Origin of the sequence: Amylibacter sp. SFDW26 (assembly GCF_009184395.1) — a bacterium.
Lineage (GTDB): Bacteria > Pseudomonadota > Alphaproteobacteria > Rhodobacterales > Rhodobacteraceae > Amylibacter.
The window spans coordinates 1-57,671 of sequence record NZ_WEIC01000003.1; the positions used below are offsets into that span (position 1 = coordinate 1).

At 42.9% G+C, this 57,671-nt stretch carries 56 protein-coding genes, 1 tRNA gene and 1 pseudogene (1 of these 58 running past the window's edge); 15 read left to right on the forward strand and 43 right to left on the reverse strand.

Annotation, left to right across the window (positions count from 1 at the left end; genetic code table 11):
- Positions 1-3 precede the first annotated feature (3 nt).
- A complete protein-coding gene (locus tag F9L33_RS16060; protein ID WP_226804100.1) occupies positions 4-108 on the forward strand; it encodes a LuxR C-terminal-related transcriptional regulator in 105 nt (34 codons plus the stop codon).
- A 25-nt stretch (positions 109-133) separates the two neighbouring features.
- Here F9L33_RS16060 and F9L33_RS09460 read toward each other — a convergent pair whose 3' ends face one another.
- The 21 genes from F9L33_RS09460 to F9L33_RS15770 form a co-directional block, all read right to left on the reverse strand.
- Positions 134-2,260, reverse strand: coding sequence for a flagellar biosynthesis protein FlhA (locus tag F9L33_RS09460; protein WP_152142547.1), 2,127 nt, complete (start codon positions 2,258-2,260; stop codon positions 134-136).
- Positions 2,261-2,331: 71 nt separating this feature from the next.
- Complete coding sequence (locus tag F9L33_RS09465; protein WP_152142548.1) at positions 2,332-2,532, reverse strand: hypothetical protein; 201 nt, start codon at positions 2,530-2,532, stop codon at positions 2,332-2,334.
- 504 nt (positions 2,533-3,036) lie between these two features.
- A complete protein-coding gene (locus tag F9L33_RS09470; protein WP_152142549.1) occupies positions 3,037-3,861 on the reverse strand; it encodes a hypothetical protein in 825 nt (274 codons plus the stop codon).
- A gap of 84 nt (positions 3,862-3,945) precedes the next feature.
- Positions 3,946-4,992, reverse strand: a complete 1,047-nt coding sequence (locus F9L33_RS09475; protein ID WP_152142550.1) for an EscU/YscU/HrcU family type III secretion system export apparatus switch protein — start codon at positions 4,990-4,992, stop codon at positions 3,946-3,948.
- Positions 4,989-5,831, reverse strand: coding sequence for a flagellar biosynthetic protein FliR (locus F9L33_RS09480; RefSeq protein ID WP_152142551.1), 843 nt, complete (start codon positions 5,829-5,831; stop codon positions 4,989-4,991). Before F9L33_RS09480 ends, F9L33_RS09475 begins: the two co-directional genes overlap by 4 nt.
- On the reverse strand, positions 5,806-6,069 hold the full coding sequence (locus F9L33_RS09485) for an EscS/YscS/HrcS family type III secretion system export apparatus protein (RefSeq protein ID WP_152142552.1): 264 nt from the start codon (positions 6,067-6,069) through the stop codon (positions 5,806-5,808). The genes F9L33_RS09480 and F9L33_RS09485 overlap by 26 nt, the downstream gene beginning before the upstream one ends.
- A 10-nt stretch (positions 6,070-6,079) precedes the next feature.
- Positions 6,080-6,718 carry a type III secretion system export apparatus subunit SctR gene (gene sctR, locus F9L33_RS09490; RefSeq protein WP_152142553.1) on the reverse strand — a complete coding sequence of 213 codons (639 nt, stop codon included), beginning with the start codon at positions 6,716-6,718 and terminating at the stop codon, positions 6,080-6,082.
- A complete protein-coding gene (locus tag F9L33_RS09495; RefSeq protein WP_152142554.1) occupies positions 6,719-7,789 on the reverse strand; it encodes a FliM/FliN family flagellar motor switch protein in 1,071 nt (356 codons plus the stop codon).
- On the reverse strand, positions 7,782-8,270 hold the full coding sequence (locus tag F9L33_RS09500; protein ID WP_152142555.1) for a hypothetical protein: 489 nt from the start codon (positions 8,268-8,270) through the stop codon (positions 7,782-7,784). Before F9L33_RS09500 ends, F9L33_RS09495 begins: the two co-directional genes overlap by 8 nt.
- On the reverse strand, positions 8,263-9,606 hold the full coding sequence (locus F9L33_RS09505) for a FliI/YscN family ATPase (RefSeq protein ID WP_152142556.1): 1,344 nt from the start codon (positions 9,604-9,606) through the stop codon (positions 8,263-8,265). Before F9L33_RS09505 ends, F9L33_RS09500 begins: the two co-directional genes overlap by 8 nt.
- Positions 9,606-10,271, reverse strand: coding sequence for a hypothetical protein (locus F9L33_RS09510; RefSeq protein WP_152142557.1), 666 nt, complete (start codon positions 10,269-10,271; stop codon positions 9,606-9,608). The genes F9L33_RS09505 and F9L33_RS09510 overlap by 1 nt, the downstream gene beginning before the upstream one ends.
- Complete coding sequence (locus F9L33_RS09515) at positions 10,268-10,858, reverse strand: hypothetical protein (RefSeq protein ID WP_152142558.1); 591 nt, start codon at positions 10,856-10,858, stop codon at positions 10,268-10,270. The genes F9L33_RS09510 and F9L33_RS09515 overlap by 4 nt, the downstream gene beginning before the upstream one ends.
- Positions 10,855-11,763, reverse strand: a complete 909-nt coding sequence (gene sctJ / locus F9L33_RS09520) for a type III secretion system inner membrane ring lipoprotein SctJ (protein ID WP_152142559.1) — start codon at positions 11,761-11,763, stop codon at positions 10,855-10,857. Before sctJ ends, F9L33_RS09515 begins: the two co-directional genes overlap by 4 nt.
- A 180-nt stretch (positions 11,764-11,943) precedes the next feature.
- A complete protein-coding gene (locus F9L33_RS09525) occupies positions 11,944-12,762 on the reverse strand; it encodes a hypothetical protein (protein ID WP_152142560.1) in 819 nt (272 codons plus the stop codon).
- 58 nt (positions 12,763-12,820) lie between these two features.
- Positions 12,821-13,447 carry a response regulator transcription factor gene (locus tag F9L33_RS09530; protein ID WP_152142561.1) on the reverse strand — a complete coding sequence of 209 codons (627 nt, stop codon included), beginning with the start codon at positions 13,445-13,447 and terminating at the stop codon, positions 12,821-12,823.
- A 55-nt stretch (positions 13,448-13,502) separates the two neighbouring features.
- A complete protein-coding gene (locus F9L33_RS09535; RefSeq protein WP_152142562.1) occupies positions 13,503-13,841 on the reverse strand; it encodes a hypothetical protein in 339 nt (112 codons plus the stop codon).
- Positions 13,842-13,867: 26 nt separating this feature from the next.
- Complete coding sequence (locus tag F9L33_RS09540) at positions 13,868-14,230, reverse strand: tol-pal system YbgF family protein (protein ID WP_152142563.1); 363 nt, start codon at positions 14,228-14,230, stop codon at positions 13,868-13,870.
- Positions 14,227-14,649 (reverse strand): hypothetical protein, encoded by a 423-nt coding sequence (locus F9L33_RS09545; protein WP_152142564.1) that lies wholly within the window; start codon positions 14,647-14,649, stop codon positions 14,227-14,229. The genes F9L33_RS09540 and F9L33_RS09545 overlap by 4 nt, the downstream gene beginning before the upstream one ends.
- Position 14,650: 1 nt before the next feature.
- Complete coding sequence (locus tag F9L33_RS09550; RefSeq protein WP_152142565.1) at positions 14,651-15,634, reverse strand: FHA domain-containing protein; 984 nt, start codon at positions 15,632-15,634, stop codon at positions 14,651-14,653.
- Positions 15,635-15,652: 18 nt separating this feature from the next.
- Entirely contained in the window at positions 15,653-16,084 is a 432-nt protein-coding gene (locus tag F9L33_RS09555; RefSeq protein WP_152142566.1) for a hypothetical protein, read from the reverse strand.
- Positions 16,085-16,127: 43 nt separating this feature from the next.
- Complete coding sequence (locus tag F9L33_RS15770) at positions 16,128-16,292, reverse strand: hypothetical protein (protein WP_193222010.1); 165 nt, start codon at positions 16,290-16,292, stop codon at positions 16,128-16,130.
- A gap of 220 nt (positions 16,293-16,512) precedes the next feature.
- On the opposite strand from F9L33_RS15770, the gene F9L33_RS09560 reads away from it, so the two are divergent.
- Together F9L33_RS09560 and F9L33_RS09565 are read left to right on the forward strand one after the other, a co-directional pair.
- On the forward strand, positions 16,513-17,109 hold the full coding sequence (locus tag F9L33_RS09560; RefSeq protein WP_152142567.1) for a hypothetical protein: 597 nt from the start codon (positions 16,513-16,515) through the stop codon (positions 17,107-17,109).
- A 274-nt stretch (positions 17,110-17,383) separates the two neighbouring features.
- Positions 17,384-17,608, forward strand: coding sequence for a hypothetical protein (locus F9L33_RS09565; RefSeq protein ID WP_193222011.1), 225 nt, complete (start codon positions 17,384-17,386; stop codon positions 17,606-17,608).
- 121 nt (positions 17,609-17,729) lie between these two features.
- Here F9L33_RS09565 and F9L33_RS09570 read toward each other — a convergent pair whose 3' ends face one another.
- Both F9L33_RS09570 and F9L33_RS09575 read right to left on the reverse strand, forming a co-directional pair.
- The gene (locus tag F9L33_RS09570) at positions 17,730-18,542 is read right to left on the reverse strand and encodes a class I SAM-dependent methyltransferase (RefSeq protein ID WP_152142568.1); all 813 of its coding nucleotides are present in this window, start codon (positions 18,540-18,542) and stop codon (positions 17,730-17,732) included.
- 240 nt (positions 18,543-18,782) lie between these two features.
- Entirely contained in the window at positions 18,783-19,859 is a 1,077-nt protein-coding gene (locus F9L33_RS09575) for a hypothetical protein (RefSeq protein ID WP_152142569.1), read from the reverse strand.
- Positions 19,860-20,640: 781 nt separating this feature from the next.
- Here F9L33_RS09575 and F9L33_RS09580 point away from each other — a divergent pair.
- From F9L33_RS09580 to F9L33_RS09595, 4 genes are all read left to right on the forward strand, one after another.
- On the forward strand, positions 20,641-21,765 hold the full coding sequence (locus F9L33_RS09580) for a hypothetical protein (protein WP_152142570.1): 1,125 nt from the start codon (positions 20,641-20,643) through the stop codon (positions 21,763-21,765).
- Positions 21,766-22,100: 335 nt separating this feature from the next.
- On the forward strand, positions 22,101-23,111 hold the full coding sequence (locus tag F9L33_RS09585) for a hypothetical protein (RefSeq protein ID WP_152142571.1): 1,011 nt from the start codon (positions 22,101-22,103) through the stop codon (positions 23,109-23,111).
- A 17-nt stretch (positions 23,112-23,128) separates the two neighbouring features.
- Complete coding sequence (locus tag F9L33_RS09590) at positions 23,129-24,154, forward strand: hypothetical protein (protein WP_152142572.1); 1,026 nt, start codon at positions 23,129-23,131, stop codon at positions 24,152-24,154.
- Positions 24,151-25,068: a hypothetical protein gene (locus F9L33_RS09595; protein ID WP_152142573.1), complete on the forward strand. Its 918-nt coding sequence runs from the start codon at positions 24,151-24,153 to the stop codon at positions 25,066-25,068. The genes F9L33_RS09590 and F9L33_RS09595 overlap by 4 nt, the downstream gene beginning before the upstream one ends.
- A 27-nt stretch (positions 25,069-25,095) precedes the next feature.
- Here F9L33_RS09595 and F9L33_RS09600 read toward each other — a convergent pair.
- Positions 25,096-26,249: pseudogene (locus tag F9L33_RS09600) on the reverse strand (IS3 family transposase).
- A 187-nt stretch (positions 26,250-26,436) separates the two neighbouring features.
- Entirely contained in the window at positions 26,437-27,060 is a 624-nt protein-coding gene (locus F9L33_RS09605; RefSeq protein WP_152142574.1) for a hypothetical protein, read from the reverse strand.
- Positions 27,061-27,148: 88 nt separating this feature from the next.
- On the opposite strand from F9L33_RS09605, the gene F9L33_RS09610 reads away from it, so the two are divergent.
- Both F9L33_RS09610 and F9L33_RS09615 read left to right on the forward strand, forming a co-directional pair.
- Positions 27,149-30,712: an NACHT domain-containing NTPase gene (locus F9L33_RS09610; protein ID WP_152142575.1), complete on the forward strand. Its 3,564-nt coding sequence runs from the start codon at positions 27,149-27,151 to the stop codon at positions 30,710-30,712.
- An 80-nt stretch (positions 30,713-30,792) separates the two neighbouring features.
- Entirely contained in the window at positions 30,793-31,800 is a 1,008-nt protein-coding gene (locus tag F9L33_RS09615) for a hypothetical protein (RefSeq protein WP_152142576.1), read from the forward strand.
- 312 nt (positions 31,801-32,112) lie between these two features.
- On the opposite strand, the gene F9L33_RS09620 is transcribed toward F9L33_RS09615, so the two are convergent.
- The 7 genes from F9L33_RS09620 to F9L33_RS09650 all read right to left on the reverse strand — a co-directional run bounded on the left by F9L33_RS09620 (position 32,113) and on the right by F9L33_RS09650 (position 39,829).
- Entirely contained in the window at positions 32,113-34,146 is a 2,034-nt protein-coding gene (locus F9L33_RS09620; protein ID WP_152142577.1) for a PEP/pyruvate-binding domain-containing protein, read from the reverse strand.
- A 131-nt stretch (positions 34,147-34,277) separates the two neighbouring features.
- Positions 34,278-35,198, reverse strand: coding sequence for a RimK family alpha-L-glutamate ligase (locus F9L33_RS09625; RefSeq protein WP_152142578.1), 921 nt, complete (start codon positions 35,196-35,198; stop codon positions 34,278-34,280).
- 9 nt (positions 35,199-35,207) lie between these two features.
- Entirely contained in the window at positions 35,208-35,807 is a 600-nt protein-coding gene (locus tag F9L33_RS09630; protein ID WP_152142579.1) for a hypothetical protein, read from the reverse strand.
- Between the two features lie 216 nt (positions 35,808-36,023).
- Positions 36,024-37,421, reverse strand: coding sequence for a Dyp-type peroxidase (locus F9L33_RS09635; RefSeq protein WP_152142580.1), 1,398 nt, complete (start codon positions 37,419-37,421; stop codon positions 36,024-36,026).
- Positions 37,418-38,863, reverse strand: a complete 1,446-nt coding sequence (locus tag F9L33_RS09640; RefSeq protein ID WP_152142581.1) for a hypothetical protein — start codon at positions 38,861-38,863, stop codon at positions 37,418-37,420. Before F9L33_RS09640 ends, F9L33_RS09635 begins: the two co-directional genes overlap by 4 nt.
- Positions 38,864-39,198: 335 nt before the next feature.
- Positions 39,199-39,579, reverse strand: coding sequence for a type II toxin-antitoxin system death-on-curing family toxin (locus tag F9L33_RS09645; protein WP_152142582.1), 381 nt, complete (start codon positions 39,577-39,579; stop codon positions 39,199-39,201).
- Position 39,580: 1 nt separating this feature from the next.
- Positions 39,581-39,829, reverse strand: a complete 249-nt coding sequence (locus F9L33_RS09650) for a hypothetical protein (protein ID WP_152142583.1) — start codon at positions 39,827-39,829, stop codon at positions 39,581-39,583.
- Between the two features lie 274 nt (positions 39,830-40,103).
- On the opposite strand from F9L33_RS09650, the gene F9L33_RS09655 reads away from it, so the two are divergent.
- On the forward strand, positions 40,104-41,039 hold the full coding sequence (locus F9L33_RS09655; protein ID WP_152142584.1) for a tyrosine-type recombinase/integrase: 936 nt from the start codon (positions 40,104-40,106) through the stop codon (positions 41,037-41,039).
- Positions 41,040-41,061: 22 nt separating this feature from the next.
- Positions 41,062-42,147: a glycosyltransferase family 2 protein gene (locus F9L33_RS09660; protein ID WP_152142585.1), complete on the forward strand. Its 1,086-nt coding sequence runs from the start codon at positions 41,062-41,064 to the stop codon at positions 42,145-42,147.
- Here the strand turns inward: F9L33_RS09660 and F9L33_RS09665 are convergent.
- Positions 42,139-45,249, reverse strand: coding sequence for a hypothetical protein (locus tag F9L33_RS09665; protein ID WP_152142586.1), 3,111 nt, complete (start codon positions 45,247-45,249; stop codon positions 42,139-42,141). The genes F9L33_RS09660 and F9L33_RS09665 overlap by 9 nt on opposite strands.
- A gap of 193 nt (positions 45,250-45,442) precedes the next feature.
- Here F9L33_RS09665 and F9L33_RS09670 point away from each other — a divergent pair, with 193 nt between their 5' ends.
- On the forward strand, positions 45,443-46,249 hold the full coding sequence (locus F9L33_RS09670) for a CHC2 zinc finger domain-containing protein (protein ID WP_152142587.1): 807 nt from the start codon (positions 45,443-45,445) through the stop codon (positions 46,247-46,249).
- A 1,010-nt stretch (positions 46,250-47,259) separates the two neighbouring features.
- Here the strand turns inward: F9L33_RS09670 and F9L33_RS09675 are convergent.
- From F9L33_RS09675 to F9L33_RS09705, 7 genes are all read right to left on the reverse strand, one after another.
- Positions 47,260-47,541 carry a hypothetical protein gene (locus F9L33_RS09675; protein ID WP_152142588.1) on the reverse strand — a complete coding sequence of 94 codons (282 nt, stop codon included), beginning with the start codon at positions 47,539-47,541 and terminating at the stop codon, positions 47,260-47,262.
- A complete protein-coding gene (locus F9L33_RS09680) occupies positions 47,538-48,197 on the reverse strand; it encodes a tyrosine-type recombinase/integrase (protein ID WP_152142589.1) in 660 nt (219 codons plus the stop codon). The genes F9L33_RS09675 and F9L33_RS09680 overlap by 4 nt, the downstream gene beginning before the upstream one ends.
- A 355-nt stretch (positions 48,198-48,552) precedes the next feature.
- A complete protein-coding gene (locus tag F9L33_RS09685; RefSeq protein ID WP_152142590.1) occupies positions 48,553-48,819 on the reverse strand; it encodes a hypothetical protein in 267 nt (88 codons plus the stop codon).
- A 343-nt stretch (positions 48,820-49,162) separates the two neighbouring features.
- The gene (locus F9L33_RS09690; protein WP_152142591.1) at positions 49,163-49,345 is read right to left on the reverse strand and encodes a hypothetical protein; all 183 of its coding nucleotides are present in this window, start codon (positions 49,343-49,345) and stop codon (positions 49,163-49,165) included.
- Entirely contained in the window at positions 49,342-50,445 is a 1,104-nt protein-coding gene (locus F9L33_RS09695; protein WP_152142592.1) for a DUF6538 domain-containing protein, read from the reverse strand. Before F9L33_RS09695 ends, F9L33_RS09690 begins: the two co-directional genes overlap by 4 nt.
- 112 nt (positions 50,446-50,557) lie before the next feature.
- Positions 50,558-50,633: transfer RNA gene (locus F9L33_RS09700), tRNA-Thr, on the reverse strand.
- A gap of 71 nt (positions 50,634-50,704) precedes the next feature.
- Positions 50,705-52,390: an iron ABC transporter permease gene (locus F9L33_RS09705; protein ID WP_226804068.1), complete on the reverse strand. Its 1,686-nt coding sequence runs from the start codon at positions 52,388-52,390 to the stop codon at positions 50,705-50,707.
- Between the two features lie 64 nt (positions 52,391-52,454).
- Between F9L33_RS09705 and F9L33_RS09710 the strand changes: the two genes are divergently transcribed.
- On the forward strand, positions 52,455-53,345 hold the full coding sequence (locus F9L33_RS09710) for a hypothetical protein (protein WP_152142593.1): 891 nt from the start codon (positions 52,455-52,457) through the stop codon (positions 53,343-53,345).
- Between the two features lie 18 nt (positions 53,346-53,363).
- Here the strand turns inward: F9L33_RS09710 and F9L33_RS09715 are convergent, their stop codons facing one another.
- Entirely contained in the window at positions 53,364-53,621 is a 258-nt protein-coding gene (locus F9L33_RS09715; RefSeq protein ID WP_152142594.1) for a DUF2312 domain-containing protein, read from the reverse strand.
- A 119-nt stretch (positions 53,622-53,740) separates the two neighbouring features.
- On the opposite strand from F9L33_RS09715, the gene F9L33_RS09720 reads away from it, so the two are divergent.
- Entirely contained in the window at positions 53,741-53,944 is a 204-nt protein-coding gene (locus tag F9L33_RS09720) for a hypothetical protein (RefSeq protein ID WP_152142595.1), read from the forward strand.
- On the opposite strand, the gene F9L33_RS09725 is transcribed toward F9L33_RS09720, so the two are convergent.
- Together F9L33_RS09725 and F9L33_RS09730 are read right to left on the reverse strand one after the other, a co-directional pair.
- Entirely contained in the window at positions 53,936-54,916 is a 981-nt protein-coding gene (locus tag F9L33_RS09725) for a carboxylesterase (protein WP_152142596.1), read from the reverse strand. The two genes, F9L33_RS09720 and F9L33_RS09725, sit on opposite strands and share 9 nt — an antisense overlap.
- Positions 54,913-55,671, reverse strand: coding sequence for an alpha/beta fold hydrolase (locus tag F9L33_RS09730; protein WP_152142597.1), 759 nt, complete (start codon positions 55,669-55,671; stop codon positions 54,913-54,915). The genes F9L33_RS09725 and F9L33_RS09730 overlap by 4 nt, the downstream gene beginning before the upstream one ends.
- Before the next feature lie 165 nt (positions 55,672-55,836).
- On the opposite strand from F9L33_RS09730, the gene thrS reads away from it, so the two are divergent.
- A protein-coding gene (thrS, locus tag F9L33_RS09735) for a threonine--tRNA ligase (RefSeq protein ID WP_152142598.1) crosses the window boundary here: on the forward strand, positions 55,837-57,671 show its 5' portion. 112 nt of this gene lie beyond the right edge of the window; the window shows 1,835 of its 1,947 coding nt (coding positions 1-1,835); its start codon is at positions 55,837-55,839; the stop codon falls past the right edge of the window.

Consider the following 57,671-nt stretch of genomic DNA (forward strand, 5'->3'; position numbering starts at 1 on the left):
TTAATGGAAATTAGCGTCAGAACTGTCGAGACGCATAGAAATAACATCTACAAAAAAACATCCTGCAATTCTTCTGAGGACCTGGGCAAAATCGCCCTGTCAGTTTGACCTCCTTTATATGGTATAACTACCCCTATTCGATCGCTGAATAAACGTTACTTTCAGAATAATCATCGTCTATCATTTGTGCTCCAACATTACCGATCGAGATTAACTCGATCGGATAAGTTTTCACATCAGGTGAAAGCTCGTGTGGGGCCAATACTGGAAGGTGAATACGGTTCACAGCAAGAAAACTTCTAAGTCGGCGTCTTAAATCTGCTGAAACAACAATAGCAATCTGGTTGTTTTCTGCGTTTTGTGTTTGTTGTAACTTGTTGAATTGCCCAATAAGTTGATCCGTAATTTCTGGTTCAAAGATAAGCCCCTCTAAAGATGACAAGCTTCCAGAACTTTTAGCTTCACTCAGCCCATGGCGCGCTAGGTTTTCAAGGTCAGGGTCGACCATAGCAACGCCCAATACAGCATTGTCACCAGCAATGAAATGACACAATTGACGTTTCATTGACCCACGTAAGCATTCGGCAAGTAATACTGGCCCTGCCCCTTCATTTATTTGGTTCCAATACGTTAATGAATCAATCACCAAACGTAGGGGTTTGAGTGGCACACCATCTTCAATCAAATATCTTAGAATCTGAAAGATAACGGGCTTGGATAAGCTTTCCTCTAAAGCTTTAACGCTCTCACTGTCCTGCTTGCTGGCTATCTCATAAATAGTATCAAATTCCCTTTTAGAGAAAAGGGCGCCCAAATGCTGTTCGTACGTACGAAAAATCAATTCAGCTAATTTGTACTCGAGATTATATGTATCTATTTTTAAATTGTTTGCAGCACTTATATATGAATCGTTTACCCATAGAATAGGTGTATCTAGCCAAGTTTCTTTTTTAACTTCTTGCTCAGTTGCCCCCATTAGGCTCACCGTATCTTGATCTCCAGCTACCATAAACATGCCCACAGGGATCTCGCGTTTATGAATAGGTACACCATCCAATTCTATTGATACGCGGCCTGTATGAAGTGTTTCAGACACAGCGATACCAGCAATCGGAAACGTAATACCTCTAGAAACGTTCAGATCAGAAAACATATTATTCAAATCAGATTGAAGAGCTTTTATATTAATACGGTCACTCAAGTCTTTTGATATCTGACATACGAGGCGATCACTTGGTTCACCAACAGAAGCCTTTTCTTCGGCTTTTTTTTCTTTAGCCTCAGCTTCTTTTAGTGATTTGGCTTGTTCTGCCTCTTTGATTTCATGAGTTTTTCGCAAACCAAACGAGGCAACTAAAAGCGTAACAGCTACAGCAATAAAAATCATACGTGGAAAGCCAGGTACAAACGCCATGCCAAAAATAACAACAGAAGCAATACCAGGCACGCGGTAATCCGCTATCAATTCTTTAAAAATATCAGAACCAAGGTCAGCATTTTCATCATTTGCGGCTCGCGTCACAATCATACCTGCACATAATGACATAATCAGCGCAGGTATCTGGGCCACAAGCCCATCACCAATTGTTAGCAATGAGTAAACGGATACTGCGCCACCGAATGACAAACCATGTATCGTAACACCAACGGCGATACCGCCAATAAGGTTGATCATGATAATAATCAGACCAGCAATCGCATCCCCTTTTACGAATTTCATAGCACCATCCATAGCACCAAAGAACTGACTGTCTTTATCAAGGCGGGTGCGTTTCAGGTTAGCCTCTTCTTGTTCAATGTTTCCAGCACGCAGATCTGCATCGATGCTCATTTGCTTGCCAGGCATAGAATCAAGTGCGAAACGAGCGCCAACTTCGGCAACACGTTCTGCTCCTTTTGTTACCACAAGGAATTGTACAACAGTAATAATTAGAAAAATAACCAAACCAATGGCAACACTTCCACTGACAACAAAATCGCCAAAGGTCTCAATGATTTGCCCGCCATCAGCTTCCGAAAGGATCAGACGAGTTGTCCCGATAGATAACGCTAACCGAAATGCCGTACCAATTAAAATAACGGACGGAAAGGTGGAAAAATCTGAAGGGTTTCTTAAATAAATTGCAACCATAAGCAAAAGTATAGCAAGCGATATATTGACCGTGATCAAGACATCAAGGATTTGCTGATTAAGCGGTATGACCATAAGTGCCAAGATTGCGATGATAAGCGATACAAGCGCGAGATCTTTTCTAAACATATATAATTCCACCTAACACAACGTAAAAAGGCAGGGCACAAAAGTGCCCCACCTGTGAAGTTTCAATCAAATTAACCTGAAACAGATCCTGATTTATTCTTCGCTGCTTTTGTTGGAGCTGTATCTTTTTCAAATTTGATATTCGCTCCCATAATTTCAGTGTACAGTTCGTTTGACTGTGCTTTTAGTGAAGCAAATCCTCCACCTGCTGCGCCACCTGCTGTTGCGCCACCTGCTGGGGCTGCTGCGCCACCTGTTGTTCCTGTTTGCATAATAGTCTCCTTTAGTTGTTTGGTCATATTTGACCGTGGGTTGACCTAGTCATATTGACTAGATTTAGGGCATCAGAGCTTTCAAATTCTAACCCTGATCTTGAACAATACTGATCATTCTTACGAATGGTCATCATTGCATTCTTCACATTCAGGATCATTTTTATTTAATGTACGTCACTTTATTTCCTTTGGATCCTGAGTTGTGTTTCTAGAATTAGATTACTTTTACTTGACTGTAATTAGGACCCGTAACATTAGAAAAAAACCCCATTACAACTACGCAATTCACTACGTAGGCCCGGTATATCGCATAAGGAATAACGCTATCGGTTTTGAAAGATTTCACTTCAAATGGCTAAAGAAAATTCCTCAAGAAAAATTTCATATGTAAACGTATTTAAAAAGTAAATAAGTTAACAAAACCAAGTGCATAAAACCTCAATAGGAAACAAAAATGGCCCAAGATTTGGGCCATTAAAACGCAGGAAGTTTCGGTATGTTTTATGGTGTCTCGCCAGCAACACGTTTGGAATCGGTGGCAATAATTTTAACTTGACCCTTCACCCTAATTTTCTCCAAAAGAGGTTGAGGTATATCCGTATTTGTTGCAGCAATACGATTATAAAGTATTGTTGGTCTAATAAGGGCATTATATAAATAGACCAGTGTAAATCTACTAAAGCGTCGAGCCAGACGGTTGTACATACTTCCGCCTGTATCAAGGCTATTTTTATCCGCACTTTTCTTGATGGCATATGTCAAAAATCTACCAGTCTCTTCCACGATTTCTTTTTGTGATAGATTTGAATTTAAAGCCAGAACCACAGAATCGTCTTTTGCTTTGAATGATCTAGATTTTTCACCAACACCTAGTTTTACAACTACAACTTGACCAGTTTTAGTTCGAACACGCCGTCTAGAAACATCCTTCAGAGATACAACCCTAGTTTTCTTTTTTAAGTCTTTTTTCAAATCATCAACTGTTTTTGTTGCCGCAATTTTTTGCGACACAGACCGTTCTTCGGCACGTTTCCCATCAATGTCTTGCTTCAATTTCTCACGTTCAATTGTTTTAGCTTGAGTACTTTGAACCGTATTCTCAATTACAGCTTCAGCGATTTGTTTAACTTCTTGTGATTTGGAATCGCTAGCGGCTTCAGCCCCGACTTCGATAACGGCCTCAGTTGTTGCCTTTTTAACGTCTGTCAACATGCTATTTTCTACATTATTCGGCGTGGGCACAACTTTGGATGGGTTTTTCAAAACTGCATCATTAGATTCGCTTTGCGTTTGTGCGGGGCTAATCTTTGGGTTAATTGCGTTCATCGTTTATATCTCCATAAGCCATAACTTTGTATTATTTATAGAATCTGCCGCTTACACATGAAACTGTGGCATCTACTTAAAACACTACGTATTTTGACCAAATAAAGCCGTTAATGCATCTAACAACTCTTTATGTGCGCTTTGATGGATAACACCTCCAGCTTCCGTGCTGAATGCAGCTTCGACAATGCCTTGATGTTCAAGTTCCTTAAATCCATTTTCACTAATCTGTTTTCGTATTTTCAACGTTTTCTCCGGATTTTTTGATTTTGCAGATATCCGCGGAATATCTGCATATTCAGGATGATAGCGAACTGCTAGGCAGGCATCCCCCCAGTAAAAACACATATTAGCTTTTTCAACCCCCGAAGCTTCCGCACCATCCGCCATCTCATGCTGCAACCTTTTACGTTCTTGACGAACTTCTTTTGTGCCATGTTGTTCTTTTTGTTCATTTTTGACTTCTGTGTCAGTCATTTTTTGTTCTTTTGTAAATAGAAATTTTTGAATCAACATTTCCAACACGACCGAAACTATCATAAATAAAACCGCGATTGTAAGCAGTTGAATGGCTAAGCTTAATGCAATATCAATAGCGCAAGATTTACCACAATAATCGATCTCAACTAAATCTTCCACGACCAACCATATGATATACGCTGAAGAACCTATCCAAAGAACTAAGCGTATAAAACCCACACCGACCTCAACCCATGTCCGAAGTCCAAACAAACGTTTAAAGCCTGCAGCTGGTGATATTCTTTTTACATCAGGAATGATTGGTTTTATCGCGAATGGAATCCCTTTATTATATGCAATTGATGTAAGTATTGTTGCACTAATTGTCAGAACCACAATTGGCCCAACCGCTATGGCAAGCTGTTTACCTATTTCTTGAATTGCAATTGGATATGCAATTCTAAAAGGTTGATCCAAACCGTTCGTTATAATGTCGAATGGCACAGAAAGATGTTTGTATAAATATACAAAAAGAACCGCCAATAATATTATACTTAAAGCACTTGCAACAAAATTCGATACTTCTGCAACGTTCGGGACATTCCCTTCCTTTCGCTGCTTTTGAAGTTTCTGATCCGAAGCCGCATGTTTCTTTGTTTCTGTATCGCTCATTTGAAATACGTCTCCATGACCGAAAGACTTAAAATGGCATTTGGTACATATTTCTCAGAGACGCGCAAAATGATGATTGCCATAATCGGTAATGTGAGCATCGTAATAATGTTCTTTGTTAAAAACGAATGCTCATAAAAGTTAAATTTTTTACCAAGTTTAGCAGATACCATCAAAACAATTTCAACCGCGACCAACATAATCATCAAAGGAGCTACAATTATAAGCGCCAATTCCATTGCTTTCGATAAGGCTTCCAATGCGATTTGTGCGCTTCCATGATAAAGTGTGGGTAGAGTATTTTTTAATGGCCAAATCTCATATGAAACATATAAGTTTTCCACTAATTTCCAAAGCCCGCCCATAGCGAAGAAAACGGAGAAGCCAATAATCAGATAAAGCATTGCAAGTGTTTGAACAGGCGTCCCGTCTGGCATTTGTAAACCGCTATCGCTTTCCCCACGAAAAGAATCCACAATACTTCCCGCATACTGCAAGGCCCTAAACGGAGATGAAGCAAGTAACCCCATACCGAAACCAACAGCAAACTCTTTCGCAGCTAAAAGAGTTATTTCTAGCGGCCCTAAAGTTTTGGATATTTCCACGATTTGATTAAAATTCACCAACATAACTGGAAGAGACACGACAAGACAAATGCTAATTCGCAAAGTCAGTCCAGATCCCAATCCCCAACCAAATGCTAAGAAACTAAACGTCAATCCAAAAGCACGTAGAACGCTCAAAACAAACACGATGTGAATGATTTCAAACGGTACGTCTAATAAATGAAACGCGATTTCCTTTCCCACTGTTTCAGAACCCCAATTGCCCAAACTCATCGAATAGCTTCATTGTATTTTGGATTAATGGGCTAACTAGAGATCCCCCAAACCCAAGTAGAACGCCAACAATTGCAGCAATTTTTACAGTTTGCGATAATGTTTGATCTTGAATTTGTGTCACCGCTTGGAAAACTGAAACAAGCAAACCACAAACAGTTGCGACAGCTAGAGGTACACCCGCCAAAAGGATTACATCCATCATGAAGCTGGTTAAATACCCTGGAAAATCATTCATCGGCATAGCCTCATCCTCCGTAGGTTAAGATTAAGCCTTGAACAAGCTTGGCCCAACCGTTCACAAGGACAAAAATTAGCAACTTAAAAGGAACAGAAATAATGTTCGGTTGAACCATCTGCATACCCATCGCCATCAAGATGCCTGTAACCGCAAGGTCAATCGCCACAAATGGTAAGTATAACAAGAAGCCGATTTCAAAAGCTTCGGTAAGCTCAGTTAACATAAATGACGGTAGTTGGATAATGAAGTCATCTTTCGTACCAACTAAGCCCGATCCTTTCCAGACTTCATTGGAAACTCCAACAAAAAAATCCAATTGATCCGGGTCTATATTCTTTACAATAAAATCTTGAAACGGTGCGATTCCGATCCCCCAGAGTGCAATAAAATCTGCAGGTGTTTCAGGCGTAATATCTGCCTGTTTAATAGCATTTGTTGCTTCTGTAATTACAGGTAGAGAGATAAAGAGTGAGATAAATAATGCCAGCGCCATAAGCACAGCATTGGATGGAATTTGCTGGAGGCCCATCGCATTTCTGATGATCATGAAGACGACTGAAATCTTTACAAAAGATGTTAACGCAAGAATTCCAAGCAGGAAAAACGATGCTAAAAAGCCGATGACAATAGGTGATGTTAAGTCCATTTAAGCCATCCGTGTAATTCGAATACCAATTTGACCGTCCACACGAACCAAAACACCTTCAGCCAATGATTTACCATTTGCCATCAAACTTACGGTTTCAGGTTCTGTGGATTGGAAAGGTAAAATCGCACCTTCTCGTAATTCTTGGATTTCGGATAGCGGCTTTACAATTCGATCAAATTCAATGCTAAGACTGACTGGCAAATCATCGAACGAAACAAGTTCTGTTGTTTTATTATCCATATCTGACTTTCCTTCTGGTTTTTGGGCGGTTGCAAGAACAGGTTGGAAATCTGATTGTATTTCAAACTCATCACTGTAGGTAAATTCGACTTTGGCTTGATGACTTTCATTCAACCAGATGATGCAGTCTTTGTGACCCTCCCATCTTTTGTCGAACATGATCACATCGCCTACTTTAAGAGGTAAAAGATCCTTGAAGTTGAAATCAAAGCTCGGGCTACGCCGGCTTAAAATTTGCGGTACATTGCCTAAGTTTGGGGTTTTGGTATCCCCTGTGAAACTTTCAAAAACTGTCAGAATATGATCCAAGTCACTTTGTGGCCCAGCTATAACAAATGCAGCTGAACCCCCGTGAAATAAACTACTCTTAAGCGCTAGCCAAATACCATTTTTAGTTTCGGGAGGTTCGGCATCTTTAATTATGTCAACAAGTTGAACGGTTTCTTCAATCGTACCATTTAATTTTGTTAGCAATGACGAAAGATAATGTTCATAAATAATATGATATGTTTCATTTCTAAATTCATCAGCAGTTGTTTCATATCCATCGTTTTCTAGTACAGTTGGCAATAGATCCGCACCAAGGAAAACCGAGAAACTTAGCGTTTCTGTTTTTAGAATAAACTGATCCCAAACTTTCGTTTCATTTTCAGCCGATGATTGATAAAGTTGGAGTTTCACGGACCTTGTTGCAAATATAAATTCAACATCTGGTAAACAATGCGTAATCTTATTATTGATTAAGGCCTGTGATCCAACAACAAGCTCTTTTGCAGTAAGAATGAGTGGAGCTGCTGAACTTTTTGCCAATTTCGAAGCATCAAGCATTATATGTACTCACTCTTTTTGATGTAAACAGTTCAGAAGTTTCGTCTTCCTCTTTGGCAGATCTTTGTTTCAATATTTCTGAGCGCACTCGTTCAATCAGCTTCTCAAAACGCAACTTATCATGAGAACTTTTTTGATAATTCGCCTTGGCATTTTGAATCATCTCATCAGCATCTTGCAAACGCTCAACACCCTCTTCTACTGTCTCTTCTGCGTTTGAAGTGGCCACGTTATTTTTACGCATCATTATTGCAAGCCCAGCGAATTGTGCGACTGAATCCTGGATGCTTTTAGAAGCCAAAAGAGCTTTTTTCATATTCTCATCTGCGGCAACAAGTGCAGCTTCTAGACGAAGTTGCGCTTCGTGATGTTCCTTCACACAGACAACCTTATGCTTTTTAGCGCGAGACACTTCCGCTATTCTTACACGCTCACGCAGATCTCGTAACATCATTAGTTTTTCTAAACGTGCTTCAATCATGGTTCAAAAGCTCCCGTAAATTATCGATGGTTTCATCCAACTTTGAAGGTTGTTCAACTTTTTGGGCAAGAAATTCATGAATTTTTGACATTAATTCAACAGCTCTATCTGCGACCTCATCGCTGCCCTCTTCGTATTCACCAACTTGTAAAAGAAGTTCAATTTCATGATGTTTCGCGAGCAGCTTTCGTAGTTCTAATGCCCCCTCTTTATGGTCATCATCGACAACGTCACTCATTACCCGACTTAAACTCTTCAAGACATCGATTGCAGGATAACGGCCAGAATCTGCAATTTCTTGACTCAAAACAATATGACCATCCATCAAACTTTTCGCTTCCTCGGCAATCGGGTCAGTCTGGCTATCCCCTTCAACCAAAAGCGTATAAATAGCAGTTATATCACCCTTCTCACTTCGCCCTGCCCGCTCGATAATCTCTGGCAATGCAGGGTAAACTGAAGCAGGGTATCCGCGTCGGGTTGGTATTTCACCAGCAGCCAACCCAATCTCACGCAAAGCACGAGCCACACGTGTCAAGCTATCCATGAGCAACATCACAGATTTACCTTGGTCTCTGAATCCTTCTGCAATGGCTGTTGCCACATGCGCCCCATACAAACGTTCCATAGGTGGGCGATCAGAAGTTGAAGCAACGACAACAACTGAGTCACGTTTTTCGACAGGTAAATGGCGATCCAGAAATTCTCTAAGCTCTCGGCCACGTTCACCTATCATTCCAATGACAATAACATCGGCATCACAATGCTGAGCGATTGCAGAAATCAATGTCGACTTGCCCGTACCAGGTGGGCCGAAAATGCCAATACGTTGTCCCTTACCAAGCGTAATAGCCGCATCAATCGCCCGTAATCCTGTAGTAAAAGGTTCTTGAACCAAAGGTCGATCCAAAGGCGAAGGCGCCACCCCTTTCACAGGGATTGCGCGGGCTTTATCCGAAATATCATCAAGGCTATCGATTGGATTGCCCAGACCATCAACCACACGCCCTAACAATTCATCTCCAACCTTAACAGTTAGCTCTTTACCAAGGGGTTTAACAATTGCACCAGAAGATAAGCCATTGCAGGCTTCAAAAGGGCTGATCAAAGCTATTTGATCTTGAATGGCAATCACCTGCCCTAAGATAGGTTTTTCCAGTGGGTTACGTTGAATCTCGCAGATCTGGCCAATCGCAGCATGCTCGTAAGCAACTTTTACAATTGGGCCATTAATATCGATAATTTTCCCATCAAGAGGCTTCAATGATTTATTGGCAACAACATTGCTTAAGTCTAGAAGTGTTTGCTTTAATGTAGGAATTGTATGACCGTCCATCACTCCACCCCATGCCCAAGCTGTTTCTCAAGAACAGATTTCAGTGTCTCTAATTGCACACCCAAACCAATATTGCTGACACCACCTGCGCCAACGATTTTGATTTCACCGTCTGATTGTTTCCCATCTGGAACAACAGACTCGATCCCTTCAAATAAAGCCTTATCAGCCTCGATAATGCTTTTGATTTGTTTGAATTCAGACAAAGATGTTCGCAATTCCAAACGCCAACGTTTTCGTGTTTCAGCAAGACCTGACGTAATAAGGCGCGAGACTCTTTCATCAAATTCAAGGTTACCAATAATGTTTTCAACAGAAGATATAATCAATGGGGTTAACCATTTTTCAGCTGCATTAAAATCTTGCATAAGACCATTGGTGACGTCTGTAATTTGCTCCAATTCTCCGGCTAGTCGTGCTTCACGTTGCTCGTTAACGTATTCATTTATCTCATCCTCTAACGCTTCTTTGGCGGCTTGTAGAGTTTCTGCAACTTTTACTTCCGCTTCTTCAGTAATTTGAGCAGCACGCTCCTCTGCATCACTTATTTTTTGCCCAACATCTGCTTCCGCTTTTTCAAAGATTTCTTTTGCGCTTTCAGCGTAACCAAAATCTTCTGCGCTAATACGTTTTGCAGAAAGCCGTGTTTGATCATATGCACTCATGATTGATCACCTACTTGTAAGAAACTTTCACAAATCTGAACCCGTAATTCACGATCAGAACTATCAGTAATCTGTGGTAATTTGGGCAATCGGATCTTGATCAAACTTTGAAATGGCTGATCAAAGGTTTCACACCAACAGTGGATACATTGAAATCCATCATCGAATAGTTTTGTCACCTTATAAGGGGCTTCATTTTCAACCACTTTACTTAAACTTCTATATTTCAAAGCTTCTCGCAAAATTTCACGCGGTACATCTTCTTCTGATAGTTTGAAATCACCACTTGCAATCGCCACAGCCAAGCCATTGGCATTGTAAATACATCCAAAACCTAAAGCCGTTCGTTCTAAACCGCTTTCAAAGATATATCTAAGGGCCGTTTCATAAGGCGCTGGCCCAGAAATTTTACTAACATCTAAATCAAAATGATTCAGAATTTTGGTACGTATCTTATCGTGTAAAAACCCATTCTCAAAGACAGCTTTACGTAAGTCTGGATCATCAATGTCTGTATAAACAGACGTTAAAGCATGTGTACCTAAGTCGTTAAAATGAGGTATCAGAAAATCTATATTTGGTCTCATTTCGACCACCGTAAACCCATGCGCTTAAAGAAAAAACGCATCCCAAATAACAAACCTAATGCGATTACAGAAAAAGCAAAAATAGCTCTTAATAGATTCTCGATAGAGGAATTAAATATTACGTCTAAAGTTTCGGTACCGCTTACCCCCGCAGCATTAGCCGCTGCTATTAATTGGCCGCCTGTATTAACCTGTGCAATTGTTGTACCTCCAGCGGGGAAGACAACAACCGCAACATTGGAATAATCCAATCCTTGAACAGCATTTGCTACAAGTGTTTTGATTTTTGAGACAGCTTCTTGAACCACAAAATCTTCCTCATGGTGCAATGTAACCGATGCTGTCGCCACTTCTTCTGTCTCTGAAAATCGTTTTTTTTCTGGAATGCTGACAGTTACGCGAGCATCTTTAATTCCGTGTATTGATACAAGATTCTCTGTTAGTTTCTCTTCAAGTGCAAAAATATAACGAACACGTTCTTCGAAAGGAGATCCAACCAGGCCTTCAGCTGCAAATAGCTGGTCCATAGATTTATACTTTTTCCGAGGGAGTCCCTGACTACGCAGAATTGTATTGGCAACAGCAACATTTTTACCTTCAATCCAAACAGCATAGATACCTTTTTTATCTCTTTTACGAGAAACGGAAATACCCGATGCTTCTAAAATGGTCGCCATTTCATTTGCATCTACTTCTGTAAGCTCAGAATAAAGTACTTCTTTACATCCAGAGATCATCAAACAAACAAAAAGCATCATAACTTTGACTAATTTTGGTTTCTTATCGAGCCTTAACAACATTTCAGCAGCATCCTTTCGCGCAATCGCGACTAAACAATAATTTCTAACTGCATAAATGACGTCTAAGCATCTGAATTCGCTATAGCCAAAACTACGTAAGTACACACTGCACTACGTAGAAGACTCAGTAATTTAACTTAGCTAATTATGCACATGCGCTCGAATGGAGTCCTCACATGTAAAACGCTTTTTCTGCGCCGATAGACTATTAATCTATAAAATATGCATGTTAATTTTGATCACATTTAGCATAAGTCTGATCAATAAGATCATTTAGGAAAATGACTATGCTTTATTCTCTTTATCCAAATCATTATCGATTGTGTAATGGGTTGGAGGTACTGAAAAAATACGATGATTAACTCGGACATCTATTGTTTTTTTTGGCATCCAACCAGAAGATCTAGCCATATCTACAGTATCGAAATCATCACCATCTAATACTTTATGCAATCTTGTAAAAACTGGCCCTGGGGCAATATTAACACCTATCTTTTTTGCATAATCAGATACCGCAATAAAAACGGCATTTCGTGCTTGTAAATTCATATCGCGAAATCCGAGACCATTCGCTAAAATAATTTGGGGTGCTTCTTTGTGACTAACAATATATGCCATCGAAACAAGCTCTGGTAAGATCGTGCCTTTCGGACCATGCTCAATCTCGTAATTTCCACCACTAATCCCAACCTCAAACGCGGGAAAATCTATCTCTTGGAGAACTCCAAAGCCATTACCCCTATCATTCAATGCTACAATTTGATCGATGACTTGATTGATCTTATTGCTGCCAACAACAGAACGGTCCTTTTTCGTAAACCCATCTAGAACCTGCGCAAACAAGAAATAATTTTCGGGCTGTGACACAAATTCAATCAATTCAGAAAGCGCGCGGTTTCGTGCTTCTTTCGCATCTATAAGAGCAGATTTACTGACTGTGCCTTTTTTTGGTTTTGTTAAATATGATGGCATCTTGTAATCAACATCAAAATTTAACTGCAATTCCTCAAACTGTGCAGCAGCTTTGGATCGTTTCAAACGATCGGAAATATTGATAACATTTTTACTGGGTTGGGCTTGGTTATTCTTGTCAAAGGTTGTCATGGGTTCACCACATTTCTTTTTCGCCCACGATATATTATATATACGATGCGCTTAGTCATTAGTTTACTCCTACAATTGTAGCGAGCTCTTTGTAATTTCGGCATGATGTCTTTTTATAAATGCTATTGCGGTGGGTCTCAACGGTGCGAACACTGATGAGTAGATTCTTAGCAACATCTTTTGTAGACAAACCACTTAGTGTTGCTTCTAAAATTTCAATTTCGCGTGGTGACAGACCAAATACATTGCCCGTCCGTGTCAAATTACGTCGTAACTTCACAAATTCTTCCATCAATTCTACTGGTAAATAAGCATATCCACTTTGGGCAGCAACAAACGCATTCACAAAATCTGAACCGCGCGCCTGTTTAGGCATAAATCCAACTGCACCTTGTGATAGAATAAAAAACGCATTTGCTGTACTCGGATCAGAGGAGAGAACTATAATCTTAATCTCAGGTTGCGCTTTACGAATTTTTGTCAACGTTTCCATCCCAGATGGTCGTAATAAATGAAAGTCCATAATCAAAATATCAGGTTGTAATTGCCGACAATATTTGATTGCAGAATATCCATCAATGGCTTCTGCAACAATATTGACGTCACAGCTTTCCTTTAACCTAAAAGCAATACCTTCGCGTACAATTTCATGACTGTCTGCAATAACCAATGATGACATTCCCATTTTCTAAGTTCCTTTGATTTGGCATATGGAGGGGGTATTGAACATCATAACTGCATTATTTTCGCGCATTGCCTGAAAAGATTTCAGTTAACTTTTTAATATCATACCCTGCCCCAATTTTGCCGAACCCACCTCTCGCTTCATGAAAAATAGACGATAAACTATCGCTTGCGATTCTAAGGTCTGAATTTAATACGTGGACTTTCATGAAAGTATCCAAAGGTGGGGGAATACTATTTGCCAAGGAATTGACTTGCTCGTCATTCAAAGAATTCTGCTGATTGACATTAAATTGATTTACTACCGCAGGTACGGTTTCAATGGCGCTATCAGCCTGGTGCGCCTCATTCCCAGAGTTCGAAATATTATTATACTGCAGTTGCATAATCTTCATAATAGACCTCGTTAAGTGATTTGATTTTAGGAAGAGATCGACGAAAGCACGTTACGTGCCTTTTCCGTTTGGCCCAATAATGCAAATGAGCGCCCTTTCATCATCAATTCTTCTTCTGTCAATGTTCCATCTGTATCTAAGCTTTCAATCAGGTAAAAAACATCCAACACTTGGACCGATGCGCCCATGTTGAAATAGGATTTTGCCAAAAGGTGAAGCGTCTCTCTGCTATCTGGACGAACCCAATTTGACAGCTCCAAAAACTTTAATGCTGTCGAATGCATGCCAAACATAATGTGTACTGTTGCCAAACCATTCAACAAGGTTGCATCCTGCTCAGCATGTGTGTCTTCAGAGATATCTGCCTTTGAAAGATCCGTAATACTCATTTGAATTCCTCATGCTGGCTGGGGTTCGAGCTGCTTATGTAAACATGTTCGAACATACGCGTCATACGTTCCAAAGCTGTCAAGCCGCGACGTGCAGGCAGACTGCCAGACTGTTCAATTTGTGCTTTTCTACGTACGACTATCTCCGCTACCCTGTAGGCAATTTCAGACGTTTCTTTTGAAACGATTGGATCTTTGCGTGATAAGCTCTGCAATTCATCCTGATCTTCAACTTTTTGCTTTGGCTTAAGCTTCAACCTTGGGGGACGGCGCTCTAAACTCCGATAGGCGATAGAGGATAAACCTTGCAAAAAATCTAAAGGAACAGCAACGCGGTCTTCACCACGAAATCCATTAGGAACACCGGATTTAGGTTGACGTATATGTTTAACCTTATTGTCGTCTTCTACACGTGACATCTTATTTCCTTTGGAAATTGATATTTAGTTCTTCACCACCGCGCTCTAACAACAGCCCAGTTTCTGAAATTTTCCTAACAATCCAACCATCTTTAATTGGATCACCTACATTAATGCGATTACCATCCAACAACACGATTTCAGAAGGTTCTGACAATCGAATGGCGGCAATTGCAGGTAAATCAGATAACAAAGGTGCACTCGAAACTTTTGAAGTTAAAAGCGTGATATTTGGTTGGCTATCATACCATTTGTGAAGTGCCGTCCAACTTGGCATCAAGGACTCTGGCAAAGTGCCACTCACTACAATACCTGTGTCTGTTGATTGCTCTAGGGAAACGTATTTAGAAAGTCCCGTCTCCATTAGTTTTTCTTTTAGCTGCTTTACGCTTTCGTTGTTATTATTTTCAGCAAGCTCAGCTCTATTGTTATAGTTCGGAACCATAATCGCGTAGTTTGATACGCTGATAGTCCGAATTACATTCTCGGCCAAAAATAAGAACCCAATGAACAAAACAATCATGAGACCTATCTTCAAAGCTCTGTCAAAAAGTGATGGCTTTTTACCACCACTCGCTTTTAAACCAACCCCTTCTGAAAAAAGATTAAGCTTCACATTACCAATGGTCATGATCAACGGCAAAGAGACAAACGCCGTGTCTTCACCAGCCTTTACTTCACGTTTATTCAGGTAAACATTATTTTGTAGAGTCGAAATTTTAACAACATCACCAAAGATAGATTTTCTAAAATTTAGAGAAACATGCTTCGCCTCAACATTGTCATCCAATAAAACCAGATCACACGTCTCTTCACTCCCAATCGTAGCTGAACCGCCGCTCACAACTTGTTCAGAACCATCATGAAAGCCACCCTCTACAGCAATGCAGACAGATGGCACTCCCGTTGAGGGTATCATTAAATCAGCGAATTGTTTCGCTTTATTCAATAATAAGCTTTGGTGTGTTTGGATGATTTCAACCATTAGAAAATACCGCCATTATCATGATCCACGTAACAGTTGAGAAATGTCTTTCTGCATACGCATGGCAACACCCCATGCAATATTGTAAACTGTGATATCACCATAAAGTTGTTGAGTTCGGTCAATGACAGCATCCATTTTTTTCTGACTTGCCTCCTCAGCATTTTCGACCCTGGTTCCTTCACGTGCAACATCGGAGAGAACAGACGATTTCTCGTGCCCAACGTCTCCAGTTGCAGCGCCAACCAAGCCTTCGCGATTATCCTTCATAGGATCCATGTTCGACTGCTTATCTAAAGCTTTTGATAACGCTTCTTGGGCCATATGCGAAAAACTAGACGCACGACTTTCTTCTTCATAAGATTGTTTAGTTAATTGCTGCAAGTCATACTCAGAACCAGAATTAGCTGCCCCAGAAGAAGCGCCCACAGAACTTACACTATCAGTCATTTGAACCTCTTTTTTTTACTGAATACATACAAACACTTTCTCATTAACTTTTTGATTCATTAATATTTTGAATCGCAATCTTTGATGCTTGTGTCATCACCAATGCTTCCATAACTGCTTTACTTAATTCTTGCTGTGCTGCTCCTGCAGACAGAGCATCAGGCGCTCCAACTTTAGGGTCGCCACTTGGTCCTTTGATATCATTCATCACATTACTCCTTCAAAAAAGTTTGATATGACTTCAACATCACACAGAAAGTATTATGAGGACACCAACAGGTTCGAGGGAAAATCTACGTTTAACTACTCGTTTTTTTACGTAGCCCGCAGGAAACTCAGTATATCTACGTAACTGTCCAAATGGCTTTCTAGATTTAAACTACTCGTTAAGAATCTTTAATAGTTTGTTTAAATTGGAGCCTCATAACATGATAAAAAGATATTTAGGACTTCTTGTATCCTTATCTCTGTTAGCATACCCAACATACTTATATGCAAGTAATGGATCAGCTTCCACAACATCAGAGGTAGCACCAAGCTCATATTTGATTATGAACCAACCTATTGAAGACTTCTTCAAAGATCTTGCACGTGATACAGGGCAACGCGTGAAATTATCAAACGGCGTAAGTGGTAAAATCGTAAATCGTAAATTGTCTGGCAGTGTCGTTGAAATATTGGATTCCATTTCACGTACACATGATCTGGATTGGTTTACATACAATAACGTTTATTTTGTATCCAAAAAACGCGAAGCAACCACCCGTCTGATCCGCTTGGGCAATTTAACACTCCCAGATACAATGGCAGTATTAGAAAAGAGTAAGTTACTCTTCAATCAATATCCAATCGACGCTGTTGCAGAAAATTCTGCACTTTCCGTGACAGGCCCGCCAAAACTTTTAGCTATTATCGAAAGCGTAATTGAAGGCATTCCATCGCAATTACCTAAACCGCGAGAAAAGACCAAAACCATAATTAAAGTGCGTCGTGGTTTGGACGTTGAGAATGTTACTGTACAATAGCTTTACTGCCTCAGATAATATCATATGCTTATGGATCTTAGATAAATTAGACACGGTCATAATTACACATCTTGCGTCACTCCTTAGTGACGGAAGATGCTCGAAGAGATCGCTGCACGGTGTGTCATATGAAACACGTTAAGCGATCAACGGCCAAACCCGCGATTGTTCAGAATACCGCAAAGGCATCCGCGCTGAAAAGATCGACACAGGGTTCGAAACGATCCTACGCACTCTCGCGCCAAGCAAGCACATTCTGAATAATGCTTTATCGATGTTAAAGGACGCATGGGATCCGCGCGGAGACCAAGCTAAACAGGCACAGACCACGCTAAAACGGCAGTTTAAAGAGCTGGATCAGCAACAAGATAGTCTTGTTGAGCGTTTGATTGAAACCACAAGTACAAAAGTTTTGACAGCTGTTTTATTTTTGCATCACAGCAAATCATATACCAACGTCCAGTTGGCAAAATTATGTGCCCACCATTTTCCAAAATAATTGATGCTTCTTTAAGCTCAGGATTAAATTTAGAGTAGTCGATTCGATTAGAGATTGTCTTTATAAAAGGCTTTGTCATTATTCATTATCTAATAGTAAAATATTGCATAAACGCGGAATTTCATTTTTCACGTTTTCCAACAATAACTTGATAAGTAGTGCTACAATCAAAAATTCCTTCAGCATTTAATCTTAAAAGCTTGTTCTCCAGTGCTTTTTTAAATGCGTCAAGTTGGCTACCTAAGCGCGCAGGAGAAGCATATGACATACTCAACTGCAAGCCGATAATTTGATCGATTGATAATCTAGTGATAAAATTGAATTCGCGTTCAGTAATATTAGAAAAAACAGACTTTGCGAGTATATCTTCATGCTTTTCCTTGGGGTGCGTATACGTACCTCTACCAGCACGCCGTTTTACCCCCATAAACTCTTGTATAGTTTCTTTAACAATTTTATTCCATTCATTTGTATCCCCTTCTTTCCAAGCGCTAAAGCCACCACTCAGTATGATAATAGCTCCAGACTCATTTAAAATTGAATTAAGCTGGTCTAATACTTCGGAACGCTCCATCCAATGAAAACTTGCGCCCATCACGCAAAGATCAATATTTGAAAACCCGTGTGATCTTAAAGTTTTATCACTACCTAATATCCAGTTTATCCCTGCTTGTTGTTCCTTATGTTCAGCCTTTAAACCTTCACATAGCATTTCAGGATCAGGATCAATTGCAAAAACCTTCGCTCCGGCTCTAGAAATAGGGCGTGCCAAATGTCCGGTTCCACAACCCAAATCAATTATATTCATAGTATTACAAATATTAAAATTTCTTATTAAAAAACCAAGTACTTCGTGCGAATACCCCAAACGGTATTTTTCATAATATTTAGCCGTGCTTTCAAATAAGCTTTTAGAGGGTTTATGATTATTCATATTATTATATCATCCGCTTTATAATTTTAGTAAACTACCATCAATATTATCAAAATTTCGAGTAAGCAAATCTACAAAAACATCTAATTCTTCACTAACGTCTTCACTAGTTAAATTCTCATTCCTGAATCTATAGCCAATATCTGTAGCGAAGATAGAAAGCTTTCGGAGTTTTTTATATGTTTTAGACCAATACGAATGTGTTTTGTTCAATCTTTTTTCATCAAAATAAGTACCATTCTAAGTACCATTCAAAGAGACACGTGGGTTTCTCGTGATAAACTGATCTGAAGATGGTAAAATATAAGTCCCCCAATTTAAAGATTTATCTGTTACCATAAATAATATAGGATTTAAAAAAGTATCGTTATATTTATATTGACCAAAATCGTATAAAACATTTTTAGTAGTTCTACTCGAGGTAAGCTTGCCAAGCTGAATATTAGGGACATCAATCAATGTCACTCCATTCTTTAATTCAATTCCAAGATTTGAGCTGAATGTATTGTAATCAATTGTCCCTAAGTTGTTAAATCCGTGTTTTATAATTAAATTACCGTTATCACGCTCCAATTCTAGCTGGCTAATTCTACAAGAAGATGTAATTCCAAACTGTCTCAAGAAAAACTCTACTTTCATGCTTAAATCAGTACGTTCATGATTACTCGGAAATATATCCATGTTCCCATTTTCTCGTTCATGAGCTTGTCTTGCCAAGCAAACGGACGGTAACAACGAACCATCAACGGAAAGGCAATCAAAACCTAAATCTATTATTGCATAGGTACGAACACAATCAATATTAGAACTAGTAAGATTAAATACCTTGCTTAATACTCGTTCAAAAATCAACTCAACAATGCCACCATTGATATTAAGCACCCCAGAACTGTCATAGTTCAACTCGGGTATTTTATCTGGGGCAACACCAATTCCTTTAATATCAATGAATGTTGGCTCTGTAACATTCTCATCTACTTCCACTATTGCAGCGCGCCCATATCTTAATGGCCTGTACCCAATTTTTTCTTCACCCTTTAACTTTACTCTTTTATTTACAGCATTATTTACAGATTGGGCTTGGGATATCCATCCGCAATTTTTGATAACCCATTTTTGTAATCCAAAATAATCTAAATTAGACAAAAACGGGAAATCATTAACAAGTAATTTTTCGTCCATCCAAATTACTTTACAATCTGCAGGAGCAACTAAGATTTCGGCCCCAATTATATCTTGGGAAAATATTTTTTTTACATTTTCCACTTTATTTGTATCTACAATACTTCTTTCAAGGTTAGGAGCTGTGCCGTTCATAAAGCCTCTCCAAAGATAAGTATTCTATTTAAAACAAGCTTAAATAGCGTCTTTCTCGATACTGCACTTGTTACAAAAATATACTTTATCCTAATAAACATTATCTTCTTGCTATTTAACATTATTTTAAAATACTTTGATTGAATTTCAATACAAACTCCAGATTATTAGGCACTTATTCTACCATATATTTTTCTTAATTTATAGGCGTGTCCAGCTACTATTCAAACATTCAATTCTACTCCGCAAGCGCTGACGTTAGGCGTCGAAAAGTTTCATCGTAAGTTTTCTGGGCTGTAGCTTTCATTTTTACTTAGTTTTTCTCGAGAAAGTCCGTCAGCAAAGTCGAGTCCCCCACACGAGTTAACTAATCTGATCCACATGTATCGATTACAGTAAAGTGATTACATTTCAAGCATGTAGTTTTAATTTGGGGCTGCCTTCCGTAATAAATAGTCCGTATTCTGTCCAGCCTTTATCGCAGAAGGGCTTTTCACGCACGAAAAGTGGTTAAATTATCTCGTTATGTACCACACATTCCAATAGCTAATCTTATTTCCACCACTGGTTTGTAGGCGTTTAATGTACGAGTAAAGCTTATATCTGAACGCGAAGGTTTTGAGACTTACAGTATTCAGACAATTGTAATTCTAGTTTTATCGCGGCATACTTTAAAAATTGTTTTTCTGATAGTTGGGCAAATACTAATAAGAGATAGGTTACAACTGAATCCATCTATTGTGGTGGCCTTGAAGATCAGAATTATATCGGGGATAAATATTTGGATAATGATTACCAAAAAGTGGTTTCAGCGCTTTTAGATACAATTGGAGATGATACTAAATGGCACAAAGCTCTTGAACTCATTTGCGAGTATACTGGTTCAAAGAAAGCAATTATTGCGCTTAGAAATACAAAAACGGCAGAACTTATAATTCCCACAAAAGTTCAAGAAGATCACAACAGCCCATTGCTTTTTGGTTTTTCAGATGAATCCATCGAAGAGTACATTTCACAGTATTACGAAGTCGACCCTTGGACACACTATGAGCGTGTTTATCGCCCATACTACCCCTATATTCTTTCAAAGTTTATTTCAAAAACTGAACTACAACAATCAACGTTTTGGAATTGGTTGAAACCACAAAAAATCACTGATAGTCTGGTATATGAAATTGGGAACGATAAACTCACTTGGGTTGCAATTAATCTTTATTTTGATAACGCAAGCATTGATCCGAGTAAAGTAATTACAAAATTTCAACAACTAATGGAGCCACTGAAGAAGGCGTGGCTAATAGGAAGAAGCGTTCATCTAGCTAAACGAAACCCCACTGGAACCACCTCGCTGATCGAAATTATCCCAAATCCAGCGGTTGCTATAGACGAGCGTCATATTGTAATTGATTTCAATAATGAAGCCCTAAGATTAAAGCGCGAATCCATCATCTTAAATTTAGAAAGAGGGGCCAAATTAGGGATAAATTCTGCGCGCGTTGCAACTTCAAACCCAGAAATGAATTGTTTTTTTGAGGATAACCACGAAGATTTCGACACTCAAGAAATTGAATACATTGCTTACTTAGACCATAAAAGTGAATTTGAAGAACTAGTGGGTATTAATCATGCGCGCGCTCTTATAATTTTTACACCCAAAATACTTCGCGAAAGAAATGAAGAAATTCAAATTTGGGAAAACGAGCAACTAACAGTTCAAGAAAAAGCCTTGGTACGGTTTGTAGCAGAAGGCGGTAGATTGCTAGATTTTCAACATGCGCACGGAATATCAAAACCACGTAGCGCACAAATTTCTAAATCTGTTCGAAAGAAGCTAAATTTAAAAGTATTGAGCGATATCCACCTTCAACATCAAATTAAAGTATCCAAAAACTATACCCAGGTATAGTCGACAGCAAGTTAAAATATCGATTACCTCAATGGTTGAATAGTACTGAGGTTTGTCAAGTGATCAATGATTTCAATAATAGTAAATTTGTGCATATCAAGTTGGCTTCATGGCCAAATTTGACTAGTCTTCTATATGCGCCAAGATCTCTGAAATGTACTAGATTTCAAAAATCATGCCCTCTCAGGCTCAAAATACTCTGTGCATTATGTAAGCAATTTACCGCCATTACTTTCTATGCCGTTTGGAATTTTTTGGGCTTCTCGATGCCTCAAAGTAAACCCATGCAAAGCTAGATTCGCCCATCAGGTTGAACGAATGAAGGAAAGAAACATATGCTTATCGTTAGAGTAATTTATTATTGTATTGTATTCATTTGCATTGGGATTAGTGCGTACCTCACTTACTTTGGGTTTCTGTCGACATTCCATGAGCTAACACTCCCATTTACAGCTGTTATTGCACTTGGTTTACTCGGTGCGGATTATCTAATCCAAAAATATAGAGAAAATGGGCAATCACTTCGCCCAGCCTTCGTGCTATTTTCAATAGCAGCTTTTTTCAGCTTGCTCAGCAATTTCAACTTCCTATACACAAACTTCATGCGATCGGATGTCGCGGCAATAGCCTTACGAGAACAGTTTGATAACTTTCGTGATGATTTAACTTCGACAAAGGGAGCCCTCCTAGACTTAAAATCAGTCAAGGATGAAAGTAGCCGTCGAGACATAATAGTCGCCGAACTTAAAAATATGAAAAAACAGATGGATGATCCAAATCGATCTGGATGTGGGGCCCTATGTCGTGACCACATAAAAAACATTAACGGTCAACTAACAGTTTCTCCAACGAACCTTGCAATTCCCAGCTTAAACAGTAGTGCAACAGCGCGAGATAAATTCTATGAAACCTATTCTGGGTTAGTCTTTTCAGCAATGGACGCGGAACCATCTGCTGATGAATATGTCCGAGTAAGGCTTATTAACGATAAAATTGATCGAGCATTAACCGAATTCTCGTCTCCAGAAGTTGCTATTCAGAGTAACAAGGGACTAGACGTGTTAGGAGAACTATCTGAGATTAGCCTAGAAATTGAACGCTCGGCTAATTCCATATTACCAGAGGATAAATCGGCGGCTCATACCTTCATCAACCCTGGATTGGGTCGCCTCGGAGAAATTGTTTATAGCTTGCAAAATGGGTTTATTGATCGCCCTAATCTCAGCGCAACCATACTATCAATAATTGCATCATTGGTGGTCGATATCTTTCCAGTCTTATTTGCCTTAATTGCTTTGCGCCCGGGCATTTTACGCGAAAAAACTGAAATTGATGATCTTCTCTAAACATTAAGGGCAAAGTAATGACCAATAAAAAAAATAGTGGCTTCGGAGAGTCTGCTCAAAAATTCAAAAGAAACGACGATCCGTTCGCAAAAACGCATGATATCGAACCGCGTAGCAGTCTTCTAGACACTTCTCAAGATGGTTTTGAAGATACCTTTACGCCAACAGAAGCTAAAGAAGCAGCGGGAAATTTCATAGTCACCGTCGGGCGAGCAAAGTCTGGAAAATCAACCTTTCACTCCACATTATTTCGTTACATCGAAACTTCAGGCTTGTTCGAATACAAACTGTTGGCGGATCCAAAAGATCTCTCGATGATGCGCCGAATGAGTATCTGGCGTGAAAACTGGATGGAGCGTACAAATTTGACAGCAACACCAACAAGAGAACGAGACATTCACAAAATCTCATATCAAACGTCTTCTGTAAAAGGACCCAAAGTTCCTTTCGGATTTAATATCGTAGAAATCTCTGGTGAGCTTCTTGAAGTATTGGATGGCACAAACGGAGAAATAAAAATTCCTGCCACCATCCATAACCTTTTGGACAATCAAGATGTTAAAATTACTCTTATTCTAATGATCGACCCCGAAACTCCGCGAAATGACTTGTTATTCAAAAACTTAATAAACTATATAGCCGTACATTTTCCAATTCTAGCCCAAAACTTACCAACCGTAGTGCTGATCCCTAAGCCACTATTAGCATTGGAGCACTTACAAAAAGTGGATCAATCTGGAAAATATGATGGGCTGACCAGCTTGAGTGGTTCTTCGAAGGTCGACTTTCTAAAAAGTGTTTCCCCAGGAGTATTATCACATTTAAGAACCCTCCCAAAAAAGAACAAACTGTTAATGCCACTCTATGTAGGGCAGTTTTCTGAACGACCCGACAGTGAAGGTGACGGTATAGAAGAATATTTAGTCGCGCCAAATTTCGAGGATATCAAAATTGTATTTAATTGGCTCCACAAAAAATACACTGGTCGAAATCCCGGCGAAACTTGGCTTGGAAACGTAATCAAAAACTTAGATGCGCCATGAAACATTCAGAAAACGTATTGGGAAATTTCTGTTTTGTTCAATTCAAAGGCCTTAAGCTAGAAGGAGATGGTTATGCTTCTGGATTGTCAGCGTCACCAGTTGGCCCACTTGAGTTTCGCGATTCAAAAGGAGTAGGGTATTTACCTGTCAATTCGTCTCCCAGTCTTTTTTTGCGGCGAGTTTCTGTAAATGGAAAAATCGCACTTCTTTGTGGATTTATAAATCGGATAAATATTGAAGGGCGCGCTGGAGGAACAATAGGGGCTGGTCAACTTTGTATGTCTGAAAATTTGGAAACATTGTTCCTACCAGATCACACCTTAGATTTTTATGAGGAATTCCATGAATATGTCTCCTGTAACTTAAGCGAAAGTCGCGAAATAGAAAATATTGGATATCTATCGCCAGATCGCAGCAAAATGTATGATATAGAAGCGGTACATCAAGGACGATCATTTGTTGTCAATCCTCCGGAAAAAGGAGACAATCTGTTACGTTTATCAATCGAGATGTTGGACACGATTTCCGATAAATTTGATACGATCATAATAGGGATGAAAAGTGACAATAGATATTCACAATTGTCCTATGATCTCATTTCAACGCTTCAATTCGAAAAAAACAACTCAGATAGACTCCATCCAAATGAATTGGAAAGTGAATTTTTAGAATACACTTCCGAAAGTTTGAGACGTTTTGAAAAGCGAGAACCACATTTAAAATATCCCAGACCAGCGGAAACGAACCCAGAGGCCGAGGATTATATTATTGCATTAATCGACTTTTATTTATCGAATAAATTTCCAGATCTTTACAAATCACGTGAGCAAAAATCATCTAAGGTAGTCAACAAAGCAGGCGATTTCATCGAAGGTTCAATCTTCAAGAAAAATCCCTTTAAAGGTAAGTGGTAGTAGTTGACCTGCTCCCCATTGAGTCCGCTAATTTGGGTTAGCTCTGTTCAGGTTTTGGTCTTCCTTTGACCAGCTAGCATATTCTGCTGGCGTCATGCCAGCGAGGCTTGTGTGTGCGGTGGTGATTGAAGTCCGTCCGCCAGGCGGCAACCTGGTCACGTGCATGACGCAGGTTGTCGAACAGGTGCTCGTTCAGACATTCATCCCGCATCCTCCCGTTGAAGCTTTCCACAAACCCATTTTGCATCATTGCCCGGCAGGGTTTTGGCAAAGCCAAAATCCCGAGAGGGGGCTTCCCCGGCGCGATGTAGTGCCAGTCAACCTTTCGGTCATCCTGCCATTTCAGGATCGCATTCGAAGTTAGTTCTGTGCCGTTATCGCTGACCTCCATGCAGGGGTAGCCGCGCATCTCAGCAATACGGTCCAGCTCACGACCCACACGGTCACCTGAGAGTGATGTGTCGACCACGGCAGCCAAACATTCGCGACTGAAGTCGTCGATCACGTTCAGAATGCGGAACCGGCGACCGCAGGACAGGCTGTCGGACACAAAGTCGAGCGACCACCGTTGGTTTGGCCCCTGCGGGATCGCCATGGGGGCTCTGGTGCCGGCGGCGCGCTTGCGACCGCCGCGTTTACGAACGGTTAACCCTTCTTCGCGGTAGATCCGGTACAGCTTTTTCCAATTGACCTGCCAGCCTTCGCGTTTGAGCAAGATATGAAGGCGACGATATCCAAACCGCCGCCTCTCGGACGACAGATCCTTCAGCCGCCCACGCAGCTCGGTGTCCTCAGGTCGCTTCGGCGCGCGCCGATAAACACGCGGGTCGATCCCAGCCAAAGCGCACGCACGCTTCTGATTGTATCGCTTCTCTGTCATGGCCCAGGTCACCGCGCTTCTGCGTGAACCGGGCCTCAAAAGTTTTTCCCAACATCTCTTTGAGCGTTGAGACATCCATCATCTGTTCCGCCAGGAGTTTCTTCAGTTTGGCATTCTAAGCTTCCAGCGCTTTCAACTTCTTCGCGTCGGACACCTCCATGCCGCCATACTTGGATCGCCATTTATAAAACGTCGCATCACTGACGCCATACTTGCGGCAAAGCTCCTTCGCGCCAAGCCCAGCCTGATGCTCCTTCAATATCCCGATTATCTGCTCTTCGCTGAAACGGCTTCTCTTCATCGTTTGTCTCCTTTTAGGAGAACAGGCTAACTCAAAAAACCGGACTTTTCAGGGGAGCAGGTCATAGTCTAAAGCTTTAACAAGCGTAGGACTCTTTCTCTACAAACCAATTCAGCTTACTTACAGCTGGAAATAGTGGCGCTCCCCCGCCATAGAAAACAAATTTCTTACGCAGGGGAGAATAACTTTATTTTTTGGTAAGACGTAATGCGGCTTCCCTGGACATCGCAATCATCGCTCCCAAATTCAAACTTTGGGGATCATTGAAATAGTCCTCAACAGGCCACAACAATTTGAAACCCGCTCGTTGGTATAAATATAGCTCCGGGTCGATTGAATACCCTTTTCGAGCTTGATCGAGGTAAACTTGGACACTCTTTCCGAATTGTTCATGCCAGCGAGAATACCCAGGAAGTCGTGATCCCAACGCCATTAAATGACAACCGCCCTCAGAAACAAATGTCTGGGCATATTTCTGGACAATCAATCCACTTACATTAAACCTTGCGACTGATTGCAGTACAGACATACCAACACCAAAAGCTATTTTGCCTTCTACCTGATGTGTTTCCTTGATGAAACCATCATCAGTTACTACCGCCCATGGGGAATTAGATAACTGGGAAACACGTTGGGCCGCAGCGTACCCAACAATCTCGCCGTTATTGGTCTCTGCAACCACGCTGCCTTCGCAGCAAGTTTGGTGGCGGCTCATTATTTGATCTTCATTTGCCGCTTCTTCTTTCCATACAGTCTTCTCAATATTTACAACTTCTGCTAAGTCATTTGATATAAATTGCCGAATTTTCATTACAAAACTCCATTTTGATTGTGTCGGAGTTTTGTCGAATTTTTATTTTGAAATCGCAGTGGCAGGAAAGTGAAAGTGAAATTTTAAAATGTCAGATTTGCCTAATAATTCGTTTCCAATTAAATCCTGTTTAGTAAGAGGTGCACCAAAAAATTTCAAAGAAATGTCGTTGGACGCGACTTTCACCCATCTGTTAGAATCTGGCTCTTGGAGTTACAATGGTCTGGCCAACTTTGTGAATGACGTTCTCGAAGACAAAGCGTTTCTTAAAGCAAATGACTTAGACCCCAAAAAGATAAAAACACTTGAAGCGGACAATGTGAAGACTTGGGGCTTGAAGAGTACAAAAATCAGTACAGCTTATCGATTAGGATTTTACGAAGTCTTAAGGCGTTCTGGAGATTTCCACGACACCTTTTCAGACAGTTGGATTGAGGCGTTCAGTTATCATTGGGCAGAAATACGTGTGAATTCTCGGGCGAGAAACAAATCTACCAAAGACCGTTTTCTTTCTAAACTCCAAAAAAGGGTTCTAGCAAACCCAAACATTACACATCTTCCTTCTCTATTTGAAACAGATCAGCCGTTACCTTTGGCAACTGCATATGTCGATCTTGCAATATCTGCTTCCCCAAAGTGGACGCCAGCGCTGTCTCGTTTGCAACCAGCCATTTCTCTGGCAGAGAAGATTTCGCTCAGACAAGAGCGACGCTTTGCCGAACGTCGCTCTCCACAAGATTTATTTGACAGGCCCGGATTGCAAACATCGCTAATTTTGGGAGATCCAGGTGCTGGGAAGTCGAGCTTACTTAAAAAGATTGCACTCGAAATTGCAGAAGGGCGGTGGAAGTACAGCAGTGTTCCACTTTTTGTCGAAGCAAGAGAGTTTTGGCGCCATGCAGAAAATGCCCCATCGTTGTCACTAGAAGAATTTGCCCTTCAAACAGTCGGCGAAACCGAATTGGCATCTAGAGAAAAACACGAGCAATTTCTATTCCCCCAAGATATTCCTAGACCTTCCGTAATTTTACTTATTGATGGTCTAGACGAAATTGCGAATTCACCTGATGCAGTTAGGCACGTTTATAATTCACTTAAAAACCTTTCAAAAAAACTACCTTGGATCGCTACGTGTCGGCCAACCGGGTTAGCCGCTTCTCTTAGTGAAAATCTGCGATGCGACATCGTCGATCTTGATGAAGAAGCAATCGAAATTCTGGTGAAGAATTGGTGCGCCGAAATGTCCACCGAAACTCAAACGGTAGCCTCCGATGCCCTATTGCAAGAAATTTCGGGTAGCTCTTCGTTAAGAGAAATGGCCACAAATCCGTTTCTTCTAACCGCACTATGTTTTCTAAAATCTGTTGCACCAGACCAGCAATTGCCTGCAACCCGTATCGAAGTCTACGAAGAGCTCTTGGAGCGTATTGGCCAGCAAGCTCGAGACTTCCATCAAGATCCAAAAATTCTGACTGAAGAAGACATGGGAGCGCTTTCGGAGTTCTGTTTGCATCTATATGAAAAAGAGGATTCACTACAAATTTTTACTCAGAAAAATTGGCAAAGATACCTCGAAAACAATCCCTCTGTCTCGACCGATCTTAGAACGTCCATTCTCCCAGCGAGACTGTTGACTTCATGGAATGTCGGTACAAAGCGCTATCACTTTCTGCACCTCAGCCTGCAAGAATTTTTAATTGCAAAAGCCGCCTTGGAGCGCGGGATTGAGTTCATTTTTTCGAAGAGATTTACTCCAGTTTGGCGACCAGTGTTTCGTTTTTTTGGAGCATTATTACTTGCCCAAGGGCGACAGGACGACTTTAAATCTTTGGTAAATCGTTTGTTCGAAGAAAGTGATCTTTCAGGATACACATTCCTTACTGTCGCAGAGATTTTTTCCGACGCTGGCATCAAGGATACGCGAGATTGGATTGGAGAAGATCTAAGAGAGCGTCTTTATTTTGCGGCAACTTCTGGCGAGGAAATGGCTAATGAAGCACTCACAGACGCTCTTTCGGTTCTTGATCCCTATTTTTTAGAGCACAAAGCACACGTAACTTTAGATTTCAGATTAAGAATGAAAGCCGAGACTAATTATGTGGATGAGCATGCTGTCATTAGCATGACTTTAGACTCGCCCTATCAAGTTTTAGCTCGTGCTCGCACACCCAAGGCCTGTGAACTGATACGAGATGCATTTTTCGGCAAAGACGAAAGTGAAGCAGTTCTTGCTGCACACGCCTTCGCACTAACCGCAACCTATGAAGATCGAAAGCGCGCAATAACAAAAATCAATAGAAGTAAAAAATTGGAGACATTCGCACCTGCATTTATTGCATTCTCCGACGCAACACGCCGATTAGAGCTTCTACCAGCGCTAGCAAAAATAGCGAAATACTACGCAGATCTCGAAAGCGGTGAGTTTCAGACAACTCTAGGTATCATCAGCCGAATTGGCGGTCTAAAAGCCGCCGAGATACTGGAAGACATTTTGTTAAAACTTCTTAAAAAAAGCCCTGTCGATCAGGACGGCCTATTTAATATTCTGCAAAATATCGCGGGTGTTGGTGGCGTTGAGGCGACAGAAATATTGAAGTTAGCAGCTCAGCAAACCAGTCTCTTAGATCGCGCCGAAGAAATTAAAGTCATGAGTTTGGAGGCTGATCCTAACAATTTCAAACTTGTGGAAGATGCTATCAAAAAGCCTGAGCTTCGTGATCGAGTGATTGATGCTCTGTCGGGCGCTGCGAACTCAGGGAGGCCGGTTGATGAAGAAATTTGCAAATTAGTTGCGCGCGAAATTAGATCCGGGAAAGATAGTGACATAATGGATATTGCTCTTTTGGAGGGAGCAAGGCTGGACGCTGGTTTGGAACCGTTGTTGTGTGGTGACATTCTTGAAGGTGCAATATATATATATGACTTGAGCAAAGGAGATGATTTTGAACGGCAAAAAGATCTTTTGATCTCAAATTTTGCTACCGCCCTTGATACATTAGGTCGGGCACCTTGGAAACCAGCCGCCGAAATGATTGAGAAAATCTTGTTTGACAAAAGAGCTAATGAGCACTTTCTCGGAGCAGCCATAATGCTCAGTGGCCAAGTTTTTGAAAACACCAAAAACCATACAATGATAAACCAACTTATTAAATTATGGTACGATAATCCGGGCGGCTTTGAGTACCACATCATAGAAGCAATAGGACGCATTGATTTCCATCGGTTGTTTCGATTGCAAAGCGGCCACTATGCCAATTATGCAATCGAACAAATTGCTGCAGAAAGGGATTGGCTGATCTTTCAGGATTTTTATGCCTTGCCCGATGGCAGTATCCACGAATGGGTTTGCCCGCCCGACGGTTTACTGTTTTTGTTTAGCGAGGATGAGCCTGAAATTGCGGCAGAACTAGCACATAAACTTGCCCGCCACGACTTTGCGATGTTTTCCGAGAGCCATCCGCGGTGCTGTGCAGTGTTACTGTTTCCTGAACAAAATGATTGGAGTAGGCAGGAATTGGAGGTATTCAAATCTGATCCGCGGCGCACAGGCCCTATTCTGATTTATGAAGTACCTGAGGATCTAAGTGAGGACGATCTCGAGGAATATGCCAAGAGATTGGCTGCTCAAATACGCAATGATATGAAAGGGTAAATTCAGGCTTTCACTTTCGTGCCACTGATATTGATCGGCGAGAATGCCAGCTTTTCTTCATCACTACGATGGAGAAATCAATGTCACAATTTGTCAATGGAATACCCTTTAGTGCAGAACTGGATACTCGGTTTTCGCCAGTATACAAAGCTCAATTATCGCAGCTGACCTGCGTGGTGCCAGGAGGTGGTTGCGTTTATTTTCGAGCCAATCAGGGCGATGTTTGCCCTTTTTGCGCATTTCCTATTTTTGCACGCCATGTCGTTCGAGGCCCAGGATTTGAGAATGATTTTTCTGCTTGGACTCTCGATACACAAACATACACAGAGATGTTTCAACAGTCTCTTGACCTGTTTCCCGTTGCCGACAAAATAACCGTTTTTAATGGCGGGAGCTTTTTTCCAGAAGCAGAGCTTCCAAAAGCATTCCAGGACCTAGTTTACAAAACGGTGTCTGGTTTGCCTGGCACTAAGCAATTAATGGTCGAAGCATATCCAAAGTTTATTTCCAAGACGGCACTCCGCCGTGCCAAAGAGCACCTTGGAGAGAAAGATTTCATGGTCGGCATAGGCTTTGAAAGTGAAAATGATTTCGTTCGCAATAAACTTCTTAAGAAAAGAATAGACCGCAATGAATTCGAAGCAAAGGTGCGCCTCATGCAATCAATGGGTGTACAGGTTTTCGTTTATGCTTTCCTAGGTGCGCCTGGTTTGGATGATCGACAGAGCCTTGAGGAAGCAAAGTCAACCTGTAGATATCTTCACAACCTAGGCGTGGACGAAATTGCTCTATCATGTGCTTTTGTCCCACCTGGCAGCCCAATCGAAGAACTATACAATCACGAAAAGTTTCGTCCTCCTTGGCTGTGGTCAATCTTAGAGGTTCAAAAACTGGCTGAAAAAGAAGGCTGGCCTTTGTCCATCGGCGGATTCGAAGACTTTCCTCCACCCGTTTCTGGCCCCTCCAATTGTGATCTTTGCGATGAAGACTTCAAAGATTTGCTGGATCGGGTTCGGTTGACCGGAGAACTTCCACAACATATGCCAGTATGCAATTGCCAAGACAGATGGCACCGTACCACCAGTTAGAAAACATGTGTAGGGCGCGGCGCATACCCACTCGAATCTTGAATACTACCGCGCCCTAACATCAAGCGATTCGCGCTCTAAATTCGTTCGTGGCAAATACGCTAGTTCCTCTTGCTCGAGTATGATAGGTGGGCGCATGTAGTTCATAGCGTCGTATAATGACAGAGGCCACTTGCCCATCTTTGAGCCAATTGCAAAGGGTCGAAATAGCGCAGTCGAATCCCGAAAGCGGCTCCGATTTTTCAAACTATAAGCGGTCATCCGACAGTACCAATTTGAAACAGCTTCGGGAAATAGTTTTAGTTCTGGCAATCAATCAACCCAAGGTCTAGCTTGTTTAATTGCCAAAGTTCCGCCCACAGTTATCTTGAACTCAATATCCATCGCAAAACTATCGTCATTTTCAGAGTTATATAACATTTTGAAATGCGTTTGGATAATTTCCATCTGCTCGATCAAATCACCCAATTGCTCGTCCGACATCACCGATTCCCCAAGTTTAACTAAGTTCGAACGTCTAATACGAATAAGTTCGTATTTCTCCCCACCTGTGGGGTTGGCATCTTCCATGACCAATAGTTCCTCAGAAACAGCTTTGGGTTCTGGATTGGTGACCAAAGCCTCACCAATCTGAGCATTAATATAGTAACCCCCAAACTCAGGGAAATAGATATTCTTGGTGAGAGCCACTCCGTTGACCTGCTCTTCATCGAAATTCGGGTGTACCAGTACACCCATCGCGGTAGTAAAATGGTCTATTCTATAAAATTCACGTTCCTCAAAGGCACGGAAGTTCCATAAGCTTGACCAAACCTGCTTTATCGATTTTTCGATGTGACCTTCATCTTTGCGATGTGTGAAGCTGTCGTAAAGGCCAGCACCGTTAAAGCCCATCAAATCTTCATTGTTGGTGCTCGAACGGCAACGTAGCGAGGTACCTGTTGGAAACAGTTCAAACATGATGCCAAGCTTGTCGCGTAGGATGTTCGGCATTTCTGCTTTTTTAATTTTGCGCCTAAATTGTTTTAAGTATTTTCCTCGCGCCGCATCATCATTTTGAAACTCTTCTCGCATGATCATGTGTCGGAAGTAGTCGTAAAATCCGTTGGCTTTCATAAACTCATCGTAGAAATGAAATGGAACAGCAAAGCCTGCTGGAACATAAGTAGTTCGAAGAACCTTTCGCAGTTCCGCGACATTAGCCGCCTTTGCGCCGATCCTAGCAATATCAGCATGTCTGGCATCGTCTAGATTGACGATCTCTGTCTTTGTTAAATCGGCGGGCGGATACTGCGGTTCTTTTGGGCGTTGCTGCTCTAGATGCTCTTCCAGCTCCTCAGCAGTGGCGTTGCGTACATCAATTTCGTCAGGTTTGACCTCATAACGAATTATATCGCCAATGTGAGGTTTCAACCGCGAGCTTTCTGACCCGTTACGCAGATATGCGTTAGGTGTATCGTTCTGTTTCGCGCGAAGGTTAATATGACTAAGAGGTGTTTGCGGTTCTTCGCTCAAAACACCAGCAACGTGACTAAGATCATTGGGTAAAGTTTTGAAAATAACCACGTCACGAATAGAAGGAGGTTGTGGGTTGGAACCGTCAATAACACGCAGCCGACCAAACCCAACGCCAAGATTCAAAGGGCTGTAGTCCACATTTTTAAAAATCTCTTCGGTACTCACAACGCGTATTTTACCAGCTTCAAACTTAACCTGTTCAGCCTCGTAAAGGTCTTCCTGAACTGCACCCGAAGGATGATATGCGAGTTTTCCTACAGCAAATGGCATAGCAGCTGAAATAAGGTCAAAAGCAATTTGTACAAAATTGACCGTAACATTATCTGTCGGCCAAAACTCAAGCGCATAAAGGCCTTTTGTTCCTTCTAATGAGTTAAAGTTGTCATGAGCAATCAAAGTCCCAGCCAAAAAACGTCGACTTGCGGTAAAATAAGTCACAGCGTTAAATGCACCATTGTCCAACGGAACATTCAGAACATTGCGAGCAAAGTAGAAATGATATTTTTGGTTTTTAGTGTTGAGGAAATACACTTTAGGCGATCGAGTATCTGCGCCTGTTACCAAAAACTTAACCTCACGAACTCCTAACGCACCAGGAACATCATCACGATGTGACAGCACTTCAAACGCAGCATCATCTATAATATTTGCTGTACCATCCTTCGGGTCAATTTCTAATGTTGCAAGTTGGGGAGCAAACACATCGAAACGCGCCATCCTAGTGGACAAAGGTTCCTTCGCAGACGCCGGGGTTGAATTCACATCAACTTGCGGCAAAGACGGTGAGTGTCGATTTTGAGGTTGAGAACAACTCGTTTTCTTTATCATATCCTTCTTTCTTACTTACAAATAGTGTACAGAAATCGAAACTTTTGACGGCAAAATACCTACTTCGGCGCAGAACAGCTGAAATTCCCCAAAAAGACAAAATATTTTTCAATAAGCTTTTTCAATCGCTTCTATTCTGCTTCCGTTGCGCTTTCAGTCTCTGTTACGAGCCACTTGATCATACCGTCACTCAACTTACCTTTTGCTGACGCATCGTATGCTGCAAACATAGGCCCACTATTCAGCTCCAAAAACATCGGTGTACCTGAATCGGCGTGGCTCTTAAAATCGCAGGCAAAAAAATCGATTCCAAGAGCATCACTCATAGCCAGTAATTTCTCTGGCACACCTTTTCCAAGAATGTCATTATCGACCATTACGATTTTTGCATCAGGGTATGGGCGATAATCTAAGTGCTCAGACTCTATCTGAAAAGTCATCAGGCTTTTCCCAAAACGAAAAATTCGGTACTCTGGATATGCTAACCGTTCTTGGATGATCGCTGGGATTGGTGCCTTGTTGTTGCTCCAATCAGCATCATTATTGGCTTCTTTGACATCAATACAATAGGCTCCACCACCTACGGGCTTAGCCACTCCTAGATTGGTTTCACAAAATTGATCCAATGTGCCCTTATCATTTGTGACCAATGTGTTTGGTATTGGAATTCCCCCCGATTGTGCAGACGCAAGCATGAACAATTTGTTATTGGCTCTGGCATCCATCCTTTTGTTCGGCACGAGAACACCCAGCGTTGCAGTACATGCGCCGTACAAAGTTGAATACCAACCAAACGCTCGATCCAGATCACCAGCCTGCGGCTTACGAGTGGAAAAAACATCGTATCGCAAGAACGCCGCGTTCGAAGAGACTTCTTGCCCATTAATGACCAAACTACCAGTCTCGACATTCCAGCTGGCCGATGGTTCTTCGGACTCATCATGAGTAATTAAAAGGCAAGAAATATTGTTTCTAATTGCAGCATTGTGCAGACAAATGATGCTCGGGTCGCGCGCACCACCAAATAACAACAAGTCAAAACGCGATGGCACAGTTTGCACCTATCGCCTGCCAAAAGGATCTCTGAATCCTGCCAAGGCAGGTCCACCCTCACCAAACGCAGGTTTTGGATCGTCGACTCTTGGATCAGTTTCACCAAAAAACGGTTTGAGGTCAGGTCCTTCTTCGCCAAAAACGAAGGTTGTCGGCCCACTCTCCTCACCAATAGCTAACGTTGTTGGCCCACCTTCTTCGCCTAGGGCTAAAGTGGTAAACTGATTACCGCTTGAAGGCGTCGCGGCGATATTCGTCGGGGCAAGCTGATTAATCGGTCGGGTGTTTATTTCCGCCAACAACTGAACTTGATCACCAGAGCGACTATATACTTTCACCCCGATTAAGCGCTCGACATCATCTTCCCAAATAACAGATGCGACGATTGGAGTAAGCGCTTGAAGCGCAATACCTGACGGCGGCTCTGCAACAAAATCCAGGTCTAGTATTCCATCCGCTGATAACACCTTTTCCATCGGCTTAAGTTCGGGATTCGACCAACCACTGGTAGTCGCCAAACCAGCAACAGTAATTGAAAGTTGTGGTGGGTTACTCTTTAAGAGAGCTAATTCAATCGAAGATATAGAAAAAAGTCGAATTTTAGCCATTATTAAACTCCTCAAAATTAATATTAAAAAAGTACTATGACTCCTGCCAGTGGGCTTTGTCAACTTTAGGTGGTAATGTTCACGAATACCGTGTTGAAACATCTTTCGTAAAGTGAATGATGCTTACGCCACGCTCATAAGCTATGGTACCATATACAACTTTAGACCAAGAACCCGTTTCGTTCTGTACTATATTTCCACCCTCCAATCTGTAGTTCACTTTCCCAGTATGGATTCACTTATCCAGCCTGCTGATTCCGCCGCCAGTTTCCTTGCACTGAACATGACCGTTGGCGTTGGTGTTTCCGCAAGTTTTCTAAGACCGCTACGACTTGGGGTAAAGAAGTACGATCCCCCCATCGGCGTGATCCAAGATAAATTACGATCGACAATTTTTATGGGGCCGGTCGGCCTATTGATCGTGATTTTTTTTTGTTCCGTCGAGAGACCGATCAACAAGTCATGTCCTGGTCCAGGGTTGATCTTGCTGTTCATCCATCGTTGCGTAATAAACTCGAATTGCGATTTTATGGACGATTGGAAACAGATAAAAAGCAACCCACGCTCATCTGACGGCTCAACGTCAAAAGTCTTGCCGAACGGAATACCTCGGCGCAGAATTCTGGGTACATCGACAACATCGGCGCTGCCATTTCTTGGGTTCACCTTTCGAATGTGTGCACCGAACGGGCAATGTTGGGCAGCGGCATCATCCGAAAAGTCAAATGAGTTTTCATGCTGTGGAGTTAGGTTGGGATCGACATCCAAATCTTGTCTCACTGGCGCGCCAGAAGGCCAACGCCCAACTATCAGCGACGCCAACTGTGCAGAAGTTATCTCTGATCCTTCATCTCTCAAGCGTTTAGCCTCAAGCTCGCAAAATTGATTGAAGACTTGAACATGCTGTTGCAGCTGTCTAAATACCATCAGTGATCCGTTTACTGTCACACCACGATTGTCAATGACCGGGAAAAAGTCGTTACCCCCTGCCTTTCTTGGGTAGCCGAAAACAAAATTCCCGATACCTACATCTCCACCTTCATCAAAATCCAGAATCCGTGGCTGAGAGACGCCATCCTGAAATCCGAAATGTTCGAACCCGCCGATCTTTTCCCCGATTTCAAAATAGGATTGCACCAATCCTACGGATTTTGCTTCACGCGTAAGTTCCGTTACTCGATCTTCCACACTTGGCTTGTGATTGCCCGCAACGATGAGAAAAACATCAAGCGGCTTGTTTGTGCTTCCAGCGCGCCATTCATCAGGATTAGTTCGGTCTCCGAGAATTGAAGGAGCACGCTTTAGCATCCCATTGTTGAAGGCGTTGTCACGAATAAATACATCTGTTTGTGTTGTCTTGAGAAGATTTTTACTGATCGATATGCAAAGAAATGTCACTCCTTCATTGTTCGTGGGGTCGCGAATAAGCGGCCTCTTTGCTAAGACTTCCGCAACTGAAGTCACATCTTGCGCATGATTTGCTAACCACTGACAAGCCGCCGCCATCGTTTCTGGCGTTTCAGTACTGAATCCCACGAATGCCTGATAGTCGCAGTTGAAACCTGCAAGGACATTGCCCTGTATGTCATCCAAATTATCATGGAGATTGCTCATCGCTTTGAAGGTACTTTTCCAGTGAGAGATATGGGCTGAGGGATGAAGCCTGCGAGGAGCCCTGAAGAACTAGGGCCTTTGGGCAAAAGGTCGTCAAACGCAAGAGTGGAACCAAGACGACACTCATTTGTTGACGACCCAAGAAGAGTCTCGCTGTTGTCAATTCTGCAACAGGTACCCAAACAAGGTACAATAGGGCCGACTAAATTATCTTCTCTTTTCCAGCGAGTTACAAATAAATGGACAGATAGGAGCTCTGCCAACTGGCTTGGGTAAATAAGATTGTTTCCACCAAGCTTGAGATCGCTCACTGTTAAGTTTTCGGTTGATGGAACTTCTAATTCAACACGCAGAGCCCTGCTTTTACCTTCCACCCAAAGATCATCTCCTCTGACGACCTTCCACCATTCCCTTGGCACAATTGTTTTGTTGTCCGGCATTAACAGTTGCTCGTGATCAATGCCCGCAATGTACAAACCTACTGGATTGGCAAGTGTATAGATGTAGCTATCGATGACTTGTTGATAAGCTTGTTTGGAAATTTGCGGATCGCTATTACGGTTAGGTTCACCACTTTGATTACAGCATATTAGACGTTCTTCATCCGAAGCATCAACCAATTTGCCATTAGCATCTGACCTCGCAAGGGCCGAAACACCAGCAAGGTTCACTTCAGCCCCAAGCGAATTTGCTCTATGTGACAAATGTACTATTCCTGGGTCAATATTTAACGTATTCCTCGGATTAAACCCCCCTGGGGTTGCGATCGTTCGGAGCGTTCCATCATTTTGCCTGCGGTAAAGACCATTCTGAGCCCTAAGATCATCCACGCGAATACCAGTAGTCTCCGTAAATTCTTCATAAATTTCGACTACCGCTTTTTCGTCTGATTCAAAAAGTTTAGAGAAATAATCATATCCTTCAGCGACGAAGATCACTTTTGTGATGTTACCTTGGTCGTCGCGGCGTGCAGTCCATTCTAGGTATTCGTCCTGTCGGTGTCGTGTAGGAAAATCTAAAACCGAGCCTGACTGATCTACGAAGACTCCACGCCGATGATCTTCATCGCCAATAGTATCGACCGCTCGAAAGCTACCATCTGAATCTATGTCGTTAGGGGGAAAATCAGTCCAAGGAGCGAGTCTGCGCACTAATCGAGGAAATCCATTCCAAGCCTGTACAGCAATCGTTTCGGCAGTTTTAGGTATTGTTCGATCAATTCCCGCTTCAATAAGATATCGGTTAGTTGGGTCAAAGTACGAAAGTTCTGGGGCAACATTTACCAAGTCTTGTATTGTTACCTGCTTTGGATCTTTGCCCAATACATTGGCCACTAAGACGACTGTGATCCCCAATGACTCATCCACCATCTCTTGATGCCAAACATTTGGATCTCTGAAATCGCTTAAACCTGCTGGTGCATTAAAAAACCATTCGCTCATAATAATTCAACTCCACTCAAAATTCATAAATTTAAAAATTGGGTCGATGATGCTCTTTACTGCTAAAAAAGTCAATTTTATCACGAATTCAATTTTTTGATCAACCTGCTGCATAGTGATTTACAAGCATCGCAATGCGGGTCGAATGCAATACTTGATAACATTCATCTCCCGTAGAACCACCTGAATGTAGAACGTGTTTCAGGATGATGCGTTAGTCAAAATGTCTCTGTATGGGATTACCCTTTTCGATCCGCAACCAGGGACTCGTCAAAGAATGAGTGATTTTAGGCCAAGCATTACTACAATGTTACTTGCGAAACATCGCGTGTCCCCTACCCTTTATCCTGTGTTCGCAACCACTCCGCTAGCGCTAATTCATCAACCTGACCTTGAGCAACGGCGATAATCTTCGGTCCAATAATTGCAGTGTTCCACTCAAGAGAAATACCATTAAGCGCCAAACAAACATCCATAACCCTAAAACCAGTGCGCTTGTTTGCATCGTTAAACAAATGGCCTGTTGAAATAACTACAGCATAGCTTGCTGCAAGATCAAAGACATCACGAATTAGGCCATAAGATAACCGAAAATCTATCCGAGACAAAGCACCTGGCAATGATTTATCTTTCGCCATACCAGCCAGTTCTCCATCATTTAAGACAAGATCATGGATACGTATAACATCCTCCTCAGAGACAAGTATCAAACCCATCCTACTTGTCCTTAAGGTAATCCAAGACTGGTTGTGCCATGCGGTTGGAAGTTTCCAAAATAGCAGCAACTTCACTGGGAGATGCAAAACGTGGTTCGGTATCATCTACAGCTGCCACGGGAACAATATATCCAACACATTCATTGTTCTTTAAAATCGCCACAGGCCTATCAGCGGCTTTATCAAAAATTTTTGCTGGTTCCCGCAATTCTGTGATGCCGACTGTACGGTTGGTAAGAAGACGCTTCATGATACTTACTTCCATGTATGCTTTAGATGTGCGTATAATTATTCACATAATATCACACATACTCGCATTATTCAAACAAATCAATTCTTCAAGTACTAGAGCAATAATTGACCTAAGTTACGATAACAGGAATACTCTATCTTAATGAGAAATTCTCGGCATCAGCTCTCGATTTTCTTACCATTTTTAAAGATTTATCCGATATCCATTTGGCAACTTTGGCAAAACTTGAAAAGCCGTTCCTAAAGTAATCAATACCTGAAGGAACAACCTAGTGTCAAAAATTAAGAACTCTCAATTCATCTCATTCTGCCAAAATCAACTTGGGCTAAGCATTCACTCGTTGCGAGCCTATCAACAAGATTTACAAGCCTTTGAAAAATTCATTGCATTACAGTCGGAAAACACATCCGTTACTCATGAACTGCTTATTAGTTTTCACCTGCATCTTCGAAATACAGAGGAACACAGTCCAGCGACAATTAGGCGGCGGTTTGTAACGTTGCGATCATACTTTAAATGGTTAGAGCAACAAAAAGATGGATACCCAGATCCATTTACTGGTCTAAAATTGGATATCAAAGTTCCACAAAGGTTACCTAGGCCAATAGATCGTCCCACTTTATCTGTCTTGTTTAAATCTGCCAAACGCATAGTTGAAGTTACACCAGAACTTCCGCAAAACTCAAAATTGATTTCACCGTCACAAACCACAGGTTTGGTCGCGAGAATACTCGTCGTTACTGGCATGAGGATCGGCGAAATAACAAATTTGAAATTAGGCGATATCTCAGGGGCATGTACAAGAATTAGAGTCATTGGAAAGGGTGACAAGGAACGCACGGTATATGTTACCAATGAGCGGCTATTGATGGATTTACGATCATATTGGGAACAGAGAACATTGCAGTACGAAACAGCTGATTATCTGTTTTTGAACCGTCGAGGTACTCGGCTTACCGAAGCTGCTTTCAGAAAACGCTTGCGATCTTTGTGTAAAACACTCCTAATTTCGCCATACGTAACCCCACATCAATTTAGGCACTCGGCAGCAACGCTACTGATTGAGGAAGGAGTAGATATACGCATCGTACAACGACTTTTGGGCCATGCCAGCATTTCAACCACTGAGATATACACAAAAGTCTCTGATAATTCCCTCGTCTCAGCAATCGAACGTGCTGATACATTAGCTCAGGTTGACTTCTAGTAACGATAACTAGGAATTATGCATGTCGATTTCAGTCGTTGTAAGCATCCTCAATGCTCCAGCACTCACTGCTAATTTTCTTTCTAGACTCGCTGAACTCAGAGCAAATGAAGAGTTTGAAGTAGTGCTAGTTTGTGACGGCGATCAGAACATCGGCACTCAGCAAGTGATAGGAACCTATCATGGCTCCCTAAAGCCGACCGTTGTCGTCAATGAGGAAACCTTGGGTTATGGCGCCGCAAATAATCGCGGCGTAGAAGCGGCGACAGGTGACGTGTTGGTCTTCATGAACACTGACGTCTTTCCGGAGGAAACGGCGATCACAAAACTTGCCAAGACCCTGAACGACAACGCTGACATCGGTATAGTACAAGCCCTCCTTATATACCCGCAGAATGGCAAGGTACAGAGTTGTGGACACATATTCGGGCCATTTTTCAATCGCCACGCACTGATGGGCCGTCCAAGCTCATCCCAGATCGTTCAAAGGCCGAGTGACCGGCAGGCTTTAACATCAGCTTTTTATGCGATGAGATCGAGCGACTTTCAAAGGCTGGGTGGCTTCGACACCATTTATCTTAATAGCCACGAAGGTATGGAATTGTCGCTACGCGTTCATCTTGATGGAATGCGTTGCTTCTATAATCCTACTTGCCGAGGATTTCACGTTCAAGGCAGCTCAAGGCAACACATGTCAATTGACGAACGACAACAACTAGCGATCTTTTGGTCTCGCTGGCACGATAAAATCCAGCGCGACCTTGATGACCTACTCGCCTTACAGCTCACGGAACGCTTGAGAACACAGCACTATTTGGTGATCAATTCAAGTACCAATCTACTGTGGCAATCATCCCTAGATGCGCTTGGCGTTCAGACTGAGATCATCGCCGAGACGGCTCTACGTGGGCATTCGCTCGTACTTCAGGATACTCTTGTTCCTGATATCAAGAAAGCGCGGAGGCCAATGTTATTTTTAACCGATCACTTTTCCCATATCTCCAAGAACTTAGTTTGGTTTTCAGAAAGACCTGAACAGGAAGATCTGGTGTTTGACTGTCATGGAAACGTGATCCGTATACGTGAGCTCCTACAAAATCTACCATAGACGCGGATCAATCTGGAAGTTGTTACCTCTCTCATTGAATGCCCAGCTAACGGATCTCGCTTTATGGATGAGAGAGAGGTTATGTATAGCAACGTCTTGATAAGACGCACCCAGATCATTTGTCAGCTCTAAATGGGCGTCCATAAAAGTTGCCGCTTCGGAACCGTTATTCAGCGCTTCTATTATGCCGCGAAGATGAAAATATAACATTTGGCGTCGGGGGGCTGCGTTCAATGCGTTCTTGAGTCGACTGATCTCATCCAAGGCCTTGGTGGCCTCCTCACACCTGTCGGCGATCAAGTAAAGCGCCGAAATTTGAAGGAGGCAATTTGCATATTCTTGTTCAAATCCTGCATCTTGAAGATCTTTTGCAAGGGCCTCAACCATGGTAGGCGTATGTTGGTTCAAGAGAGCTTGCAGGTATGCGATTTGTGCTTTACACACCATCAATCGCCTTTGTTGGTTACCTGCTTCTAGATACAACTTTTTAGCTGCCATCAACTCCTTCAACGCTTGCGCTGGCGCGACAAGTATCAGACTCTTGCCCCTGTCCATCAGCAGATGGGCGGATTCGTGTTTGAGAGCATTTTGTTCAGCAACGGCAAGCCCACTGTGGAACGCCGCTTCAGCATCTACCTTAGAGTCTTGGAGATAGTGGACCATCATAAGGCGGTTCAACGTTGTCAGTTTCGCATCAACGATTGGCCCAGGTTCAAAAGCAAATTTAAGACTGTCCAACTCATTCAGAAGATTGTTTGCACTTGTCTGAAAGTTATCCAAATCGTGTTGCCAGAAACGCAAATTCAGCAGTTCAGACCTTGCTTTACAGACATTTGGCACCACTGTTTTGTCGCCGCGATATGCCTCAGCCAACTGAATGGTCGCTTCAAAGTACCGCTTCGCGCACCCAGAACCCTCGGTATGATTGACACAATCGGCATAACCATAGGCAATCGATACATGCTGATCCGGAGTTAGTCCGAGTTCTCGTACATCTTCTCTTTCTATAAGCTGATTCAAGGTAAACGACAAAAGTTTCGCGCTCCCAAATTGTGTTCGACGCAGCAGTTCGCTGCATGCGTTAATCGCTTTCGGAAAATATGAGCGACTCCACTTTCCACCGCACAAACAAAGATGTCCAAGGAGTTCATTGATACGTTGGGGGTCTCGGTCAAGCAAGCGTTCAATATGGCTGGCAACACTATCTGAGTAGATCGAACGCCTCTTAAGATAGGCCGCACGCAACAGGTCGTGTGATGACACAACTGACGCTGGTGCTCCTATTTCCTCTCGCCTTCTAGAGAACAATTCGCTATCAATCAACTCATCAACAATCTCTTCGCCAAACTGTTGTACAAGGTAGTCTTCGGGTACTCCAGTATCGAGGAGCGCAACGAGGTCTGCCGCCTCTTCGACGTTTGCGGTCTGGATGCGTGCCGCCACCTCAGGAATAGATGCCGACACAAGAATGGATCGGAATTCCGATACCGCTACATCCTCTGGTAGATGCATAAGCTCAGTGTTGGCCCGCAATTCGCTTACAAGATATCGTAGTTCAAGGACCGTCCGGACCAATTTGCGAACCTCAGGCAACACCACACGCAAAACACTGGGTTTGAGAAAGTGACTTAGCTCTGCTTGTATATCTAGCTGCGTAAGCCGCTTGACAAATATGCTACGCACGAGAATAGGACGTAATGCGTTATCGAGTTCTTTAAAGTTCGGATGTTGCGCCAGCACGACCATCAACCTAGCTTTGCTATTTTGCAGTATCTCAAGCCACCTAGTGAGAACCCTCAAACTAAGCTGGTCGGCCTTTTGGACATCGTCGAAAATTACGACTTTGTTGTCTCCTCGGGGATGATGGATCAAAAGTTCTTCAAACCTCCCTCCTGAAACAAGGGTTTCTAGAACATCCTGTGCCTTAGTCGCGTCTCGTGCACCCTCGTGGAGTGAGGCAATTAAGTCTTGCGGAAAATCCATTGTTTTTTTGCGCCCACCATTCTCTAGGCCCTTGAGGTCTGAACCTGCTCCAAAGAGCGTAAAAAGAAGACTTCTACAAAGCTCACGCGCATTCCGTCCTGGTTCGTTAAATTGGTGCAAATGGGTGCTTTGGTCCTGCGTATTTTGACGTATCTCTCGCAAAATATAGGATTTTCCATCACCTGAACCACCTGAGAGTGAAATACAACCTGTTAGCGGCGTGTCTCTAAATTGGCGTAAAGCATCATGCAGGCGTTGCGATGCTTTCAGCTGTCCGGAGCACGATAAGCGAATGTCTTCTGGACCGACAGAATAGTGAAAAGTTGCAGCGCTATGCCTATCCCCAGCCTGATCAAAAAGGGAGACAGTTGCCTTCCCGTTGGGGTGCATTTGACGCGCTTTGACAGGCACGGGAACGATATGACGCCCGCACCTCAGCTGCATATTGGCTGGCATTTGCGGTGTCGGTTTGAGTTCAAGTCCGGATGCTTCCAGTTTGACTGCGATTTTCATCTTGTCGGTTACACTGACAATCAATGCAAGAATTAGCTCTTCATCTTTAAGAACAGCTTTTCTCTTCTCCCAGTGACCGTCAAAAAAGTCATCGCAGCTTAAGAGTTGGGCTGAGATTAATTTTGGTCGTTGACCAGTTGACGCTGGGCGAAGCGGTTCAACCCCAGAAAAGTACTTCGTGACCATGCCCGGTTTACGGTCGAGCCACTCTTCAATGTGCTCTTTATCTATAAAATGAACGCCCCCTTGTAGGGTTTGCCGCAACACTTGCTGGGCCCGTAGAATATACGAGTCTGGAAACCTGCTATTCGTCAGAAACATCAAGGCCCGCACAGAGCGATCCAACATTGCGGAAACGACGGTCGGATCGAGTTGTCCTTTTGAAAGAGCCCTCTTCCCGTTCTTTGTGAACTTTGCTTCTGCCCAATGTGTAGACGTCAGCCGTGTGCCGAAGACATCATGCGCAGAAGATGACTCGACATCTCGATTGCCATCACCAGATCGAGGAAGCAGTTTCCAGCTTTCTTCAGGGAACAAGTCCTCAAGATAACTCTTCGCCAGCTCTTCAAAAAGCTCGGGGTTCAGATCTGACCACGGATAGACCATAATTCCTAGTTATCGTTACTAAAATAATTTATCCATTTAGATGATTAAAATCGCTCACAGTCAATCAAAAGTATAAATCTCATTTCAGCTAGACAATTAAATAATTTTTGAAGGATTCAGCAATCAGGATCCGAGACTATTCGGATTGGAAATAGGCACTCATAAGCTCAATTCAATTTTCGGGAAGATCATAATGGGGCTTGACCTGCGTAAAGCTGAAGGCAAAAGCAAACCCAATGATTGGTGGGCCTATTCACCGTTTCACGAAGAGAAGACGCCCAGCTTTCATATGGGGCCAGGTGGTTTGTGGTTCGATTTTTCAATTGGCGAAGGTGGCGGCGCAATTGAGCTCGTTCAAAAGCTTCAAAGCAACAATTGCTTTGAAGCTGGGCGGTATATTCTGGAACAAGGTTGGGCGCATGCATCTGTTGATCTGTCACAGCCTGTCACACACACCCGTGACAGTGTGCGCCGCTCTGTCACAAAATCTGTGACAGCTTGTGACAAACCTAACGCGCCGTTTAATGAGGTAATCCGCCAAGATCTTATTGCGATGTGCGATCATCACGATGTTCTAAATCAGCGCGGTATTTCAACGGAGACCTGCGATGCACTTGGCATTGGATTTCTGCCGCAGGGGCGCTCTCCCCTAAAAGGCCGCATCGTGTTTCAAGTAGCGGATGCGCGGGCGAAAAAAGAAGGACAACCTGCTGAACGCGTGATCCTATCACATCTGGGGCGTGCTATTTCTGAGGACATTGATCCCAAGTATCTCTTTTATCCTGGGTTTCACAAATCTGCAGAACTCTACGGTCAGGAAATCCTCTGGCTAAATGAGGATGCTCACGAGCAGATCGCTAAGACTGGTTCTATTGTCCTAACAGAAGGTCCATCGCCGAATGGGGAAAGAATAGCTCTGCCATGTTTACGTCGTTCAATTTGGCAATCCATTGTGTCGTCATTCCGTACATCGTCATATCGTGATCAGTGGGGTTATTAGGCAGATCAGACGTGTATGTATGTTCGCCGATGATTTTCATAATCGGTTTATTCGCCTCACTTAGCCCGACAAATTGGTTGTAGCGGATTTCGACGTCTTGACCAGATTGCAAGTACATCCGCTCTTCGCGCAACTCACCAGTGTCAGGATCACACACCGGTTTTGTACCTACGCCCTTTTTGTAGATGTCATTTATATCACCGCCTGTTTTGGCCCTAAATGCATGGCGTACAATGCCAAGCTCCGATGCAATCGCGTCTTGCGTGACATCCGAAACACCAGATTTAAGAGTGCTTTGCGGACTAGCAAAAACAAAAGCCCGTACAAAAGTAACAGGGTCAGGAAATCCTTCACCTGCATCAATCTGATTGATACGCCCTTTAATAATTGCTTGGTCAGCGGGTACGCTTGCTGAAACACGCATAATGGATGCAAAGGCTTGTAACTTCACGCGCTCCGTTTCCGGAACAACTGGGTCATTCACCAGTGTTAGGATAATTTCAGCGTTCGTCTTGCCGCCAGCACGCAAATTCTCAACTTTATTTTGATAAGCAGCCAAATTCGCTTTGGCGTATTCTACTTTCGTTTCAACAGCGCGTGTTTCCAATTCAGCGGTCAGCATATCCCCTACATCAGCAGGTTCTAAATCACCCGCATGCAAGGATTGGGCCACATCCAAATCGTAGTCTGCTTCAATGATCCGAAGGCAATCAACGACTTCGTCAGGAATAAGCGAGGGAGAGATTACGATGCCAAAACATTTCGCAGGGTCTGTTTGTCCATCCCAATGATCCATCACAAGGTTTCCCAAAGCAGCATTATGCTGCTCCCCTGCCTCAAGTTTTGCGTTCTGTTTTTTTACGTCTTAGATCGCATCAAAATTACCATCGATACTAGGATTTATAGGCTTTGCATTAGGCCTGTCGCCACTGGAAGCCGAAGGATGATCTAAATTCATGTCTCCGAATTATACCATCCAAGTCACGATCCACCAAATCCATCTGTTAAATTCAGATACCTAAATCTGACCGCGCATCTGCAATCAGGTTGTCTGTAATCTTCGCAAACTCCTGATCAATCTCAATCAATTCAATTTGCGCATCGCGTTTTCTATCACATGCTTTCACGCGTCCCATAAATATCTTTTCCTTGAGCGTGGTCGTTTTCATCGTACTCGCTTTCTCTTGCGCCTCGTCAATGCAGGTCTGATACTCGGCCAAGACTGGGTTCAACTCATCCGCAAAGCTATGGCTCCCCATAGGCACAAGCATTGCAACCAATACAGACATCATTTTAAATCGTCGTTTGGCTTGCTGCCGCTTAGCATGGAATGCCTCAAGGCCGCCGTTTCCGCTTTGGCTTGTGTGATCCCCAAATACTCGATTGTGCTGGCAATGCTCTTGTGGCCCAACAGACGAGAGATCAACGCAATATCTTCGCCAGCCCAATACATATGCGCAGGCTTTGAACGCCTTATGGAGTGACTGGAAAACTCCGAAGGATCGTGCCCCAGCATTTCGGCCCAGGCTTTGATAATGTCGGCGTAGTGACTGCGCGATATATGTCGGGCAGTCACAGATTTGCTGCGTGTGAAAACAAAGTCGTTGTCCTGCTTGCCACTCCTTGTGATCCAGCCGTGAAGATAAGTCTGCGTCTGATTGGTCAACACTGGATTGACAACATGTTTGGTCTTCTTTTGCTTGCGCGCAATCAGCGTTCGTATCGGCCCGTTTTGATACCGGACTTGCCAAACTTTTGTGGTCAGCAGATCGCATGCGCGAAACATCGTGTCCAAGCCAAATCCAAGTAACGCCAGATCGTGCCAGTTGCAATGAGTATTCAAATGCGCTTCGATCTGCGCCAGTTCGTCCAGCGTAAATGCACGTTTCTGGCCTATCACCTTGCCCTTGTTCCAAGCTGGCTTGTTGTCGTTTTCGGGTATCATCATTCAAAAAATGGCCCCGAGTTCCGCTTTTTCCAAAAGCGAAGGTATTTTAGTAAATTAGATCAGTCAGTCAGGGTCGCATAACCCTTTAAAACTCTGGACATTGCTCATGCTACATGAAGTTTACATTAAGAAACAGCCACTTGCCGCCCTCGCTTTTGGAAAAAGCAAGGGTATCTTGTTGTTGTAACCCAATCCTTATGACAACATCCGCATTCAGTTTCACACAAAACAAAACCGTTCAAATTAGATCAGCCGATGACATTAAAGTCCTCGTCGAAGAGCGTCGCGCCCGTGGGTGTAGTGAAGCAGAACTCGAAAACTTCAGAAACTGGCATATGGCTAGGTTGGACTAAATCTAACCAAACAAATCACCCTGACGTGATTGCTCCAAATGGCATTTCCACTTTTTCGTTTGTGAGGCTTCATCCAGCCAAGCCAGAACAAATTGAACTGGGTCATTTTGATATTCCTCAAGAACATCTGGGCCCATCAAGAAACACGAACGATACCCAGTTTCTGTAATGGGGATTTGGGACTTATCATTACTACGGATTTCAATATGCTGCGTGATCATCTCATCACCATCAGAACACAACCATCTTGGGCAGTAGCTAATCTTCAAATCAACCCCCTGCCAGTTAGTCTCAAATTCGAAAATTTCATCTCGCTCAAAGCTACTGGGTTTCAATTGTTCCATAGGGCTAGTTTACGAAGACAGGCTAGCAATCCAAGCTTTGCACAGAACGGAACCCCGCCTCTCTTTCTTTAGGACGTTCTTCAATAACTTCGCCATATGCGACTTATCCACGAAAATGAATTCAACAATATAGAACAGCTTTTGGCCGAGCTGTTGATTAATGCTTCAGTAATAGAAGAAGCGCAAATTCTTCAAATTCATAATCGGCTATTACAAATCAAAAATGCACAACAAGGATTGCAGAATAACCGCGCATATCTGTTAAACCTTACAAAGCAAATCGATCAATAATATCACGAAGATCGCTCAGATCTTTACCAAAGCCATATTGTGGCCGGTGAAATTTATGCCCCATCAATTGGGCTTGCGCGCGGTCGATCACATCACGCTTGGTTAATTGATCTTGAAACCAGTGCCGTAGCGAATAGAGGCTTTGACGTTTATCGGTCACAATCCCACTTGACCGTAAGGCTTTGCTGATTGCGGTCGTGCATACATATTCTTACCCAAACGTTTTCCCCAACCACCCATCGCGACCACGTCTTGGGCGGCTTCCAACGAAACACCCAAAAGTGGTAGTAACCGTTCTGAATGAGCCGTCTTTAGACCCCGCGTTGAATTTCTGCGAACATGTACATGTGGTACGCCATCATCCAAAATTATGTCGTCCAGCTCTAGTCCGATTGCCTCAACTGGGCGCATGCCTGTATTCACTAGCAATCGAAGCAGTCGTTGAAAATCTTCGTGCAACGGATCTAGCGAGCCAGGTACTATCAATTGTCTAATCTGACTTTCATCTAACGGAATGCGTGAGACTTCGAATTCTTCCTTCAAACGAACACCAGTAAATGGGTTAGGTAAAGCAGATCCATCAATGTCGCGGTTTACGTTTACCAAACGGCGCAAAGAATTGATCTCGCGATTGGCCGTGTATGGTTTCAAGCCCTCATTCTCAATACGCGCAACCCACCAGCTCCTGAATGCAATGACGTGTTTTCGTTCAAGGTCGTGATAATTGATTTGACCAATTGCCGTTTCAAAATTGCGAATGGACTTGAGATATATGTTCCGCTTTACACGCTGCTGATCACGGCGAACCTTACGCCACTCATCTCGAATATAGTCCCAAAACCGATCAAATGCATCCGACAAGGTTAACTTGGGTGGTTCCACCATCCCAAGCACTGCTTTTTGTTCTGGTTTAGTGTGCTGTTGTTCCAAGAGTAAGCACAAACGTTCCAACAGTTCACCATCAGGCATTTGCTCTGTGGGCTTGGGCGTTAAACCAACAGACATCTGCACTTCAACTGCTGCACTATATTTTTTGCGCAAATCGTTAGATTCTAAGGAAACACCTCGCGCCTTTGCTCCTTGCCATTCTTGATCTAGTTCAAAAGAGCATTGTGCAGCTTTTAGCTTTGCCTCAGAAAAATCAGCCGTCTTCAACGAGAAACTGATCAACCGCCGATGGTCAACATCGTGAAATTCTTTTGGGACAGCACGGTAGTAGTGCCACCAGCGTCCCTTTTGTTTGAGATGTAATCCCCACATAATTCGAATCCCGTTTGTCCAGAATGGAAAATTCCATGTTTGAGCGAGATCAGAGTACATCAAATAAAAACAACCACTTAGAGGCGGAATTCCGTTTTTAAATATGATGAAATGGTGCCCCCACACGGACTCGAACCGCGGACCTATTGATTACAAATCAATTGCTCTACCAGCTGAGCTATAGGGGCACTGCGGCAGCGTTTAGCCGAAAAATCGGTCCCTTTGCAAGAGCCTTTTTAGAAAAACATTACTTTTGCTGTTATTTTTTATCTGACTGGCTTTGAGATGTTTTCGCAACAATCCCAACCGCCAGTAAGCTGACCAGTATAACCACAATCGATGCTGGTGATGCACCATTGATATCCTCTAATGAGGCGTATCCATAAATATGTGTAGCTAAGGTATCAAACCCAAACGGGCGTAAGAGCAATGTTGCAGGTAATTCTTTCGAACTGTCTACAAAAATCAACAAAGCAGCCGTTAGTAAAGACCCCCTCATCAATGGGTAATGTACATGTTTTAAGGTACGGCTCGCATTTAACCCCAGTGACCGTGATGCCATACCCATACTGGGTGTAATGCGCCCAAATGCGGCGTCTACAGAGCCATATGCGATTGCAAAAAATCGCACACAGTAAGCAAAGATAACGGCCCCTGCCGTCCCCGTAATCAACAGCCCAATATCAACACCTGTTGCTGCTTCAATCCAATCTGCAAGTATATTATCAAAAGCAGCCATTGGTATTAAAATACCAAGACCAATAACTGCACCTGGGGCCGCATATCCGATTGCGGTCAGTGGCAAAACATATCGTACCCATTTCACTGATGATAAGCGTACAGCATAAATTAGTAGAACCCCCGCAGATACTGTTATAATAGCTGCGACAACTGCAATCCAAATTGTCGTCCAAGTGGCGGCCCACAGATCAGATTTCAACCAAAGTTCTGGATTAATCAAAGCGTGGTGCAACATAATGCTAAAGGGCATTAAAAAACCTACTCCGATCATCAAGCTACATAACACCACGGCACAAAAGCGCGCTAAAGGTGATAATGTTTCGCGCACAGGTGGCCGCGCATGCTTTGATAGTTGGTGAAATTTACTTTGCTTACGACCTTGCCGCTCCAACATTAACAAAGCTAAAACCAAAATCAAAATAACCGAAGCAATTTGTGCAGCACCACCACTGTTCGACGCTTCCAACCAAACCGTGAAAATGCCTGTGGTCAACGTTTGAACTGCAAAAAATTCAACGGCACCAAAATCATTTAACGTTTCCATCATCACAATAGATACGCCAACAACAACCGCAGGGCGTGCCAATGGCAAACCGACCCTCCAAAAACTTTCCCATGGTCCACATCCCAATGCACGTGACGTTTCTAATGCACACGACGATTGTTCTCGAAAGGCAGACCGAGCCAACAAATAAACATAAGGGTATAATGCAAAAGCAAATACAATAATCGCAGCTCCACGTGAGCGTACTTCTGGAAACCAATATTGTTTTGTAGATGTCCAGCCAAACACACCACGTAATGCAGTTTGTGCAGGCCCTGCGAATTCCCAAAAATCAACCAATGCATAGGCTGCGATATATGTGGGAATAGACAACGGCAACAATAACGCCCATTCGAAAATTTTGCGCCCAGGAAATTCTTTCATAGCAACAAACCACGCAGCCATAACCCCCATACAGCCTGCAAGGAGGCCCGTGGTTACCATCAAGCTTAGGCTATTAAATAAATACCTAGGTAATGTTGTTGAAATTAAATGCGGCCATATGTTCTCTTTAGGAAAGAATGAAAGCGAGACGACAGACAATATTGGGATTAAGATCACTGCCGCTATGACACAAGCAATAACAGACCAACCGCTTAGAAAGCCAAGACCAAACCGTCTTCTTTTATTTTCATACATTTCTGCCATTGAAACGCGCATAAACCATAGCTATTTTACTGTCCAGAACTTGCAAAGAGTTTTCCAAATTAGAATCGGATAAGAAATGGATATAAATCTCTACATCGGCGCGCATAATACATCGACCAATGCGATTATCTCAATCCTAGAAAATAATGATGCGCTCTTATCAGAACAGCGCATTCATTTTGCCAGTTCAAAAGTTGCAATCCAACATTTGGCTGCTGCACAAAAAGCTCTGGTTGATGGGACGCGTTTAGAAACGGTACAACAAAAATTCATATCAGCCATGACTAATGGCAAAAATATAGATCGCTTAGTAATCATTAGCCCAAATATCTTAGGTACGGCCACACGCCCATTTGGTAAAGAAGTGTTTTACCCGCGAACTTCAGGTTTAATGCAGCAATTGCAAAACATGTTTCAAGGGTTGAACATGAAATTGTTCTTTTCTGTTCGCAACCCATCTGACTTCATTCCGTTATGTTATAGCGAAAGCCTTCTTGGCGCATCTTTTGGCAGTTTTGAAAATTTCACTCAAGAAGTGGAACTGACGAATCTGCGTTGGTCTTCGCTTTTGCATAGACTGCAAGGGAAGCAAGACGAAAATCATGTAACTATCTGGCGGCATGAAGATTACCCATCTATGTGGCGCGATGTTATCCAATTACTTACAGGCGTTAAAAACAATCAAATGTTAAAAGGGTCTTCAGCCGTCCCAACAGAAAACTTATCACTGAATGGCGCGCGTTTATTCAATCGCTATGTTGAAGAGCATCCTCCACGAACTAAAGAGGATTTTGCTAATATGAAAGCTGCGTTTTTACAGAAGTTTCCAGAAACATCCGAGCCAGTCAAAGACGTTTATTGGGATGCTGAAGTCATCCAAACTTTAACCGATAATTACGACGATGATTGGTACTACATCGAACGGATGGAAGGTATTAGAACCATCCAACCGCGTATTTTTGCATAAGACAAACGCCAGAAGCGCTTACATACCTAGCGCTTCGCGGTACAAATCCAGCACTGCTTCTTCTTCTGAAATCTCAGCTGGGTCTTTTTTACGCATTGTGATCAACTTACGCATCACTTTGGTATCGTACCCACGTGACTTCGCTTCTGCCATCACTTCTTTTTGCTGATCTGCGATGTCTTTCTTTTCCGCATCCAAACGTTCTACACGCTCAACAAAAGAACGCAGCTCATCAGCTGCAACACGGTATGAACCTGGGTCAGATGTTTCGTTCATTTTAGAATCCTTCTCAAACAGAACCTCCTCCCTACCCAACTGCCGCATTTCCTACAAGACATCTTGCCCAATTTTCCTAAAACGACTAGACGAAGCTCACGAATGACAAAGGAAACCCCATGATTATCGCAGGTGTTATAACCACATTATTAGGCCTTATCGGACTGATGTATTGCATCTTAAAAGCTTACAAAGCCAAAAAAGCTGGCTTGCAAGGCACTGAATTAACCGAACATCTTAAAAAGCTTGTTGCAGTAAACCTTGCTTCATTTCTATTGTCCGCAATTGGCTTAGCCTTAGTACTTGTTGGTATCTTATTCTAAACCTTTAGCCCACTCGACAATCATTGACGTTGTTTCTGCCGTTTGATTTGGACTTAAAATATCACCTGAAAGGACATGGTGATATGGATCGTCTTGCTCTGTCATCACACGTGTCTCAACCTGCGCACCAATTCCCCAGCGCGATGCCACATCTTTCACCCAAGCAGGATCTATCACTTTGTCCTCATTACTAACAAAGAATAATGCTGGCACTTCAATTGTACTGAAATCCATTTTACGCACAGCCCGTTGAACAGTCGCCATAGAAAGTGTTGATAATGTCGGATATTCATTCGTCCAATACTTTTCATGATCCGCATTCTCACCCTTAAATCCACGACGCTCACCAACAACATAATTACCCCAATGGCGCACCCATGGAAAATCCAGCAAAGCGGTCAAGGGATTGCCAAGCTTATATGCTGGTGATGTTAAAACCACACCTGCAACTTTATCTGCATATTCAGGATTGTTCAGAACATAGGTCGTAACAGCTCCACCATTAGATGTCGCTAACACGATAACCTTTTGCCCCAAACGCCCGCCTATTTCGATCGCTTCAATAACATCTTGCACCCATTTCTCTGGGCTACCGTCCATCATCGCGTCACCAGAGCGGCCATGTCCTGCCATACGTGTATAATACAGGTTCGCACCTAATGCATTCGCCACATCCTCTGGTACAGGGCGAATTTCATGCGATGTCCCAGAAAACCCATGCACATATAAAACAGAATATTCCGTTTGCTCACCAACAGCTCCCGCCCAGATTACTTGTTTATGAGCGTCTTCAATGATGTCCGAAAACTGTGTTTCTTTATCGTTTAAATATCCATCGATATCCTCAGGGATCACAACAGATGCAAATGCAACCTCTTCATTCACAGTTTCGCGTGGTCCCAACCACAGAAACAACCCCAAGATCACAATCAGACCAATCAGCCCTTTAAGCATCGTTTTGATAAACTTCATGTCCCCGCCTTCATCGTCACAGAATGAACCGCTCTGCGGATCATTGCCAAATTCTCTGGCTCAGAGAAGCGGTGATCAGCCCCTTTAATCAAGGATAACCGTACGTCATCCCCTGTAACATGATCCAGAATCCGCAAAGGCACCGACATATCCACATCCGCATCCGCCGTGCCATGCAGTAACCGCACTGGGAACGGAAGATCAAGTGGTTCGCGTAAAATCAGCTGATCACGCCCATCTTCAATCAGCTTTTTCGTAATGATATATGGCTCATCCGAATAATCATTGTCCAACGCCAACTGACCATCCACCATTATCTTCTTTTGCTGTGCATCTGTAAAATTCGCCCACATACTATCTTCGGTAAAATCAGGTGCCGCTGCAATGCCAACCAAACCCGAAATCCATTCAGGAATACGTTTCGCCATTAACAAAGCAATCCACCCCCCCATAGAGGAACCCACAAGGATTTGTTTTCCATCTGTCAGTTCAGAAATAATTTCTAAAGCATCATCAGCCCAATCGCCAATACAACCATCTTCAAATTTTCCAGACGACAAGCCATGTCCCGAATAATCAAACCGCAAAAATGGCCGCCCATTGGATTTGGCCCAGTCTTCTAAGAAAACAGCTTTTGTCCCCTCCATATCGGATTTAAACCCACCCAGAAATACAACACCCACACCTTCGCCATCGGTTTTGTGATAAGCAATCTTGCGTCCTAATGATGTGTCAAAAAACTGTGGTTCCGTCATTGTCCTAAATCCAACCTGTGTAAAGTAAAGGGGTTATGCTTCTCAGATTAGTTTTCCCGCCATACAAGCGCAAGAAGAGTTGACAATTTTCCCATCTCTGGCAAAAGAAACGCACATAACCGCAACCGGGCGTTTCGTAGGCGCCAAAATGAGGAGAACAGCATCATGGCTGACATTACCCTTACCCTACCCGATGGAAACCAACGCAACTATCCAGCTGGCACAACAGGTATGGAAGTCGCAAAAGACATTTCCACATCCTTGGGCAAAAAAGCCATCAGCTGTTCCGTAGACGGCACGCACCGCGATCTGTCTCGTCCAATTGATGCGGACGCAAGCTTTGCCATCCACACAATGCAGGATGAAGCACAAGCACTTGAATTGATCCGCCACGACTGCGCCCATATTATGGCACGCGCCGTCCAAGAAATTTGGCCAGACGTAAAAGTCACCATCGGCCCTGTTATCAAAAACGGTTGGTACTATGATTTCGACCGCGAAGAAGCATTTACACCCGAAGACTTGGCGACAATCGAAAAGAAGATGAAAGAGATCATCAACAAACGTGATCTTGTACGTACCGAAACATGGGATCGCGCCCGTGCACTAAAGCATTACGAGGATAACAATGAGCCTTATAAAGTAGAGCTTGTGAATATGATCCCCGAAGGCGAAGATCTGCGCATGTACTGGCATGGCGATTGGCAAGACCTTTGCCGTGGCCCGCATCTTGTACACACAGGTCAAGTTCCTGCCGATGCATTCAAATTGATGAACGTTGCAGGTGCCTATTGGCGCGGTGACAGCAACAATGCAATGTTGCAACGTATCTACGGCGTGGCGTTTAAAAACAAAGAAGACCTAAAAGCGCATCTTCACATGCTGGAAGAAGCAGCTTTACGTGACCACCGTAAACTGGGCCGTGAAATGGACTTGTTCCACATGCAAGAAGAAGCACCAGGGCAAGTATTTTGGCACCCGAATGGCTGGCGCATCTATACAATGTTACAAGATTATATGCGTCGTCGCCAAACCGCTGGCGGCTACGTCGAAGTGAACACACCACAAGTGGTGGATCGCAAGCTTTGGGAAGCCTCAGGTCACTGGGAAAAATACCAAGAAAATATGTTCATCGTTGAAGTCGACGAAGACCACGCACGCGAAAAAGCAGTGAATGCATTGAAACCAATGAACTGCCCATGCCACGTGCAAATCTTCAACCAAGGCTTGAAATCATACCGCGACCTGCCATTGCGCATGGCTGAATTCGGCTCTTGTAACCGCTACGAGCCATCAGGTGCGTTGCACGGCATCATGCGTGTACGCGGCTTCACACAGGATGATGGTCACATTTTCTGCCGTGAAGATCAGATCGAAAGTGAAACAGCGGTCTATATCGATTTCCTAAGCAATGTTTACAAAGATTTAGGTTTTGAAAACTTCCGCGTGAAATTCTCAGACCGTCCTGAAAAACGCTCTGGTTCGGATGAGGTTTGGGATAAAGCTGAAACCGCTTTGTTAGCGGCAACACGTGCCGCTGGCATCGAACCAGAAATCAACCCAGGCGAAGGCGCGTTTTATGGCCCGAAACTAGAGTTCGTTCTAACCGACGCCATTGGTCGTGACTGGCAATGTGGTACACACCAAGTTGATTTCGTGCTACCAGAACGCTTAGATGCAAACTTCATCGGCGAAGACGGCAACAAACACCGTCCTGTGATGTTGCACCGTGCCACATTAGGATCGTTTGAACGCTTCATCGGCATTTTAATCGAAAACTTCTCTGGCAAACTGCCATTCTGGTTGGCGCCACGCCAAGTTGTTGTCGCCTCTATCGTAACCGATGCAAATGACTACGTAGCTGAAACAGTTGCTAAACTACAAGCGGCTGGTATTCGTGCAGAAGCCGACGTTCGCAATGAAAAAATCAACTACAAAGTCCGCGAGCATTCATTGGGCAAAGTTCCAGTGATCTTAGCGGTCGGTATGCGTGAGGTCGA

Coding starts and splice junctions, on each gene's coding strand:
- F9L33_RS16060 (WP_226804100.1), top strand. CDS start 4: ATGGAAATTAGCGTCAGAACTGTCGAGACGCATAGAAATAACATCTAC.
- F9L33_RS09460 (WP_152142547.1), bottom strand. CDS start 2,260: ATGTTTAGAAAAGATCTCGCGCTTGTATCGCTTATCATCGCAATCTTG.
- F9L33_RS09465 (WP_152142548.1), bottom strand. CDS start 2,532: ATGCAAACAGGAACAACAGGTGGCGCAGCAGCCCCAGCAGGTGGCGCA.
- F9L33_RS09470 (WP_152142549.1), bottom strand. CDS start 3,861: ATGAACGCAATTAACCCAAAGATTAGCCCCGCACAAACGCAAAGCGAA.
- F9L33_RS09475 (WP_152142550.1), bottom strand. CDS start 4,992: ATGAGCGATACAGAAACAAAGAAACATGCGGCTTCGGATCAGAAACTT.
- F9L33_RS09480 (WP_152142551.1), bottom strand. CDS start 5,831: ATGAGTTTGGGCAATTGGGGTTCTGAAACAGTGGGAAAGGAAATCGCG.
- F9L33_RS09485 (WP_152142552.1), bottom strand. CDS start 6,069: ATGAATGATTTTCCAGGGTATTTAACCAGCTTCATGATGGATGTAATC.
- sctR (WP_152142553.1), bottom strand. CDS start 6,718: ATGGACTTAACATCACCTATTGTCATCGGCTTTTTAGCATCGTTTTTC.
- F9L33_RS09495 (WP_152142554.1), bottom strand. CDS start 7,789: ATGCTTGATGCTTCGAAATTGGCAAAAAGTTCAGCAGCTCCACTCATT.
- F9L33_RS09500 (WP_152142555.1), bottom strand. CDS start 8,270: ATGATTGAAGCACGTTTAGAAAAACTAATGATGTTACGAGATCTGCGT.
- F9L33_RS09505 (WP_152142556.1), bottom strand. CDS start 9,606: ATGGACGGTCATACAATTCCTACATTAAAGCAAACACTTCTAGACTTA.
- F9L33_RS09510 (WP_152142557.1), bottom strand. CDS start 10,271: ATGAGTGCATATGATCAAACACGGCTTTCTGCAAAACGTATTAGCGCA.
- F9L33_RS09515 (WP_152142558.1), bottom strand. CDS start 10,858: ATGAGACCAAATATAGATTTTCTGATACCTCATTTTAACGACTTAGGT.
- F9L33_RS09525 (WP_152142560.1), bottom strand. CDS start 12,762: ATGACAACCTTTGACAAGAATAACCAAGCCCAACCCAGTAAAAATGTT.
- F9L33_RS09530 (WP_152142561.1), bottom strand. CDS start 13,447: ATGGGAATGTCATCATTGGTTATTGCAGACAGTCATGAAATTGTACGC.
- F9L33_RS09535 (WP_152142562.1), bottom strand. CDS start 13,841: ATGAAGATTATGCAACTGCAGTATAATAATATTTCGAACTCTGGGAAT.
- F9L33_RS09540 (WP_152142563.1), bottom strand. CDS start 14,230: ATGAGTATTACGGATCTTTCAAAGGCAGATATCTCTGAAGACACACAT.
- F9L33_RS09545 (WP_152142564.1), bottom strand. CDS start 14,649: ATGTCACGTGTAGAAGACGACAATAAGGTTAAACATATACGTCAACCT.
- F9L33_RS09550 (WP_152142565.1), bottom strand. CDS start 15,634: ATGGTTGAAATCATCCAAACACACCAAAGCTTATTATTGAATAAAGCG.
- F9L33_RS09555 (WP_152142566.1), bottom strand. CDS start 16,084: ATGACTGATAGTGTAAGTTCTGTGGGCGCTTCTTCTGGGGCAGCTAAT.
- F9L33_RS15770 (WP_193222010.1), bottom strand. CDS start 16,292: ATGAATGATATCAAAGGACCAAGTGGCGACCCTAAAGTTGGAGCGCCT.
- F9L33_RS09560 (WP_152142567.1), top strand. CDS start 16,513: ATGATAAAAAGATATTTAGGACTTCTTGTATCCTTATCTCTGTTAGCA.
- F9L33_RS09565 (WP_193222011.1), top strand. CDS start 17,384: ATGTTAAAGGACGCATGGGATCCGCGCGGAGACCAAGCTAAACAGGCA.
- F9L33_RS09570 (WP_152142568.1), bottom strand. CDS start 18,542: ATGAATAATCATAAACCCTCTAAAAGCTTATTTGAAAGCACGGCTAAA.
- F9L33_RS09575 (WP_152142569.1), bottom strand. CDS start 19,859: ATGAACGGCACAGCTCCTAACCTTGAAAGAAGTATTGTAGATACAAAT.
- F9L33_RS09585 (WP_152142571.1), top strand. CDS start 22,101: ATGCTTATCGTTAGAGTAATTTATTATTGTATTGTATTCATTTGCATT.
- F9L33_RS09590 (WP_152142572.1), top strand. CDS start 23,129: ATGACCAATAAAAAAAATAGTGGCTTCGGAGAGTCTGCTCAAAAATTC.
- F9L33_RS09595 (WP_152142573.1), top strand. CDS start 24,151: ATGAAACATTCAGAAAACGTATTGGGAAATTTCTGTTTTGTTCAATTC.
- F9L33_RS09605 (WP_152142574.1), bottom strand. CDS start 27,060: ATGAAAATTCGGCAATTTATATCAAATGACTTAGCAGAAGTTGTAAAT.
- F9L33_RS09610 (WP_152142575.1), top strand. CDS start 27,149: ATGTCAGATTTGCCTAATAATTCGTTTCCAATTAAATCCTGTTTAGTA.
- F9L33_RS09615 (WP_152142576.1), top strand. CDS start 30,793: ATGTCACAATTTGTCAATGGAATACCCTTTAGTGCAGAACTGGATACT.
- F9L33_RS09620 (WP_152142577.1), bottom strand. CDS start 34,146: ATGATAAAGAAAACGAGTTGTTCTCAACCTCAAAATCGACACTCACCG.
- F9L33_RS09630 (WP_152142579.1), bottom strand. CDS start 35,807: ATGGCTAAAATTCGACTTTTTTCTATATCTTCGATTGAATTAGCTCTC.
- F9L33_RS09635 (WP_152142580.1), bottom strand. CDS start 37,421: ATGAGCAATCTCCATGATAATTTGGATGACATACAGGGCAATGTCCTT.
- F9L33_RS09640 (WP_152142581.1), bottom strand. CDS start 38,863: ATGAGCGAATGGTTTTTTAATGCACCAGCAGGTTTAAGCGATTTCAGA.
- F9L33_RS09645 (WP_152142582.1), bottom strand. CDS start 39,579: ATGGGTTTGATACTTGTCTCTGAGGAGGATGTTATACGTATCCATGAT.
- F9L33_RS09650 (WP_152142583.1), bottom strand. CDS start 39,829: ATGAAGCGTCTTCTTACCAACCGTACAGTCGGCATCACAGAATTGCGG.
- F9L33_RS09660 (WP_152142585.1), top strand. CDS start 41,062: ATGTCGATTTCAGTCGTTGTAAGCATCCTCAATGCTCCAGCACTCACT.
- F9L33_RS09665 (WP_152142586.1), bottom strand. CDS start 45,249: ATGGTCTATCCGTGGTCAGATCTGAACCCCGAGCTTTTTGAAGAGCTG.
- F9L33_RS09670 (WP_152142587.1), top strand. CDS start 45,443: ATGGGGCTTGACCTGCGTAAAGCTGAAGGCAAAAGCAAACCCAATGAT.
- F9L33_RS09675 (WP_152142588.1), bottom strand. CDS start 47,541: ATGATGTCTGTATTGGTTGCAATGCTTGTGCCTATGGGGAGCCATAGC.
- F9L33_RS09680 (WP_152142589.1), bottom strand. CDS start 48,197: ATGATGATACCCGAAAACGACAACAAGCCAGCTTGGAACAAGGGCAAG.
- F9L33_RS09695 (WP_152142592.1), bottom strand. CDS start 50,445: ATGTGGGGATTACATCTCAAACAAAAGGGACGCTGGTGGCACTACTAC.
- F9L33_RS09705 (WP_226804068.1), bottom strand. CDS start 52,390: ATGCGCGTTTCAATGGCAGAAATGTATGAAAATAAAAGAAGACGGTTT.
- F9L33_RS09710 (WP_152142593.1), top strand. CDS start 52,455: ATGGATATAAATCTCTACATCGGCGCGCATAATACATCGACCAATGCG.
- F9L33_RS09715 (WP_152142594.1), bottom strand. CDS start 53,621: ATGAACGAAACATCTGACCCAGGTTCATACCGTGTTGCAGCTGATGAG.
- F9L33_RS09720 (WP_152142595.1), top strand. CDS start 53,741: ATGATTATCGCAGGTGTTATAACCACATTATTAGGCCTTATCGGACTG.
- F9L33_RS09725 (WP_152142596.1), bottom strand. CDS start 54,916: ATGAAGTTTATCAAAACGATGCTTAAAGGGCTGATTGGTCTGATTGTG.
- F9L33_RS09730 (WP_152142597.1), bottom strand. CDS start 55,671: ATGACGGAACCACAGTTTTTTGACACATCATTAGGACGCAAGATTGCT.